Raw genomic sequence first — 57,671 nt, 5'->3', positions numbered from 1 at the left:
CATCAGCGTACCGATGATCAGAATCACCAGCACCAGCCCCGCCAGGTAATCCTTCACAACGGTATAGATGCCATGCAGCACCGCATCGATCTTGGACCGGCGGGTGTCGTGGAACGCTTTGTAGAAAAAAGACCGGAAAAAGTCGCGGTAAAGCAGAAAGAAAAAGACGAACAGCAAGACCAGAAACACATCGGTGAGGGTGCTGGTCGTGGCCAGCAGGGTCGACGTCAGGATCGTACCGCCCTCCGACAGGAGCTGGTTGAGGTATTTTCGGACTTCGGAAATCTGTCGCTTACGGTCAATGTTGAATTGTTCGTCGGCATAGGTCTGAATCTGATTCAGGTATTCGTTGCCCCGTTTGATCAGCTGCGGAATCACCTCGGCAAAACTGCTGATCTGCATCGAAACGGCGTACAGAATCCCGACGATAACGGCCAGTGTCAGCAACAAACACAGCAACACGGCCACGATGCGCGGTATTCGCCAGTTTTCGAGCCGTTGCGCCAGCGGAAACAGCAACACCGAGAATAATATGGCGAACACCAATGGAATCAGCAGCCCCTGTAAGGTGTGAAGCCCATAGATCAGGATGACAATTGATAGAAGTATGCAGGTAATTTTAGCGTAAAGAGGCAGTTGAACCTCCGGTGAGCGAGTATCCATGATGAGGGGTAAACATCGGGAAGCGGCTAATCGTTATTTTCTTTATTATACAACCAAACAATTGCTGGCGAGCCTGAGCGGAACTACCTGAGTAAGCCAGACGGATCGGGTTGGTAACCAGTTCGTATTGAGATAGAAATCGATTAACTTCAGGTACCGTAAGCTGTTAAATTATTGTTAAGGATGGACTCGGTAGTCGTAACGTTGTGGATAAGCCGCGTAACTTCGGGCCACCTGCTATACCAAACAGGTCGTTCTCACCAACTCTGCTTCGTATGAGTGCTGCTAAAGCTGCTCAACCCCTGCACCGCATCTTAGTCGTTGATGACGACGCCGACATTGTCGAGATGCTCGAATACAACCTCTCCAAAGAAGGCTATGACGTACGCACTGCCACCGATGGCCGCAAGGCCATTGAAGTAGCCCGTACCTACCTGCCCGAACTCGTTGTACTCGACATCATGATGCCCCATCTGGACGGTATAGAAGCCGGTCGGCAACTGCGCGACATTCCGGAACTGCGCCAGACCTACATTCTGTACCTGACCGCCCGCTCGGAAGAGTACTCTGAAGTGGCAGCCTTCGATGTCGGGGCCGACGATTACATTACCAAGCCCATTAAGCCGCGGGCGCTCATGAGCCGGATCAACGCCCTGTTCCGGCGCGAAGCCCAGAAGGCCGATCCCGGTGAGCAGATAACCATTGCCAACCTGCTCATCAACCGCAAGAATTATTCCGTTAGTCAGGACGATAAGTCGGTTATTCTGCCCAAGAAAGAATTTGAACTCCTCTTCTTCCTGGCGCAGCACCCCAACAAGGTGTTCAGCCGCGAAGAACTGCTCCAGAAAATATGGGGCGCCGACATCTACGTGCTCGAACGCACCGTCGACGTTCACATCCGCAAACTCCGCGAGAAAATCGGCGACACCCACATCCGAACCCTGAAAGGCGTCGGGTACATGTTCACCGATCAGAATGAATGAGCGAATTAGTGCGGGCCGCGTTCGGTAATGCGTGAATTAGCGAATAATTTTACCAGGTAGATCTGAGTCGGGTAGCTGAACAGGGCGGGCAGGCCCAACGCGCTCATTCACTCATTCACGCATTCGCTACATGTCTCTCAGTCCCCGATTTATTGCGCTTCTGCTGGCTTGTCTGATTTCGGCGCTGACGCTGGCGTTTCTGACGTTTGTGGAAGGGGTCACGTACAACATGCTCTTCGTGGTGGGCATATCGTCGTTTGTCATTTCGTTCTTTCTGGTTCTGTACGCTATTGAGCTATTGGTATTCAGGGAGGTGAACAAGATGTACAAAACCATTCACAAGCTGAAGATTCGGGACTTTACTATCTCGCGCAAGTCGATCATCAAGAACACGAACCCGTTCAAGAAGCTGAACGACGAAATCTTCGTTTACGTCGCCAAAAAACAAAAAGAGATCGATGAACTGAAGCGGCTTGAGCTGTTTCGGCGCGAGTTTCTGGCCGACGTATCACACGAGTTGAAGACGCCGATCTTCGCAGCCCAGGGGTTCATTCATACCCTCATCGACGGCGCCGTTGACGACGAAAACGTACGCGATAAATTTCTGTCGAAGGCGGCCAAAAGCCTCGATGGGCTCGATGCCCTGGTGAAAGACCTCGTGGCTCTGTCGCAGCTGGAAACGGGCGAGGTGAAAATGAATTTTGATCGGGTCGATCTGGCGCTGGTGACCAAAGAGATTTTTGACCAGCTGGAAGACATCGCCAGCAAGAAAAACACGACCCTGCGGCTCAAAACCACCGAACCGGGTCCCGTCTGGGTCAAGGCCGATCCGCAGCGTATTCTGCAGGTGATGACCAACCTGATCGAGAACGGCGTAAAATACGGTAACGAGAACGGCCGGGTGGTGGTCAGTCTGGAGGGCGACAAAAAGCACGTGCTGGTATCGGTGCGCGACGATGGTCCCGGCATTCCGCCCGAGCACCTGAGCCGTATTTTCGAGCGCTTTTATCGGGTAGAGAAAAGCCGCTCCAAAGACCGGGGCGGCACCGGCCTGGGGCTGGCTATCGTGAAACACATCCTGAATGCACACAAGGCCAAAATTACCGTTATGAGCAAGCTGGAAAAAGGAACCACCTTCCGGTTCAAGCTGGATCGGCTCGAATAAGGCTCAGATCAGCCGTTTCAGCGCAAAGCTGGTGATGATAACCTGCCCGTTTCGCCGGACCAGCATCGATACTTCCCGGCCTTCGCCCTTCTGCAGGATCTTGTAAATGTCGCTGATCGTGAGGTCTTTGGTGGAGTTGTTGTTGACAAACAGCACCTCGTCGCCTTCCTGAAGGCCGGCCAGGTCGGCGGGCGATCCTTCGATGACTTTATCGACATAGTAATTGCGGAAGCGATCGCCTTTGGCCCGCAGCTCCATGCCGCTCATATCGTGTTCAAAGCCCTCGCGCATAGCGCGTTTGATGGGTTTCAGCACCACGTACCGATCGGGGTAGTTGAACGTTACGTTGAACCGGCGCAGCAGCTCGCAGCCCACGTTGCCCTGCCGCTCGGGCATGTCGATCAGTTTCATGCCAAAAGCGGTGCTGTCGGGAAACGAGGCCAGAATATTATCCAGCTCATAGCGGCCGAATTTTACCTTCTGAATGCGGCCCATGCTGCCGTTGATAACCCCGTTGAGGCCCCGGCCCAGCTGAGCCCGGATGCTTTTTTCGGGAAGCGGCATCATGGCCGTACTCCGCGACCGATCGAGCAGGAGCGCATGACCGGCGCCCGTATCGAGCACCACCCGCAGCGGCATCGATTTCTGCCCGTCATAGACCGACAACGCGTCGGTATAGGCTTTGGTATCCTGGATGATGATGGGGTAGCGGTCGCCTTTGCGTTTCTTGTACCGGTACTTTTTGGGACTCATTAGCATGATTTCCCGGCGCTGAAAATCGATGTTCACCACAAAATTGGCGAAGATCTCGTAGCCAAAAATGCCATGAACGGGCGTACCCACGTATTCCGATAACTTCAGAATGTCTTCATCCAGCATGACGATATTATGGTGAGCCGCCCGCAGACCACCCAGCACCAGCGAATTATCGATCGCTACCGAGGCCGTCAGGTTGCCGCCCTCGCCGGCGCCCGAGAGTTTAATTTTTCGGGCCAGCCGCAGCGGCTGCCGTTTAAAGGCGCTGGGGTCGGTAACGATGGTATTGCTGACGCCGGTATCGAGAATGAACTGGAGCGTATCTGACTCGTTGATACGAACCGGTACGATAATCAGGTTGGAGTGGAGCTGAAACGGGATGCGGGTCCAGGTACGGTTGCCGGCGATGAAGAAACCATATCGGTCCCGATCGGGCGTGCGCGTATGGTCATCTGCCTGTGCGGTCAGATAAGCACTAAACAGTCCGATAACCAGGAAAAGCGGTTTCATGTAAATGGTCTAAAGCATTGAAATCTACGTATTTTTTATCCGAATAACACAAAAAACAGGTATTCGGTTTCATTACTTTATTAACGGGAGAGAGAATAGCGTATTCGGCTACGAAATTTAGCCGGCAGTGGGGGAGTGGGTTCGGTCAGAAAGCCCTAATTTCGCCCCCGATTGACAAACAAGTTGTTTGCCTTGTTGATTCAGCCTGACTGTTTATTGTCACATTATTAATCTGTTATGCGTAAAAAGATCGTTGCCGGTAACTGGAAAATGAACAAGACCCTCGAAGAGGCCAAAGCGCTCTTGTCGGAGGTCGTTAACATGGTAAAAGATGAGGTCACCGGCGACGTTACGGTGGTGTTGTGCCCACCTGCTCTGTATCTGACCACATCGCGGCAGTATATCACGGCCGGCGGTCGGGTAGCACTCGGGGCTCAGAACTGCCACGAGAAAGCGTCGGGCGCCTATACCGGCGAGATCTCGGCCCCCATGCTCCAGTCGATCGGGGTTGAATACGTCATTCTGGGCCATAGCGAACGGCGCCAGTACTTCGGCGAAACCAACGCTCAACTGGCCGATAAAGTAAACAGTGCGCTGGAAAACGGCCTGACGCCGATCTTTTGCTGCGGTGAGTCGCGCGATCTGCGCGAAAATGGCGACTATATCGGCTTCGTAAAAGATCAGCTTACCGACAGCCTGTTTCACCTCTCGGCCGAAACGTTTGCCAAAGTCGTAATCGCCTACGAACCGATCTGGGCTATCGGCACCGGACTGACGGCCTCATCGGCCCAGGCGCAGGATATGCACTTCGAGATTCGCCGGCATATTGCGGGTCAGTACGGCGACGCCATCGCGCAGGATATCACGATCCTGTACGGCGGTAGTGCCAACGAAAAAAACGCGGCCGAGCTCTTCGCGCAACCCGACGTCGACGGTGGCCTCATCGGAGGTGCCTCGCTCAAATCCCGCGAATTCACCAATGTTGTTAAAGCCGTAAATTAATGAGTGGTTGAGTGACTGGTGAATGAGTGTTTAGCCTATCACCCAATCACTCATTCACCAGTCACTCAATCAATAATGGTTACGTCTGCGTCGTATTATGTTCAGTCGCTGAAGCTTCAGCCGCATCCGGAGGGGGGCTATTTTGCCGAAACCTATCGGGCGGAGGAGTGCATTCCGGCCGGAGCGCTGCCCGCGCGGTTTGGTGGCGAGCGGGCGTTCGGAACGGCTATTTACTTTCTGCTCGAGAATCACCACGTTTCGGCACTGCACCGGATTCAGGCCGACGAAATCTGGCACTTCTACGCGGGCGGCCCGCTGGAGGTATTCGTGATCAATCCGGACGCGTCACTGCGCATCATTCGGCTGGGAAACAGACCTGATCGGGGGGAGGTATTTCAGGCGGTTGTACCGGCGGGTTGCTGGTTCGGCGCGAAGCCGGCCGGCGCTACAGACAGCGCGGGTTTTTCGCTAGTCGGCTGTACCGTGGCGCCGGGCTTCGACTTCGCTGATTTCGAGATGGGTAGCCGGGCTGCTTTGCTGACCGAGTTTCCGCAGCACCGGGCCGTTATCGAGATGCTGACTACCTGAAGTTCACATTCCCGAACTTCGACACCACTTTTACTTTCGTGCCCGAGCCGCTGCCAACCTTACCGATGTATTGCTTGGTCAGACGCGCCCCCCGGCTGTTATTGTCGCTGGGCTGGGTGGTAAAATGCATGGTCGAACCAGTACCGTAGTTGAAATTACCGTAGCTGACCGTTACGTCGAAGTCGCAGTCGTTTCCGTTCTCGATGGGCAGGGCCACGGATGAATAGCTCGCCTGAATAGCCACGTTATCGACTGTTTTGGGAAGCTGCTCGATCCGGAATCCGCCCGAAAAGCTCAGATTGATCCGGCCCGACTCGCGCAGGGTGCCGATGGTAGCGCCGGAGTAGTCGATGTTGGCATCGAGTTTACCAACGTTGCCGATGTGCATCTTCCCAAACTTGTTGACCAGCGTAAGCGCGTTAGCCCGGTTCAGGTCCAGATTTCCGTAAGCTACGTCTACTTTCGCCGTTTCGAGCGCCCGGATCATGGCTTTACCGTAGGCCACATCGATGTCGGTCTGGCGATTGGTCAGTTCGTCGGCGCTGAAATTCCCGTATCGGCTGTAGACGGTCAGGGGCGCATGGAACGACGGGATGCTGGTATTGCCAAACTTATTCCGAACGGTCAGGGCGTTCTGTTTGGGCATCATCACCTCGTAGTTGATCCGGACAAAGTTGCGATCGCCATCGTTTTTCCAGCTAGTTAGGCTCCAGTTCGTGAGGCTGCTCTGGCTGAAGTTGGTGCGTACTACAATCTGATTGCCCGCCCGTTTTTCGTCAATCGTTACGGCATCCAGGAATCGCTGTACACGCTCGTCGGAGTCGGAATTGGCCGAAACCGTAATCTGAACCCGGATCTCACTCTTGTCCCACAGCCCGACCGTTACCTGCCCGTACTGGTTGTCAATCGTCAGCACATCATTGGCATCTACGTCGAACAGTTTGATAATCGTTTTCTTTTTCTCCACCGCGCCGAGATCAGTCGGCTCCCCGGCCCACGATAGCATGGGCAAAAGGCAAAGTACCAGACTACACAGGATTTTCATTGGTTTGTTGTTTAATGCGCTGTATGACGCGCAACTGTTCATTGAGCAGGTTGATCTGAATCTGCAGATTCTGAATCATGGCCTGAATCAGGACTTCCTGATTAGGATTTTTGGGCAAATCGGCCTTCAGCGACTGATACGACTTTTCGAGTCGGTTGAGGTCGGTGGCAAACTCCGCATACAGTTCCGGATTGTCCTGAGTCATTTGCATCAGTTCGGCCCGTTTATCGTCGATCAGTCGGGTATACTGAACAACTTCTCTGGCGTACATGGGGCTGGCAGCAACGACCTCGGGCTGGTGGGTTACGCCGTACTGGTAGTTCATGTACCAGAAGCCGCCGGCCAGCAGCAGTATCGCCACCGAAGCCGCCACCCGCCAGTCGAGGCTGGGCCAGCCGATCTGTAGACCCCCCGGTTTGCCGGTATTTTTATGCACGTGCCGGAAGGGCGAGGGGGCGCTGGTCGGTTGCTGACCGGGTTGCTGGTTCAGCCCCTCTTCTATCTTCTTCCACAAGTCGCCCATGGGCGGCTCCCGGTCGTCGAAGGCTTCGCGGTTGTCGCGGACGAAGCGTTCCAGATTATCTTTCTTCATCGTTTTGTTGTTAGGTTAATAAGTCAAGCAACCGTTTTTTGCCCCGCAGGTACTGCGTCCGGGAGGTGGTTTCGCTGATGTTCAGCACGTTTCCGATCTCCTCGTGGTCATAGCCCTCGAACAGATACAGCGATAACACCACCCGGTAGCCTTCGGGCAACTGAGCCATAGCCCGTCGGACCCGATCGACCTCCAGCTGTACGCCTTCTTCGTCGTATGGCTCGGGATCGGCCAGGTCGGGACCATCATCTTCGCCCAGCCGGTGCGACTCGATATCGACCAGCGTCATTCGGCGGCTGCGCAGGTGATTGATGGCCCGGTTTACGACAATCTGTTTCAGCCAGGCGCCAAACGTACTTTGTCCGCGAAACGAGCCGATGTGGCTAAAGGCATCAATAAAGGCTTCCTGTAGTACGTCTTCGGCTTCGGCTTCGTTGTTTACGATTCGAAGACAGACGTTGTACATGGCTTTCACGTACTGTTGGTACAGGTCATACTGAGCCCGTCGCTCGCCCTGCTGGCAGCGTTTAACCAGATCAGCATGGCGGTCTGGGTACGGTTTGGACTCTAACAGATTCAGCGGAACAGGTAATTTAAGTTGCAATCAGGAGAAAGACAGCGCAACGGTGTCGGGCGTTGCATTATTGCATAAAGTTTTTTCGATATCTTGACGTAAAAAAAGCTGGTCATGTACGAACCATCATTTCCCTCGCCCTTTGTTGTCCATGACGATGGTACCAACTCGCCACTGGCCCATCAGATCGTTATCAGCAAACTGACGATCGAACTAGGGGTCTTGTATTACCATCGACGGGCCATTTCGCTGATGCCGTTGCCAGAGACACCGCTCGGCGAGGGGCCGGGCCATCAGGTTCCTGATGTGCTGCTGTTCGATAACGAAGCGCAGTTGACCCGTATCGTTATCGAAGTAGCCCAGCCCCGGTCGGCCAATCGGGATCTCCACAAAATTATCAATCTTATCGAAGACGACGACTACGGGATTCTGGAGGGTTTCGTGTATAACTACTATTCCGGCGAATGGCTGCGGTACTGCAAAGGCGACGGTGGTGTTGCTACCGGCTCATCGTTTTCGCCCCTGATGAACGTCGACCTGGGCCCGATGATCTAGCGCCCACATCCTGTAAAACTCAGCCGCACTGGCCTGGTAAGTCTGCATCAGGCATAGGGGTTGTCTCGACCCAGGCCTGTTGCTGTCGTATAGTCAGGCTTTTGTTGCCAATGAGCAGCCATCAACGCGGTAACGGCGCCAGTTTTGGTTCGGCTCCTTCCGGCCCTGACTCCCGGCCGAAGATGCCTTTTTTGGGGAAGCCTGACCAAATTTTTTCCTACTTTTACTTGTTATAGATGGATAGAAGCGACGTTGATGGTTGATTATATTTCTGGATTGAATGAACCCCAGCGGGAGGCCGTCATGCACGGCGATGGCCCGCTGATGATTATAGCCGGCGCCGGTTCGGGCAAGACCCGCGTACTGACGTACCGCATTGCCTACCTGATCGAAAACGGGGTCGATCCGTTTCGGATTCTGTCACTGACGTTTACCAACAAAGCGGCTGGTGAGATGCGCCAGCGTATCGAAAAAGTGGTCGGTACCGAAGCCCGCAATATCTGGATGGGTACGTTCCACTCGGTCTTCGCCAAGATCCTGCGCATCGAAGCCAAAGCCATTGGCTATACCAGCAACTTTTCGATCTACGATACCGACGACTCGAAGTCGCTGCTCCGGAGCATCATCAAGGAGATGGGCCTCGACGATAAGGTCTACCGCGCCAATAACGTGTTCGGGCGTATTTCGGGCGCTAAAAACCGGCTCATCGGCCCCGACGATTACCTGAACAATGCCGTCATTCAGGCCGACGATGAATCGGCGCGGATGCCGCATATTGGCCGGATCTATAAGCAGTACGCCATGCGGTGCTTTGCGGCCAATGCTATGGATTTCGACGATCTGCTGTTCAACACGAACGTACTCTTCCGCGATCACCTCGACATCCTGAACAAGTACCAGCACAAGTTTCAGCATGTGATGGTCGATGAGTTTCAGGATACGAACGTGTCGCAGTACCTCATTACCCGCAAACTGGCCGCCGTTCATCAGAATATCTGCGTCGTGGGCGACGATGCGCAGAGTATCTACGCGTTCCGGGGCGCCGATATCACCAACATTCTTAACTTTCAGCGCGACTACGGCAAGGAGAATGTCAAGATCGTGAAGCTGGAGCAGAACTACCGCTCGACCGATACGATCGTGCAGGCAGCCAACTCCATTATTGCCCGGAACAAGAACCAGCTCGAAAAACACGTCTTCACGGCCAACGAAGCCGGTCCGCTGATCGACGTCATCAAGGCCTCGTCCGATAACGAAGAAGGGCGGCTGGTGGCATCGGCCATTTTCGAAGCCAAGATGAACGAGTCGCTGACCAACAACGACTTCGCCATCCTGTACCGGACCAACGCCCAGTCGCGGGCGTTTGAAGAAGCCCTGCGCAAGATGAGCATCAAGTACCGCATCATTGGCGGGCTGTCGTTCTACCAGCGCAAAGAGATTAAAGACCTGATTGCCTACCTGCGCTTTACGGTCAACCAGCAGGACGAAGAAGCGTTCAAACGGATCATCAACCTGCCCAAGCGCGGAATAGGCGATACGACCGTGGCCAAGATCAGCGTGATCGCAGCCGAGAAAGAAGATTCGGTCTGGGAGATCGTAGCCGATATCAATAAACACGTAACCGGCCGGGCCTCTATAGCTATCGAGGCCTTTGCCGATCTGATCAAAAGCTTCAAACTCCTTCTCGATCAGAAAGATGCCTATGAGGTAGCCTCCCATATTGCCAAGGCATCGGGGCTGCTCAAGGAACTGTATGAAGACAAAACGGTAGAAGGCTTGGCCCGTTACGAAAACGTACAGGAATTGCTGAACGCCATCAAGGAGTTCGTCGACAACCCTGATAACGATGACAAAAGCCTGAGCGCCTTCCTGCAATCAGTATCGCTGCTCACCACCGCCGATGAAAAAGAAGACGACGGCGACAACGACAAGGTGACGCTGATGACCATTCACGCGGCCAAGGGGCTGGAGTTCAAGAACGTACACATCGTCGGGCTGGAAGAAGACCTCTTCCCGAGTCAGATGATGCTCGAAAGCCGCAACGACCTGGAAGAAGAACGGCGGCTGTTCTACGTTGCCATTACCCGGGCCGAACGGCGGCTGTCGGTGTCGTATGCCGAAACGCGTTACCACTACGGTCGGCTGAAGATGTGCGAACCCAGCCGGTTCCTGATGGAGATCGATCAGAAATACCTGAAGATGTCGAAACTCCGTTCGGCACCGAGTCGGATGGATTTCGATCGGCCCGAGCGCGACCGGAGCGAAACTACGTCTACGGGGTCAATGGCGTTTGTGCGTAGTCTGGCCCAGAAAACGGCCCAGCGGCAGGCGCCTAAGCCAACTGTTACCCATACGCCCTCGGCCGATTTTGCGCCCACCAGTACGGCTGAGCTGGCGGCTGGTCAGCGGGTCGAGCACGCTAAATTCGGGTTTGGCACGGTTAAAGCGGTAGATGTCAACGGAACCGAGCGCAAAGCCACGATCCTGTTCGAGACAGCGGGTGAGAAAGTGCTGCTGTTAAGCTTCGCCAAGCTGCGGGTGGTGTAATTATTTGCTGTAGAGATAACCGAAATTTCAGAAACCTATGAAAACCCTCCAGTATCGTTTGATTTTGACTCCCGAGCCAGAGGGAGGCTACACGGTAAAAGTGCCTGCCATCCGAGGCTGTGTCACATACGGTGAAACAATCGAAGAAGCGATTGCTATGGCAAAGGACGCTATTGAGGGGTGTCTGGAGGTGCTCAAGGAAGAAGGTCAGCCTATGCCACCCGACGACAGCCAAACGCTGGAATACTCTTTGAATCTGACGACTGAATTGGTATGAATTTATCGCCGAGACGGTTGATCAAAATTTTGGAGGAAAACGGATTTCATCTGAAGCGAATGGGTAAAGGCAGTCATCATATTTATTACAACCCAGACACAAGGATAACCATTCCGGTACCTGTTCACGGAAAAGACATGAAGAAAGGTACCTTTCTGGCTATCCTGAAAGAGGCTGGCCTTAATCCCTCTGAGTTGGATTGATAGTTGACAGGTGAATTGTTTCAGGCGCCAATAAATATAAATTCGGCGCTAACCTTCGTTTTCTGAACGTACATTAGATTCTTGTAGTAATTTTCATGAATGCCTCCGGCGCTATTGCCACCAGCCTGTTGTTCATGGCTACTCTCCGGGTAGCCGCACAGCCCAAAGTCGACTCCAGCCGAGTCGAGAATCTGGGCAACCAGGTGAACTCGGAATACAACGAAATCAACCCGATGATCTCGCCCGATGGCCGGACGCTTTATTTTGCCCGGATCAGCCACCCCAACAACACCCACGGCGACAAAGGGAGCCAGGACATCTGGTTTTCCGACTTCGACGAAGCCAGCAAAAAGTGGGGGCCTGCGCGCCGGATGGGGTTTCCGCTCAATAAAGATGAGTACAACTGCGCCTACAGTATTACCCCCGACGGGCAGACGATGCTCATCAAAGGCCAGTACAACAACGGAACCTACGAAACCCGCGGATTCTCGCTGAGCAAGAAAACCGCAAACGGCTGGTCGCCCCCGCAGAAGATCGACATACCCGGCTACGTGAATATGAGCAAAGGCCAGTTCGACTGCGGATTTCTGTCGGCCGACGGCAAGGTGCTGCTGATGGCGTTCAGCGAAAAGAAGAACAGCAAAGAAGACGACCTGTACGTCAGCTTCCGGCAGAAAGACGGCTCCTGGACCAAACCCATGGAGCTGGGCGTCGAGGTAAACACCAAATTCACGGAAACAACCCCTTTTCTGGCACCCGACGGCGCCACGCTTTACTTTTCGAGCAATCGCGAGGGGGGGCTGGGCAGCAACGATATCTACGTCTGCAAACGCGTCGACAAAACCTGGAAACACTGGTCGAAGCCGGTTAACCTGGGCCCATCGGTCAACACCGATGGCTATGACGCTTATTATACGCTATCGGCCTCGGGCGATTATGCCTACCTGACTACGTTCAAGAATACCCTCGGGAAAGGCGATATCGTACGCATCAAACTGACCGACGTGCGCCCGACCGACCAGCCGGCTAAAGTGGGCGGGGGCGATCTGGCCCAAAGTCCGTCTACACGCCCCGACCCGGTAGCACTCATCAGCGGTAAGGTGATTGACCAGACCACCGGAAAGCCCGTAGAAGCCAAAATCATTTACCAGACCTTACCCGATGGGGCCGAAGCCGGTGAGGCTACGTCAGACCCAATTACGGGCGAATACAAGATCGTGCTGCCGTATGGACAGAAGTACTCGATGCGGGCGGTGGCTAAAAACTTCATCGCCGAGGGCGATAATGTAGATCTGACCCAGACCAAAGGCTATCAGGAAATCAAGGGTAAAGAGCTGAAACTCGTTCCTATCGAAGTAGGGCGATCGGTTCGGCTCAACAATATTTTCTTCGACACGGGTAAGTCTGAGTTACGGCCGGAGTCGGGCCCCGAGCTGGATCGGCTGGTGGTTACGTTCAACGAATCACCCAAGATGGTGATCGAGGTACGCGGGCATACGGACAACACAGGCTCGAACGAAATCAACGCCAAACTTTCTCAGGACCGGGCCGACGCTGTGCGTGAATATTTTATCAGCAAAGGCATCGAACCCGACCGCATCGCCAGCAAAGGCTTCGGCGAAACCAAACCCGTTGCTACCAACGATACCGACGAAGGCCGTCAGCAAAACCGGCGCGTAGAGTTCGTCATCGTTAAAAAATAACTACCCGCTGGGCGTGGTTTGTTTGTTACTGACGCAGAGAGACGCAAAGGCCGGGCCGCCGGGCGGTTGCGTCGCTACAACGCGGTTCGGTCGTCGGCGATTCACCGTGGTTCATGCGGCCTTCAATAAGACAACGTATACTGCAAGCATCAGTCCAGGCCGGGGCGTTGGAAGGCTCGGGCGGTTGGGAAGAGGGTTTCCAGCTCCCGGCGCAGGCGGCTCAGCTGGGCCAGGATGTCGAGGAGGTTATCGATCTTGTCGGGGTACTGAGCCAGTATGGTTTGCCAGGCCGCCAGCGACCGATCGATGCTGACCAGCACCAGCTTGGCTTTTCCCAGGTGATAGACCTTCATCGTGGCGTCCGACTCGCTCAGCGCTCGTAATGCCGACTGGGTTTTGACCGGTATGAGCGTGCGGTACCAGTTGATGATTTCCCAGGCATCGCGGAGCGCGTGCAGGATCGGCATCGACTCCTCCTGGGTACGAAACCCCAGCGATACCTCCCGAAGCTGTTGTTCACCAGCCTGTTCGAGTAGGTGCTTCTCCTGACGGAGCCAGTCTCCCGTATGTTTCAGGTACGAATTGGCCAGCTGGGCAACCGGATGCTGGCGTACCTGAACTGGTTTGGGGAGCGCGTTTTCTTCCAGCGCCTGAACCGTTGTGTCGGCAGGGGCGTCAGGGCCAGTGAGTGCGCCCGACCGGCTCAGATTCTCGATATACTGTTTGGTCAGGTTCAGCGCATCGGTCAACTGATTGATCAGGTCCGGTCCGGCTTCCATGGATTTGGTCAGGCCTGTTTCTGTTTGAATCTGAAAACTTCGACAGCGGCTGGTGAACAGGCAGCGCTCGCACCAGGTGTCGCAATAATTATAAATACCCGGGATCAATTCAGTTTGTACGTTCATGTTGTAGTTACGGTAAGAATAGTACTTTTATTCTGTAAATATAATAGATGACCAAATGAAATTTGTGTAATATAGGTGCCAAAACTTTATGTCAGACAAACAGATGTAAAACCGTTCATCCAACGCTCAGGCCGCTTACAACCAGCTTCCGGTGCCCTTCCTTTTTTAGGGCAGCGCGCTGACTGGTTCGGTTATCTTTACCAAAAAAACACACGTATGAAACGCTTCCTCTTTCTACTAGTCATGCTGTCACTAGCTGTCGCGGCTCAGGCGCAGACGCCGTCGGCCCCGACGGTTGACCCGAAACTCGATTCGCTGGCGAAGCTGGCCCAGCGCTTTATTAACAACAACCAGCCAGACTCGCTCTACGCCATCATGGGCGATGCGTTCAAGCAACAGATTTCGGCCGATAAGATGAAAGAGGTCGTGGGGCAGGTGTCGGGGCAGCTCGGCAAATGGACAGCTATGGAGTCGCGGGGTGTACAGAACGGCATTGCCCGTTACAAAGCCACGTTCGCGCTGGCCCCGCTCGATTTTTACATCAGCCAGGACAAGCAGGGCAAAGTAGAAACGTTTCTGTTCAAGCCGCTTGAGTAAATCCCGCCTATTTTTCGCGATCCGTTCAGAACATTTAAACCGGTTAACGGATTAGTTGAGTATCCCCATTCTCAACACGGACAATCATGCAACTCAACGCCGGCTGCGACCTTCAGTTTCAGGCTGAGGGACCAACCCCTTTAGTGCTTATGCTACGCCCCCGGTCTGGCGCCGGGCAGTGGATCATTCGCGAAGAGTACCAGATCACGCCAACCGTCAACGTAACGGAGTTTACCGACATGTACGGCAACCTCTGTCAGCGACTGGTGGCACCCGAAGGGCCGTTTTCGATTCATTTTACGGCTACCGTCCAGACGGCCGATGCCATCGATGTGGCGCCGGGCGCGCCCTATACGCCGGTTGAGGATCTGCCCGATGATGTGTTGCATTACACCCTGCCGAGCCGGTATTGCCAGTCGGACCAGCTAAGCGAGCTGGCTACGCAGATTACCGACGGGGTTGAGCCCGGCTACGACCAGCCCGAAGCCATCCGGCGCTGGATCAACGAGAATATCCGCTACGAATACGGTACCAGCGACGCCAGCACCTCGGCTGTTGATACGGCCCAGCACCGGGTTGGCGTTTGCCGCGATTTTACCCACCTCGGTATTTCACTCTGCCGCGCCCTTAATATTCCGGCCCGAATGGTCGTTGGTTATTTGTACCAGCTCGACCCGATGGACCTCCATGCCTGGTTCGAAGCCTACGTAGATGGTCGTTGGTTTACCTTCGACGCTACCCAGCGCGAACCCCGCGGCAACCGGATTACAGTGGCTTATGGTCGCGATGCGGCCGACGTGGCCTTCACTACCCAGTTTGGCCCCATGACGCTGGAGTCGATGCGGGTCTGGGTCGATGCGCTGGAGCCTGAACCCGAAGAGACCGAGCCGGCGCAACCGACAGGGGCTTAGGCAATTCTGTTAAAAAAATGGCGGGTGTACCAACGCTTTTCCTACCGGCGGGGTCTATCCGGAAAACCGATACCAGACTATGACTAAACAACTGCTTTTCTGCGCTTTACTGGGATCGCTGACGGCCTGCCAGCCCGATACGGACATCCAGCCCGGAACGGCCTCGCTCGCGGGCGAAATTGGCGGTCGGTACCGTACCAACGTCTTCCTTGACCCATCGTGCGTGGCGTTGTCCAGCAGTCAGCTGCCAACGGTCACCCTGCTGGCCGAGTCAGACAGTGCGGTATCGGTACTGTATGCCTATCAGTATCCACAAAAAGGTACCCGCCGGGTAGAGGGCGTTGCCCTAAGCCGCCAGGCCGACAGCTCGGTGCAGCTGCGGGTTGGCAATACGACCCTCGGCAGCGTGCAGACCGAACGCGTCTTTACCGACAACGGCATGGAGAAAGAAGGGAAACTGCTGCGGATTACGTACCAGAACGGCGCTACCGAGATTCCGTACTTTGCGGGCGTGAAGGAATAAAAAAAGCGCGATATCGTTGGATACCGCGCTTTGTAGGGAGTGGTGTAGGCTTAGCGAACCGCAAACTCACCGGCACCGATCCGGAAGCCTTCCGAATACAGCTCTACCGTGTACTTGCCGGGCTTGTAGGGAATGCCACGGGTATACAGCAGCTCAACGTTCTGACCATTGCTGGTGTAGTTGACTGTCTGCTTGGTGGTGTAGATCGTCTCGTTACCATCAACCGTGAACGTACCCGAACCGTTGGCCATATCCGATACAACGGCACCGCTTGGGTCAAGCACCCGAACAAACACTTCTTTCGGCTCTTCGCGGGTCAGCGGGTTGTCGAGCAGCGTATAAACCAGTTTGATTTTGTCTAACCGCTTGGCTTTGTAGGCGTCGTCTTCTTTGACTTTGCCTTTCGAGCTAACCGCAAACACTTTCACGTTCTGGGCTTTCAGGGCGGCAGCGCGGGTTACTTTGGTGCTCAGCTCCTGGTTCTGGGTGGCGATGGTGGCAACCGAGTCGCTCAGGCGCTGACGCTCGGTCTTAAGGCCGGTATTCTCTTCGTCCAGCACTTTTACGTTCGTGGCCAGCGTCACGTTTTCACGCTGTAGGTTGGCGATGAGCGTATCTTTCTCGATCAGGAACGCTTCATACTGCTTGATTTTGGTTTCGTACTTGGCGATCGAAACCCGGTTGCCCCGGCGCAGCGATGCTCTGTCTTCTTCCAGCTGGGCTTTTACTTTCTGCAGCTCCGTAACGTCGCCCCCTAATTTTTGTACTTCGGCAATTTTGGCGTCTAAGGCCGTCGAGATCGAATCCAGTTTAACGCGGGTGGTTGAGAGTTCTTCTACGCGCTCGGATATAGTAACTTCTTGGTTCTCAGAAACTTTTTTCTGATCGAAATACAAATAACTCGATACCCCGGCTAAACCAGTCATAATGATAAGGGCGGCCAGTAGGGCACCATTGGTGCGGGGCTTTTGCGGACTATTCTCCATAGTAATGGTCAGTTTAACGATTGAACTTGCACTTTGTACTCGTGTAGAGGTTGTTACATCTGAACGGGTTTATTACAGGAGATCACTTAACAAGAATTACTTACCGATTAGTTGCAAAACGTACGAAAGCAACGCCTTTACGGTTTTCAATATTGTAATCTAAGTCAATAGATTTTGTGCAAAAAAGAAGATAATTCATTGTAAAACAAAGCTTTTTACCGAATAATCAATAATTGATTTAGCGAACGGGACAAACACGCGCCGGAAACAACGATACCCCGGCCCTCGTTACCTAATGTGGGTCAGCCAGGTAAGTAATAGATGACCTGAAATTACCCGGCCGGGACCGGATACCGGTCCCGACACCCGCTGACCCTGCCATACAGTCATGCCCGAACTGCCCGAAGTAGAAATTAGACGCCAATATCTCGAAACGTCATCGCTTTACCAGCCGATACGCCATATTGAGGTGGAAGACAAAAAGCTGCTGACCACCGACTACACTACCCTTAGCGAACGGCTGACCGGACGGCAGTTTACGGGTACGCAGCGCGTTGGCAAGAACCTGTTCGTATTTACCGACCACCCCGACGTCATTGTTCATATGCATTTCGGCATGACCGGCGATCTGGAATACTACCATGCCTCGCTCGACCGGCCCCGCTTTGCCCGCATCGTTTTTGAGTTCGAGGGGGATTTCAACCTTGGCTTTTTGTGTCCGCGCAAGTTTGAGCGGGTTGGCCTTATCGATAATGTCGATGCGTTTTTACGGCGGAAGAAAATTGGTAAAGACGGACTCGACATAGCCCCGGCTGAGCTTGCCGAGCGGGTTCGGGCCAAAAAAGCGGTTATCAAACCGGTTCTTCTCGATCAGAGTGTGGTGGCGGGCCTGGGTAACTGGATTGTCGACGAGGTCTTGTTCCAGGCCCGCGTCCATCCGGAACACCGCGCCAACACCCTGACCGACGAAGAGATGACCCGGCTGCATGAAGCTATCCGGCTGGTGCTGGAGACCGCCATCCGCTACGAAGCCACCTACCGCGACTTTCCCAGCAGTTTCCTGATCCACGTTCGGGAGTGGGACGACTCGCCCTATGACGATGTGGAAGCGCATAAGTTCTGCCCCCGTTGCGGTACCCGCATCGAACGCTCAACGGTGGGTGGCCGAACCACATTCTTCTGTCCCCAGGACCAGCCGTTGCCGGTATAACCGACGTCTGCATGACGATGAGCCGTAGTCAGTTTGGCTGACGAACTTGTACCGGGCCGCTTTCGTTTTCACAATGCGTGTAGATACATTTAATTATACATATGAATCGATCCATTGTTGCCATACAGACCGCTACGCCCAACAGCGTTGGCGATGGTTTTGTCGGGTTGAATGCTTTCCACCCACAGGGCTCACGGCCGTTTAACCCGTTTTTGCTGCTCGACCACCACGGGCCCATGCAGGTTCAGCCCTCGGGTCGGCCGAAAGGGGTTGACAAACATCCACACCGGGGCTTCGAGACGGTCACGATCGTTTACGAAGGAGCGCTCGAACACCGTGATTCGGCCGGTAATCACGGCAAGCTGTTTGCCGGCGATGTACAGTGGATGACGGCTGCGTCGGGTATCATCCACGAGGAAAAACACGAACTCGAATTCTCCCGTCGGGGTGGTCGGCTGGATTTTGTGCAGTTATGGGTCAACCTGCCGGCCAAAGATAAGATGAGTCCACCCCGCTACCAGGATATTGCAGCCACGCGGATTCCGAAGACAACCCTTTTCGGGGGCGGTACACTGCGGGTCATTGCGGGCGAACTGGGCGGGCTGCGCGGTCCTGCGCATACCTTTAGTCCCATTACGGTAGCGGATCTGACCCTGGCTGCCAGCCAGACTGAAACGATTACCGTACCGGCCAATCATACGCTGATTGTCTATGCACTGGCCGGTTCTGCTACGATCAACGGGCAATCGATGACCCGCGGGCAGGTGGCGTTGACGGGCATTGACGGCGATACCATTACGCTAACGGCTACCGCTGATGCCAAACTGCTGATTTTGTCGGGAGAGCCGATTAACGAGCCCCTGGCCGTATATGGTCCGTTTGTGATGAATACCCGCGAGGAAATTATGGAAGCCTTCGACGATTTTCAGAACGGTCGGATGGGGGTGTTGAACTAACCAGCGACGCGTTTTTCGTCGTGCGTATGTTGAGGCCCTGGTTAGTAAAGAACAGCGAGTAATAATCAGGCGCCGTGGGTGTGGCCCGTTAAGCGTTGCAGCCGGACGAAACGACCTACGACTCTGTCCAATCCGGGTAGTGGCACATCCTTTACAAATCCTTGATGTTGCCAAACCCGATGACATCCCGATAGACGGGATTGTCGCGAAGCTCGGTTGCGCGTATGAGTTTGTCGGCACCGAACCTGGTTTTCAGGTCGTAAAGCGTTTTGCGGAGGGTATTTTTACGACTGTCGTTGGTGAAGAGACTGAGCGGAACGGCATCGGCCGGTACGAACCGATGCACCACCACGCTCATGCTGCGGAGGTGTTCGTTCAGTACCGGCTCGCAGTGGTGAGATGCCTGAAACCGCGCCAGCCGCTCGCTGATGATCCGGTACATGTCGGGGCCGTCCTGCATGGGGTCGGTAAAGCTGACCTCGCAGTTGTAGGTTTTGCCGGTATGGTATCGGCACGAAAAAGACAGGTTCTGGCAAAACACGCCCTGCCTAACCATCCGCCGTTCGAGCGTCAGACAGAGCGACTGCAGCAACTCATCCAGCCGCTCCGCCGAGTTGCGCTGCTCCGGCGAGATCGTGCGCATGGCCGACATACTTTTGTACTCCTCGTGACTATCCAGATCGACTTCGCCCGCAAAGTTGAGCCGCAGGTGCCAGTGCAACCCGACAATACTTTTGCAGATGGCCTTCAGCCGCTGGGGCGACGCGTACCGTAAATCCAGCGGAGTACGGATACCACCATCTTCGAGCCGGACCGCCATCCGGTAGCCAATGCCGGGCAGGTCGGTAAGCCGAAGCGACCGAAGTACGGCGTCGATGGTGTCGGGGGTGATCACCGTCAGGCCGTCGGGCTTTTGCAGGTCAGAAGCCAGTTTGGCCAGAAACACATTCGGCGCAATACCAATCGAGCACCGCAGCCAGTCGCCCACCTCGTTCCGAATGGCGGCTTTGATGGTTCGGGCCAGCTGCTCCATATCCTTGTATACCAGCTGGTAGTTGGTCAGGTCAATCACCGCTTCGTCGATGCTTTTCGGCACCACGTCGTCGGCAAACTGTTTGAGCACGCTGATCAGCTTGACGTGGTACGAGCGGTAGCGGGTAGGGTGCGTCTCGACCGGTACCAGATCCGGACAGAGCCGCATCGCTTCATCCAGCCGCATACCGGTTTTTACCCCTTTCCTTTTGGCTTCTACCGAGGGGGCAATGATGCAGCCGTGCTGACCCGTATAGACGCAGACGCCCACCGGCCGACCCCGTAGCCAGTAATTATCCTGTTGTTCGCAGGAAGCAAAAAAGCTGTTCATGTCCACAAACAGGACCGTGGGCAGCGTATGGTTGGTGAGTCGGTTCCGGTTCATCAATTTTTGGATAGAAACGTTCCTTTTGGTGTCGTCTTTCGTCTGTATTAGTCGTATGTTTGTTGTGATACAGGCGCAATATATTTGACTTGTATTATAATGCCAATATATCCATACTATAATGGCGAAAAATTGTTTGGAAAAAGTAGACAACATGACAAGTATACAGGATCGGCTGAAGCAGGTATTTGATTCGCTGGGGATAACCATCTATCAGATTGCCAAGGAGTTGGGCGAGAACCCGTCCAAATTCTATAACATTCTGAACGGACGGGCTAAACCCTCGTACGATACCATCATGAGTTTGCTGGCCTGTTACCCGCAAATCAGCGCCGACTATCTGATTCGGGGTATTTTGCCTGTACTGAATACCCCCGAGGCTAACGCCATGGTATCCGACGCTGACGAAGACACCGCCGAAATTCCGTTCGTGCCGGTGCGGTTCTACGCTACGTTCGTAGAAAGTTACGCCGACGGGATCGGCGCCACGGATACGGAAATGTTCCGGGTCAGAAAGCCGGTACTGAAGGGCCACAAAAAGGCCGTTGTGCTGGAAATTTCGGGGAATAGCATGAGCCCGCAGCTGGCCCACGGGGCTAAAGTGCTGGCCGTACCGGTGAGTGAGAGCGACTGGGAATACCAGTCGGGGGGCGTATACGCCGTTATGTACCGCGATTATTTTGTGGTCAAGCGCATCCGCGACAACGAATTACTGACCCGCAAATACCTGACTCTTCATTCCGACAACCCGAACGGCGGCAACGTTACGGTTCCGCTGCACGACATTCGGGGCATGTGGAAAATTGTAACGATCGTAGAAGCGCCTGTCGAGTAAGGTCAGGCGCCTGCTACTTCTTCGGTATGCATGGCTTCTTTCTGGTGGGCCCACATCTCGCCGAAAATAGCGCTGTGCTGACGCAGGTGAACGAACGTGCCTTCGTCTACAACCTTACCGTCGCGGAGTATATAAATATAATCGAACATAGGGAGCAGATGCAGGCGATGCAGCGTCGATACGACCACTTTCTGCCGGAATTCGCTCAGCATACTATGATAGATCTGAAATTCAGTTTTCGGATCTACGCTGCTCGTGGGCTCGTCGAGCAGGATAATATCGCTGCTGCGGGCGGCCAGTACCCCGCGGGCCAGCGCCAGCCGTTGCCGCTGACCACCCGACAGGTTTAGTCCTTTCTCCTGAATACTCGTTTCCAACCCCTGCGGCAGATGCGCAACGATGTCGGCAAAGTGGGCGGTTTTGCAAACCTGCATCACCTCATCGTCGGCAAAAGGCAAGCCCAGCGTGATGTTATACCCGATGGTGTTCTCGAAGATTTCGGGCTCCTGCGGAAACAGCGTAACGGTATCGGCGATGGCATTGAGCCCCTGAACGTCCTGCCCGTCGGCCTGGACCAGCGCCCCCGGCTCCGGCGCATACAAGCCCCGCAGCAAGGTCAGCAGTGTACTCTTGCCCGATCCACTTTCGCCAATCAGCGCTACCCGTTTCCCCCGCTCGAGCCGGATACTGACCGAGCACAGGGCCGGACCTTTACGCTGGCTGACCGACGTTGACGGGTGCGAAAAATTCAGATTCGAGAGGGTCAGCGTTTGCCAGTGGTCGGGCAGGGCATCATGCCGAATCGTATCTTCATGCTGCCGGTAGGCGTCGCCGATGCCCCGTGCCGTCTGAACGTCGGTGTTGTACTGCACAATCTGGGTGTATTGATAGGCCACGTCGTTGAATACGCTCGTAAACTGATTCACGTAGCCCAGCAGCGTAACCAGTCCGCCAATCAGGAAGACCTCGCCCGGTACATAATGCTGGTAGACGAAACCCGCAGCCACCACCACGTAGATCAGCGCCACGAGCATACTGGCCACAAACCATTTCCATTCGTTGATTTTTACCTGCCGCATGAACGGCGGAAAAACAGCCGCCACTTTGCCCGAAAAACTCAGCTCGATCCGCTTTTCCAGCCGCAGGGTGATAACCGTCATGATATTGGACAGGTTGTCGAACAGGGTAGAGGAAGCCTCGTGTTCGCGCTCGTTGGTTTCGTCCAGCGCCCGGATGAAGGGTCGGTCGAACCGCAGGATGACGTAGACCGTCAGCGCACCCAGCGCTACGCCGATCAGCCCGAACAGGGGCGAAAAGTACAGCATGGCCCCGAACGAGAAAACGAACTTCGACAGGGCATGGAGGTAGGTGAACCCGCTCTGAAAAAACGACTTCAGCGCGTTATAGGCTTTGTTGATCCGGTTGATGGTTGCCCCGCTGTGGTGATCTTTGTGCCAGCCTACAGGCAGGTGCAGCGTCTGGTGATACAGTTCGTGCAGGAAGTTCCGGCTCAGGTTGAACGCCAGCCGCCGTTCCAGAATCCGGGCCGGGCCATGAAACGCCCATTCGAGTACTTTAAGGGCCAGAAACGCGCCGGCATACCAGCCCGCAATTTCCGGTACCAGTGCGCCTTTCTGCTGAATGGCATCAACAAACCACCCGAAGAGTAACGGGTGTAAAGCGCCGACTATGTTGGCCAGTACGAACAGGACATAGACCAGTACGTACTGCTTTTTTTCCTGTCGGGCATACTGCCAGGCCGTGCGGAGCAGTGACAGGTAGGGATTCTTCATTAGTCAGGTTACGGTAGCGATTTCGGGTCGAAATCGTATAGCAAAGTTGACGAAAAGGCCCGATAAATAGTTCAGGGGGGCAGGCGTAAGTTCAGCTAGATTTATAGATTTAATCTGGATTTAACTGACCAGCTTTTCCGGTCTGGTTGCGCCGGGTAACCCGGCCGGGGCTAAAATCGGGCTGGTTCTGGTTTGTGCGACTGACAAAAACAGAATGTACATTGGTTTTCCGGTTGACTTTCAGTAATTTTGCGACCTGATTTGAAGAGGTGCCGTTTGGTTAGAACTTACCGGTGCCCTTTGGCTGTTATTGAATTACATAACTTTCTGTATAAAACAAGCTAATGGCTCGCGATTTAACGTTCACGAGAAACATCGGTATCGCTGCCCACATTGATGCGGGTAAGACGACCACAACCGAACGGATTCTTTATTACGCCGGGGTAAGCCACAAAATTGGCGAAGTTCACGACGGGGCTGCTACCATGGACTGGATGGAGCAGGAGCAGGAGCGGGGGATTACGATCACCTCGGCCGCTACCACGGTTGACTGGACCTACCGGGATCAAAAGTACCACATCAACATCATCGATACCCCGGGTCACGTTGACTTCACGGTTGAAGTAAACCGCTCGCTGCGCGTACTCGATGGTCTGGTGTTCCTCTTCAGCGCTGTTGACGGCGTTGAACCCCAGTCAGAAACCAACTGGCGTCTGGCTAACAACTACAACGTAGCTCGTCTGGGCTTCGTCAACAAAATGGACCGGTCCGGTGCCGACTTCCTCAACGTCTGCAAGCAGGTGAAGGAAATGCTCGGTTCGTATGCCGTACCGCTTCAGCTGCCCATCGGCGAAGAAGACAACTTCAAAGGCGTTGTTGACCTGGTCAACTTCCGGGGTATCGTCTGGAACGAGTCGGACAAGGGAATGACCTTCACCGAAGTGCCCATCCCGGCCGATATGCTCGACGAAGCGACCGAATGGCGCGAGAAACTGCTCGAAGCCGTTGCCGAATTCGACGACTCGCTGATGGAGAAATACTTCGAGGATCCGGAGTCGATCTCGGAAGACGAAATCCTGGCGGCTCTGCGGAAAGCAACCATCGCCATGAAAATCGTGCCGATGCTGTGCGGATCGTCGTTCAAAAACAAAGGTGTACAAACGATGCTCGACTACGTGATGGCCCTGCTGCCGTCGCCGTTGGACAAAGAGAGCATCAAAGGAACGAACCCCGACACGGGTGAAGAGATTTCCCGCAAGCCGTCGTCGTCGGAGCCGTTCTCGGCCCTGGCGTTCAAGATTGCTACCGACCCTTACGTAGGTCGTTTGTGCTTCGTTCGTTCGTACTCGGGCGTACTGGAGTCGGGTTCGTACATTCTGAACAACCGCTCGGGTAACAAAGAGCGTATCTCGCGGATTTTCCAGATGCACGCCAACAAGCAAAACCAGATCGATCGTCTGGAAGCTGGTGACATCGGTGCCGTAGTAGGCTTTAAAGACATCAAAACCGGCGATACCCTGTCGGACGAGAAAAACCCGATCGTACTGGAGTCGATGGTATTCCCCGACCCGGTTATCGGTTACGCCATCGAGCCGAAGAAAACGGCCGACCAGGATAACTTCTCGAAAGCGATTGGTAAACTGATCGAAGAAGATCCGACCCTGAAGGTTGAATCGAACGAAGAAACCGGTCAGACCATCATTCGGGGTATGGGTGAGCTTCACCTGGAGATCATCATCGACCGGATGCGTCGTGAGTTCAAGGTAGAAGTAAACCAGGGTGCTCCGCAGGTAGCTTACAAAGAGAAGCTGACCAAAAACGTTGAACACCGCGAGGTTTATAAGAAACAGACGGGTGGTCGGGGTAAATTCGCCGATATCGTGTTTGAACTCGGACCCCGCGATGCTGACGAAAACGGTGTAACGCCGATTGGTCTTCAGTTCGACAATGCAATCGTAGGTGGTGTGATCCCCCGCGAATTCATCCCGGCTGTTCAGAAAGGCTTTGACGAGTCGCTGAAGAACGGTCCGCTGGCTGGCTTCCCGCTCGAGAGCATGAAAGTTCGTCTGTTCCACGGTTCGTACCACGACGTTGACTCCGACTCGCTGTCGTTCGAGATGGCGGCTCGTCTGGGCTTCCGCGAAGCAGCCCGTCAGGCTGGTCCGAAACTGCTCGAACCGATCATGGCCGTTGAAGTGCTGACGCCGGAAGAATATACCGGTCCGATCACGGGCGACCTCAACCGTCGCCGGGGTGTGATGAAAGGAATGGATAGCAAAGCCGGATCGCAGGTGATCAAGGCCGACGTACCGCTGTCAGAGCTGTTCGGTTACGTAACGGATCTGCGCACCATGTCGTCGGGCCGGGCTACGGCTAACCTGACGTTCTCGCACTACGAAGTGGTGCCGCAGAACATCTCAGACGCTGTTGTAGCGAAAGAGAAAGGAACGGGTAAATAATACCAGAGGTCATGTGACCTTGATTGATAGGAATACCGGAAAGGCGTCTGACTAGTCAGACGCCTTTTTTTATCGCGCCCGCACCCGGAACGGCCTAACCAACGCGCACCAACCGGAAACAGGCGGCTCGGCGGGCGGATAGATTGGCCGACAGAAAGGCAAAAATTTTGCAGGAACTCGCTGATTCTGTGAGCGGCCGTTTTTTGCCGTACAGATTTTTCGTACCTTTGCACCCGCATTTAGCCACCCGACCGGAGTAAATGGTTCTTTCGGCGGGTGTTATCATCTAACGAACCACAATAGAATGAGCCAGAAAATTCGCATTAAGCTGAAGTCGTTCGATCACATGCTGGTCGACAAGTCAGCCGAGAAGATCGTAAAAGCGGTCAAATCAACGGGTGCTATCGTGAGCGGGCCCATCCCCCTGCCTACCGATAAAGAAATTTATACCGTACTGCGGTCGCCCCACGTAAACAAGAAAGCGCGGGAGCAGTTCCAGCTTTGCACCTACAAACGCCTGGTCGATATCTACAGCAGCAGCGCTAAAACCGTTGATGCCCTGATGAAACTCGAACTGCCCAGTGGCGTCGACGTAGAAATCAAAGTCTAACGGTAGTTGCGCATGGCTTAGCAGGCCGCAAGTACGAAACCAGTTCTGGTTCGGGCTTGCGGCTTTTTGCTAATCAATTATTCTATATTTTAGTTGAATTATACGCCCGGCTAACCTGTTTCCCGTGTAGATCGTCGGTTTCCGGAACTGTATCCGGGCCGGTCTGGCCAACGTCATCTTCTTTGTCATGCATAACGTCATTCAGCTACTGCCCGACTCGATTGCCAACCAGATTGCGGCTGGTGAAGTGGTGCAGCGGCCGGCCTCGGTCGTGAAAGAACTGCTGGAGAACTCGGTCGATGCTAAGGCGAAATCTATTCAGGTCATCATTCGGGAAGCTGGTCGTAACCTGATTCAGATCGTTGACGACGGCCTGGGCATGACCGAAACCGACGCCCGCATGAGCTTCGAGCGGCACGCTACCTCCAAGATTCGCACGTCGGATGATCTGTTCCGGATTCGGACCATGGGCTTTCGGGGCGAAGCGCTGGCGTCTATCGCAGCCGTGGCGCAGGTTGAGATGCGGACGCGCCGGGCCGACGACGAACTCGGCACGCTGATTCGTATAGAAGGCTCGGATATAAAAGCGCAGGAGTCGATCTCTTGCCTGCCCGGTACGAACCTGCTCATCAAGAACCTGTTTTTCAACGTACCCGCCCGGCGTAATTTTCTGAAGTCGAACTCGGTCGAGATGCGCCACATCCTCGACGAGTTTCAGCGGGTGGCGCTGGCCAATCCGGAAGTGGCGTTCTCGCTCTTCCACAACGATCAGGAAATCTACAACCTGCCCGCGGGGAAGCTGAGTCGGCGTATTGTCGACATGTTTGGCAAGAACTACCGCGAGCAGCTTAACTTCTGCGAAGAAAAAACACCCTACGTCACCGTACACGGGTATATCGGAAAACCGGAGTCGGCCAAGAAGGCGCGTAACGAGCAGTTTTTCTTTGTCAACAACCGCTACATCAAGCACAACTACCTGCACCACGCGGTAGTGGGGGCGTATGAGGGAACCCTGCCCGAGGGAAGCCATCCGTTTTATGTCCTGTTTATCGAGATCGACCCGTCGCATATCGATATTAACATCCACCCGACTAAAACCGAAATCAAGTTCGACGACGAGCGGTCGGTTTATGCCATCATGATGGCGGCCGTTCGGAAAGCGGTCGGGTTGTATAACCTGTCGCCCTCGCTCGACTTCGATTCGGACGTTAACTTTCTGTCGGGCGCCCGTCCGGGCAGCGCCCCGGCCGGGCCAGCCAGCAAAACCCCCGACAGCGGTTCACTGCCCAAACCGATTACCCCGTCCTGGGCAACCGACAAGGCGGCTTCCCGGCCTGCTTCGTCCCCGGCTACCGAACGCCCTTCGCTCCGCAACGAATCGCTCGACCGGGCGGCTGGCAGTAGCTTCGACATGCCCCGCAGCTCGGCCAGTACCCGCTCGTCGGTCAATAACTGGCAGGCGCTGTACGAAGGCGTTGCGGGCGCCGACACGCCCGCCCGTACCGAATCGACACCCGAACCCACCGGCGACTGGCTGGGCCCTGCCCAGACGCCACCGCCACCGGCCGAGCAGCCCGTTACGCTGAGTAGCCGCGCCAACCAGCTTCAGGTGCCCGTCGAGACCAACGAATCGGCAGTGCCGGTCGGTGTGGAGGGCGATAACATCATGCAGCTGCAAAATCGGTATCTGCTGGCTCCGGTCAAGTCGGGCATGGTGCTGATTGATCAACGGCGCGCCTATGAGCGAATCCTGTACGACCAGTTCCATTCGGCGCTGACCAAACGAAGCGGGTCGTCGCAGCAGCTGCTGTTCCCGAAAACCGTTACCCTATCGCCCGTTGACTGCCAGCTGGCGCTCGACCTGCGCGACGACCTGATGAGTCTCGGCTTCGAATTTGACGAGCTGGGGCAGAACACGCTGGTGATCCGGGGCGTACCGGCCCTGACAACCGGCGAAAACGAAGAAGAATTGTTTGCCAACCTATTGGCCCAGATCCGGGTCGATACAGGGCGGCTCAAGCTGGACCGCGTCGAGTCCATGGCCCGGTCGCTGGCCCGACGGTCGTCGCAGCGGCATGTATCACGACTCAGTGTAACCGAACGCAAAGCGCTGATAGACCAACTATTTGCGTCAACGAATCCGAGCTATACACCAACCGGCGAGCCGGTTACCGTTGTGCTGACGTTGGATAAGATTGCGGGACTTTTTCGATGAGAAATGGGTTACTTTGAGTAAATTGTCCCTAGAAGATGTTTGCTTTTACGCCGGTTGTTCGTGCTTTACTGATTCTTAATGTCCTGGTTTTCATCGTCACGAACGATGCCATTATTAGTCAGTTTGGATTACACTCGTTCCTGTCGGATCGATTCAATCCCATTCAGTTGCTCACGCACATGTTCCTGCATGGCGGGTTCAACCACATTTTGAGTAACATGATTGGTCTGATCGTGTTTGGACCGATGCTGGAACGATACTGGGGGGCGCGCCGATTCACGTTTTTTTATTTTTTCTGCGGCATCGGAGCGGCTCTTTTATTTTCCGGTATAAACTACTTCGAAATTCGCGACGTATATGAGTCGGTCCGGGACTACCGGGCCAATCCGACACCCGCGGGTTTTATTGCGTTCGTTGACACCCAGGCGCAGTCGTTCTACGATCAGGCAGCCGCGTTTATCGATCGCTTCGAGCAGCAGCCGACAAACCCGCAACTGATAGACGGTAGCCTTCAGATTGTCAATCGGTTGTATCAGGAACAGGTCGACCAGCCAATGGTTGGGGCGTCGGGTGCAATATTTGGTGTAATCATGGGATTTGGGCTGTTGTTTCCGAACACTCAGCTATTTTTATTGTTTCCACCTATACCGATCAAAGCCAAATACCTCGTTATCTTTTACGGGGCTGTTGAAGTCTACTCGGGTTTGTATCGGGCACAAAGTGACAACGTAGCGCACTTCGCCCATATTGGTGGTATGCTATTTGCATTTATACTGGTGAAATACTGGGGTTCACAACGAAAAACGTTTTATTAGTGATGAGCGGGTTGTTAGATGATTTTCGGAGCGAATTCAATAAGCCCAACAATACGTTGGTGCAATTGATATTGGTCAATACTGTCGTATTTCTGGTACTGCTGTTGTCGAAAGTTGGTTTGACTATGGCAGACCGGCTGCCGTTCTATTATCTGGTTCGGGAGCAGATCATGATTCCGGGTGAGATCAATGCGTTCCTGCATAAACCCTGGACGCTGTTCACCTATTTCTTCGCTCATGACGAAATCTTTCATATCCTGTACAACATGCTCTTTTTGTACTGGTTTGGCCGGCTCATCGACGAATACCTGGGTAACCGCCGGCTGATCGGGCTGTACTTCATGGGTGGTATTGCCGGTGGTCTGCTCTACCTGCTGATGTACAACACGGTGCCTTACTTCCAGAACCAGTCCGATACGGCCCGTATGCTGGGTGCGTCGGCCGCTGCGTTCTCGGTGGCGGTAGGGGCTGCCACACTGCTGCCGAATTACACATTTCACCTGCTTTTCTTCGGTCCTGTCCGGATCAAATACATCGTCTTTTTCTTCATCATTTTGTCAGTAGCCCAGTCGGCGGGGTCCAACGCCGGTGGCAACCTGGCTCACCTGGGCGGGGCGCTGATGGGCTTCATGTACGTGAAGATGCTGCAGAACGGAACCGACCTCGGGCGACCGATTTACTGGATTGCCGATGGCTGGAGCAACCTGCTGAAGCCGAAACCAGCCGTGAAAGTGTCGTACCGCCAGCGGAGCAACGCCAATACCCAGGCTAGCACCTACGCGGCTGCCGGCACCTCGTCGTCGACCCTGTCTACTCCCGATCAGGATGAAGTTGATACCATTCTGGACAAGATATCGCGCTCGGGTTACGAAAGCCTGACCCGGGAAGAAAAACAAAAGCTCTTCCGGGCCAGCCAGCGAAATTAAACGACCGCTTTGTATCGGTGTTTCTCCTACCCGGGTTCTATTGCCCTTACGAATCGAAGCCTCCGTTCACTACGTATGTATGCAGACGGCCGGGCTTCGATTTTTCATAATTGGCAAATTTAGTCGTACTTTCGCACCCCCAGTGGATGAGCAAACAGCCGAAGGAAACATTGTACTTTGTACGTTTGTTGTTGTGAGACAGACGTTTTTCTGCTACCTACCATGCTGATTACCCCCGGCCCCCTGTTAGCCACCGTTAACACGCCTGATGATCTTCGAAAGCTCAGCAAGACCCAGCTCCCGCAACTTGCCGATGAACTCCGCCAATTCATTATCGACGACGTGTCGGTCTATGGTGGCCATTTCGGGGCCAGCCTGGGCGTGGTTGAGCTGACTGTTGCCCTGCATTACGTCTTCAATACACCCGACGACCAGCTGATCTGGGACGTAGGTCACCAGGCCTACGGACATAAGATTCTGACCGGTCGGCGGGATCGCTTCCATACCCAGCGGTTCTACAAAGGCCTGTCGGGCTTTCCCAAGCGAAAAGAGAGTGCGTACGACGCGTTTGGTGTCGGACACTCCTCAACCTCCATCTCGGCAGCGCTGGGCATGGCGGTGGCTTCGCAGCTTCAGGGAAATACCGAGCGGAGCCACATTGCGGTTATCGGCGATGGCGCCCTGACCGCGGGTGAGGCTTTCGAGGGCATGAACCATGCCGGCGCTACCGACAGCAATCTGCTCATTGTCCTCAACGACAACTGCATGAGCATAGACCCCAACGTGGGCGCGCTTCGGGAGTACCTGACCGACATTACGACATCGCAGACGTATAACAAGGTCAAAGACGAGATCTGGAATCTGCTGGGCAAAATGGACAAGCTCGGCAAAACGGCCCAGGAACTGGTATCGCAGGTGCAGTCGGGCATCAAGAGTTCGCTGCTGGAACAGAGCAACCTGTTCGAGTCGCTCCACCTCCGCTATTTTGGCCCGATCGACGGACACGATATCGATCATCTGGTCAGTGTGCTCGATGATCTGAAACATATCCCCGGCCCCAAGCTGCTGCACGTGCTGACGGTGAAGGGAAAAGGATACGCGCCTGCCGAGAAAGACCAGACCAAGTGGCACGCGCCCGGTCTGTTCGACAAGGTGACGGGGGTGATCCAGAAAAAAGTATACGATACGCCCCAGCCGCCCAAGTATCAGGACGTGTTTGGCAATACGCTGGTCGAGCTGGCTCAACAAAATCCGCGCGTCGTGGGGGTTACGCCAGCTATGCCCTCGGGTTCATCCATGAATATCATGATGAAGGCCATGCCCGACCGCGCCTTCGACGTCGGTATTGCCGAGCAGCATGCTGTTACGTTCTCGGCTGGTATGGCAACGCAGGGCGAAGTAGTGTTCTGTAACATCTACTCGACTTTCATGCAGCGGGCCTATGATCAGGTCATCCACGACGTTTGTATTCAGGAGCTGCCGGTTGTCTTTTGCCTCGACCGCGCCGGTTTTGCCGGAGCCGACGGGCCAACGCACCACGGTGCCTACGACCTGGCCTACATGCGCTGTATTCCCAATATGATCGTGGCCGCGCCCATGAACGAACAGGAGCTGCGGAACATGATGTTCACGGCGGCATCGGACGAGGTTCAGCAGGGGAAACAGGCGTTTACGATCCGGTACCCACGGGGCGAAGGCGTTATGCCCGACTGGCGCACACCGTTCGAGAAACAGGTGGTGGGCAAAGGCCAGATGATCCAGGACGGAGAGGATGTAGCTATTCTGACCATCGGTCACATCGGAAACTACGCCATTCAGGCCACGCAGATGCTGGCTAAAGAAGGTGTCAAACCGGCGCATTTCGACATGCGTTATGTGAAGCCTCTCGATGAGGAGCTGCTCCACCAGATCTTCAACCGCTTCGATCGGATCGTTACCGTCGAGGATGGCTGCGTTATGGGTGGGTTTGGCAGCGCCGTGCTGGAGTTTATGGCCGAGCATGGCTACATGGCCCGCGTGAAGCGGCTGGGTATCCCCGACGCGGTTATCGAACACGGCGAACAGATTGAACTACACCGCGAGTGCGGCTTCGACCCGGCCGGTATTGCCGAAGCCGTTCGTGAACTGCTGTTTACAGGTCGGCCGGTCGTCGTATAAGAGTTATTATCAGCAACACGGGTTGAACCGGTCAGACCGATTGGTACGGAAACCATAGCCGTTCTAATCCGTCTGATGGGTTCGGCCCGTGTTTGTGTCGTTTATAGACCTATGAAAGTTTTCAAGTTTGGGGGTGCGTCGGTAAAAGACGCGGCCGGCGTGCGTAATCTGGCCGATATTGTTCAGACCCAGGGTCAGGGTGCCGTTGTGGTTATTTCGGCCATGGGCAAAACAACCAACGCGCTCGAAGCGGTGGTGCGGACCTATATGAACCGGCAGGCCGACGAGTTGCAGCACAACCTGCAAACCCTGCAAACCTACCACGAGTCGATCATGGGCGAACTGGCAGGGGGCGATTTCTCGGCTGTTCACCAGACCCTCCGTACGCTGTCCGACTACCTCCGCCGGCCGCCATCGGCCCGGTATGACGAGACCTACGACCAGATCGTATCGATAGGGGAGTTACTCTCGACGCAGATTGTAGCTGCTTACCTGAGCCATATCGAATTGCCGGTCCGGTGGGTCGATGCACGTGAAGTGGTTCGTACTGACGCCACCTTCCGCGAGGGGCGGGTAGACTGGGACGCCACCCAACAACGTATAGTGAAAACCGTAACGGGTCCGGTGACAACCATTACCCAGGGATTCATTGGGCAGACGGGTTCGCCCGACGGGACCGGCTACCGTACAACGACACTCGGCCGCGAAGGATCCGACTATACAGCCGCTATTTTTGCCTACTGCCTCGATGCCGAAAGCGTAACGATCTGGAAAGACGTACCGGGCGTACTCAACGCTGACCCCAAATATTTCGACGAGACAGTGCTGCTTGAGAAGCTGACTTACCAGGATGCTATCGAACTGGCGTATTACGGCGCGACGGTTATTCACCCCAAAACGATGAAGCCGCTGCAGAACAAAGGGATTCCGTTGTACGTACGATCGTTCGTACAGCCCGGCGCGCCAGGTACGATGATCGGCCATGTAGAGCAGCGACTCACCACCCCGTCGTTTATCTTCAAAGTAAATCAGGTTTTGATTTCGCTGCACCCGAACGATTTCTCGTTCATAGCCGAAGATAACCTGAGCCGGATATTCGGACGGTTTGCGCAGGTAGGGGTAAAAATAAACCTGATGCAGAACACGGCCATCAGCTTCTCGGTGGTGGTCGACAACAACCCCGACCGGTTGCCAGCCTTACTGACGGTGCTGCGGCAGGATTTCCGGGTAACCTACAACGACGGGCTGGAGCTGATCACGATCCGGCACTACGACCAGCCGACCATCGACCGTGTACTGGTCGATAAGAAACTGCTGCTGGAGCAGAAAAGCCGCTATACGGCGCAACTGGTTGTCAAGAACCTGTAAGAGAGAGAATCAACACACCCCGTCAGAATTTGGGGCAGGGCAGTTTCTTGCTGCGTTTCCGTACGCCAGCGCGACGACCTTCGGGTTTCTCGAAAATGTACGACAGCGACAGTTCGTGCGAGCCTCCGCTGTTGCCGAGCGTCGATACGGTCACGTCATAGCTGTAGCCAATGGAGAACTGGTCCATGCGGTAGCCAGCCAGCAGCGCCAGCGCATCGTGGTTGTTGATGGTCTGATTGTACTTCTTGAACGGGATGCCGCGGTAGTAGGCACCGACTGTCAGCGGAGCGTAGGTCAGGTAAGCGCCCAGATCCAGCTGATCATATTTGCCCTGAAACTTGTAAAGAATCACCGGCGAGAAGCTGATTTCGCGGTCCTGCTCGTCGGCTAGTCCCGTGAAGCCCATCAGCGGAATACGCAGCCCGGCGTGAATACTGCCCTTCATGGGTAACCGATCCTGACCGCCAACAAAAAATCCCTGGTCGGGGCGGTTGATGTGGTGAGCCGCAGCGCCAATCCAGAACCAGTCGGAATAGAAGAGCCCGCCCGTTGAAAAGTCGACGTATTTGTTGCGGGGCATGCCACCCTGTAAGGTCGGATCGCCTGATACGCTGCCGGTAATGAAGCCCCGGTCGGTGAACTGATCGCCGGTTGTCAAACCAAAGTAGTTGATATTCCGGTTAACATAGGAGCCTTGCAACCCTAACCGCATAAAAGAGGTCTCACTAACCTGGAACTGGTAAGCATATTGCAGGCCAATTTCTGTCGACTGGATGCGGCCCTGGCCCTGATTATCGTTCATGATCAGCAAACCGACGCCACTGTTGAAGCGGTCGATGTAATGATCCACACCAACCATGCTGGTTACGTAGTTCGTGATGGCAGGCCACTGGTTCCGGTAGTTGGCGGTGATGCGCGGAGCCAGCGCCGACCCGGCAAACGCTGGATTCAGATACTGCGGGGCCGCATAGAACTGCGTAAACTGCGGGTCCTGCGCAACGGCCAGCCGGGCGAGGGCCAGCGCCCACAACATCAGTACGTATTTCTTACTCATATGGATTAACTCGGGCAAAGAATGGGCCAATTTTTAGACTTGCAACGCTGGCAGCGAAAAACCAGTATTAGGGGCGGAAACAGCCTATAAAATTAGTCGGTTTCATTGCCCTTTAACGGCCAACAGGCGATAAAATTTTAGAGCAACTGCTTCGTTTATACTAACGTAATGCCCCCGTTGTCTGTTATGTGGAGGGTTGAATTTGAGTAGAGCGGGCTTTTCAGTGATCATACATGTATACGTCTAATGGGTTTACTCGGTTTGCCGGCCTTTGGCTGGTGCTGTTTCTGCTGGCAGGACTGACAACAGCCCTGGCGCAGCGGGGATTCAGCGTGAGTGGCAAAGCCTGTGTTCCCGATCAGGAGTGTAAGGCCGATTCGCTGCTGTTTACCGATAGTGTCAGTACCGGCGTAACGACCCGGGTCTGGAATTTTGGCGATGGCGGAACTAGCGGAACTGGTGGAACGTCGCTTACCACACAGAATAATACCTTTGCCCGTCATGTCTACCAGACCGCTGGTACTTATACGGTTACTCTGACCCGAACGCTTAGCGGCACAGTTACCCAAACCGTAGAGCGGCTGATCACCATCAATAACCGGCCCCAGCCTTTTGCCAGCTGGCGGACCGATACCACCATCTGTATCGGCGAGCGAATTACCCTCGATCCCTACGCGAGCGGCCCCCCGCCTTCAGGCTACAAATTTCTCTGGTACCCCAAAGGCGATACGACCCAGACTATACAGGTCGATAGCTCGGGTTGTTATTCTGTCGAAGCCATCGACCCCAATACGGGCTGCTCGTACCAGGACCGAATCAACGTGTCGGTCTGTGGTGAACGGCCGCAGTCGCAGGGGGTGAAATGGTACTTTGGCCAGAACGCCGGACTCGACTTTGCCGGGGGCGGTAATCCGGAACCAATCGAAGACGGTACCCTCAACACCATCGAAGGCTCGTCGTCCATTGCCAATACCAAAGGCATACTGCTGTTCTACACCGACGGAATAACCGTATACGGCAAAGACGGCAAACCACTCAAGTCGCTGGACCCGCGCGACTCGTCGGCTACGGCTACGCCCATTCCGCTGGGAGGTAATAAAAACTCTACCCAATCGGCGCTCATCGTTCCCAAACCCACCTGCCGGGGCTGCGAGTACCTGTATTACATCTATACCACCTCGGAGGTGCGCGGCCAGAAACAGCTGACCTACAGCATTGTCGATATGCGACAGAATGGCGGTAAAGGAGCCGTTGTCCAGAAAAACATTCCGGTTACCGAGCCGGGCAAAGGAACCGAGCAATCGGCCTCGGTCCGCAACGACCGCGACTCTACCTACTGGGTCATCACCCGCGTTTTCGGTACCAATCAGTTTGAAGTCCGACACCTGACCCGCGAAGAAAATCCGTCTGTAAAGACCTTCACTGGCGGACAAACGCTCGACTCACTGGCCAACGCCGAAGGCTACATCAAGATCGGCCCGGCCGATACGACCGGTGGGAACGCAGGCAACCGGCCCATGGCGGTCGTGGTACCCGGCCCACCCAAAAACTCCGTCGATCTGTTCACCTTCAACGATTCGACGGGTAACCTGACCTTCGATCGAACGATCGATCTTGGGCCAGCCCCGCCCAAAGCCTACGGGGTCGAGTTCTCGCCCGACGGCAAAAGCCTGTACGTAACCATGCTGGCCGATACCAACGCCGATGGAAGCCAGAAGGGCTCGTCGTACATTTTTAAATACGACCTTAACCTGCGCGACTCGCTGCTGACCCGATCCCGAACGGTGGTAGACAGCAGCACCACCCGGCAGTATGGCTCCATCCAGATCGGTCCCGATGGTCGGATCTACGTAGCCATTCAGGGCAGCAGCTCGCTGGGCACCATCGAGAATCCGAACGGCGGTCTGCTCGACAGTTTGCGGTTCAACCCCGAGGGGCAGTCGCTGGGCGGCAAAACCAGTCAGCTGGGTCTGCCCAACCTGGTGGCCAACTTCAACGATCCGTCAAACGGGCCGGGCTTCACCTATGCCGACACCTGCGCCAACCAGCCAACCGTTTTTCAGGCCAGTCCGAACTGTCCGAAGCTGAAAGAAACGTATACCTGGAACTTCGGCGACGGCAGCGCCCCCGTTTCGACCACGGCCCTGCAGCCGCAAACCCATACGTACCGACAACCGGGCGATTATTCGGTCAGCCTCCGGATCGTTACCCAGCTCAGCAACGGCCGCGGTATCTGTAAAGACACGACCATTACCGATACCATCACGATTGTTGAAACGCCACCCGATATAAACCTGGGCGCCGATACGGCCATCTGTAACAAAAAAGGTCTGACGCTCGATCTGAAAGTGGAGGCTAAACTGTACGTCTGGCTCGTAAACGGGCGCGTGGCGGGCAGGCAAAAGACCCTGACCCTGACCCGACCGGGCTTCTACGACGTGGTAGGTATTGCAGCCAACGGAGGCTGTTTCAAGACCGATACCATCGAAGTGCAGATCCGGCCGGTTCCCTCGCTCGACCTGGGTCCCGACACCGTGTTCTGCTACCGATCGGCCGTGACGCTGACGGTGCCGCAGATGCGCTGGACCCAGTTCCAGTGGAGCAACGGCAGCACGGAACGAAATTCACAGGTGTCGCAGGCGGGTACGTACTTCGTTACGGCTAAAGACAACATCGGCTGCGAAAATTCCGATACGATTCAGGTCAACGAACTGCCAAAGATCACGCTTCGTGCCGCCCTGACCGGCCCCACCGCCTGTACTACGGCCAACGGCACCATTGAGCTGACAGCCAGCCCGGTAGGCAGCTATACCTACGTCTGGAGTGGCGGGGCGGGCGCTACCCTGCCCGCTACGATCAACCGCATAACCGGTCTGCCCGAAGGGAATTACGCCGTAACGGCCACCGACACCGTGTATGGTTGTGAAGCCGACAGCTCCTTTACGCTCCGGTCGCCGATCAATCAGCTGGCTATCTCGCCCACGGTACGCGATGCGCTCTGTAGCCAGCCTAACAGCGGTACAATCAGTCTGCGGGTTACGGGCGGTACCGCCACCGCCTACGTCTGGCTGGATCGGAGCAACAATCCGGTATCGACCAGCGCCGTATTCAACACGGCTGCGCCGGGCGTTTATCAGGTGCAGGTGACCGACCAGAACGGGTGTAAAGCCAGTCTCGACAGCATAGCCGTCGGGCTCGACAGTACGGGTTTTGCCCGCCTTGGCCCCGATACGCTCAAGTGTCTGGGCAATCCGGTTACGCTGGCTCCGCGCGAGGGCGATGTACCGGGCAACGTATACCAGTGGAGTACGGGCGCTACCTCGCCAACCATCTCGGTCACCCAGCCGGGCGCTTACAGCCTTGTGGTGCGCAACACGCAGAACGGTTGCGTCGGCCGCAGCTCGGTCCGCGTCGGCGATCGGCCACCCCCGCAGTTCTCGCTCACCCGCGAAGCCTCCTTATGTGAAGGCGACCAGGGCATTGTTCAGCTATCGGCAGGCGGAGCACCGACGCTGCGGTACCGCTGGCTCAGTCCGCGAACCGATACGACCCAGCGGATTACCGTCAGTCGCGCCGGCGACTATAGCGTGCGCGTAACCGACGTACAGGGCTGTACGGCCGTAGGCACCTCGCGGGTGCTGAATCTGTGCGAACCGCGTGTCAACGTGCCGGATGCCTTCACGCCCAACAACGACGGGGTAAACGACCAGCTTCAGGTCTTCACCGCCTACGTGATCGAGTACGAGTTCAAGGTCTATAACCGCTGGGGTGAAGTGATCTTCGTGAGCAACAGTCCGGAGCAGCGATGGGACGGAACTTACAAAGGAACGATGTACCCGGCCATGGTTTATCCGTATACGGTAACGTACAAAAGTGAGTCGTTTCCGGACCGCGGAAAGATGGTAAAACGGGGTACTGTAATGGTCATTCGCTAGCGGAAATACGGGCTTTTTTTCGTAAATTTGAAGGAAAGGCCCCGCCCGAATACCCCGACTTTTCGGGTCGAAACGGGCGGGGTCTGTACGGAAAAAAACTATGCGAAACGACTTTCTGAAAGGCTCTACCGACGGCATGACCGCCACCGATAAGGAGATCGAACGGGCGCTCCGGCCGCTCTCGTTCTCCGACTTCACGGGCCAGGCCAAAATACTCGACAACCTGGAAGTGTTTGTGCGGGCGGCTCAGCAGCGGGGCGACGCGCTCGACCACGTGCTGCTGCACGGCCCGCCGGGCCTGGGTAAAACCACCCTGTCGCACATCGTAGCCAATGAGCTGAACGCCAATATCAAGATGACCTCCGGGCCCGTGCTCGACAAGCCTTCCGACCTGGCCGGGCTGCTGACCAACCTTCAGCCCAACGACGTGCTGTTCATCGACGAGATACACCGGCTCAACCCCATCGTGGAAGAGTATCTGTACTCGGCCATGGAAGACTATAAAATCGACATCATGCTCGACTCGGGCCCGAACGCCCGTACGGTACAGATCAAGCTGAATCCGTTTACGCTGATCGGCGCTACGACCCGCGCTGGTATGCTTACGGCACCCCTGCGCGCCCGCTTCGGCATCAGCTGCCGGCTCGAATACTACGACGCCCGGCTGCTGACCAGTATCGTGCAGCGCTCGTCGGCTATTCTGGGAACACCAATCGACGAAATGGGCGCCTACGAGATTGCCCGCCGGAGTCGCGGTACACCGCGTATTGCCAACAACCTGCTCCGCCGTACCCGCGACTTTGCGCAGGTGAAAGGCAACGGCTATATCAACGTAGAGATTGCCGAGATTGCCCTGAGCGCGCTCGAAGTCGACCAGAACGGTCTCGACGATATGGACAACCGGATTCTGTCGACCATTATCGAGAAGTTCAAGGGCGGCCCCGTAGGCCTGTCTACCATCGCAACAGCCTGTGGCGAAGAGTCTGAAACCATCGAGGAGGTATATGAGCCATTCCTGATTCAGGAAGGCTTTCTGAAGCGAACGGCGCGTGGCCGGGAAGCCACCGAAAAAGCCTACATCCACCTGGGGGTTGTACCCAACTACAAGACTGGCGATCTGTTCGGGTAAGCCCGGTACTGCATAGCCAAACGGTCGCCAGGAGCGGGACAGTCCAGCACTTGTCCCGCTCCTGGCGACCGTTTGGCTTCTGCGAGGCTACGTTGTAATGGATAGCCTGCAAATGCCTAGTTCAGAATTTTACTCTTGTAAATGCAGTCAATGACGTCAGAAACTGCCGAGTCAACCAGAAAATAGTAGATGTTTTTGCCGCTGCGCCGGATGTCCAGTATGCCTTTATCGCGCATGTTGATCAGGTGGTGCGAAATAAGCGACTGTTCGGCATTCAGGTTTTTGTAAATGGTTGACACATTTAGTTCGGTACTCTCGTTCAACATCTGAATGATTTTGATACGCAGCGGATGAGCCACCGCTTTGAGTACATATGCGGCTTTGTCTATGCGCTTTTCATCGTCCATTACTTTGTCTGTAGCCATGATTTTATAGTACAACGAATGCCCTCTAATGTTGAAAAGATAGGTTAAATTCAAACGGCTCGCTCGAATAAGCCCTTGAACGTGAGTAGTATTTATTTAATGGTTGGTTCTCTAATCCTATTTTATAATGTAAGCTTGTTGATTATTATATGATTTCTTTAAAAGGTATACTACCCAACTATATACTTAGGCGAATATGATAGTTATACACAAACGTAGAGGTGAGTCAGTTAGCCGGTTTATTGCCGCGCCAGCCAATCAGAAAAACGCCGGTCAAAACCAGTAAGGTGCCCACCATCTGTTGCCAGCTTATTCTTTCCTGAAGGATAGTGGTTGACAGAACGATGGTGAAAATAGGGCCTATGCTACCGATGATGGAGGTGTTGCCGGAGCCGACCCGCCTGATGCCTTCGGCCATCATAAAGGTAGGGATTACGGTAACGAAGATGCCCATGCCCAGCCCAAGCGCGTAGACGGGCCAGGGGTAACCGCCCAGCTGCAGCCCGTTCTCCAGGGCGCAGTGCAGCACCGTCGGTACCGTAGCCGCCATCATCGCATAACAGGTAAAGCGCTGCGGACCAACGCCCGCAATGACCCGATCGCTGCCTACGAGGTAGATAGCGTAGACCAGCCCGCTCAGCACCACCCAGAACCCGCCCAGCAGCACATTGGTCTGCCGGGTCGTTTCAACGTTGCCTACAAACGCGATCAGGATACCCGCGTAGGTCAGTAACAGAGCCAGCAGCTGAAGCCGGGTTACCCGCCGGCCAAACCCCAGCGCATTCATCAGCAATACGAAGGTGGGGTAGGTGAAGAGCAGAATGCGTTCCAGGCTGGCCGTAATGTAGACCAGACCCAGAAAGTTGAAGAAACTGGCGAGGTAGTAGCCCGTAATGCCCAGGATGACCAGCAATCCCCACTGCCGCCCCGACAGCGAAGGGGCCGGTGCCGTACGCGACAGATGCACAGCAATGCCTATGTAGAAAGGCAGCGCAAACAGCATCCGGAGCGTCAGCAACGAAATGGAATCGATCGAATACTGATAGGCCAGCTTGATCAGGATACCTTTACAGGCAAAACAGAAGGCCGACAGAAAGACCAGCAAAAAGCCGATCCATGACGATCGGCTGGTACTGGTCGGCCGGACCCTTTCGTGTTGAACAGACATGCGTGAACCGGATAAACAAGTCGGCTTCGGAACAGGGTAACACAAACGAACATGGCCCGGCCGCGCCGGCGGAAGCGCACCCGGCTCCGTTACTTCTGGCGGAAAAACAGCGTCAGCGGCACCCCCTCAAAATCGAAGTGGGCACGGAGCTTGTTTTCCAGAAAGCGCTGGTACGACTCGGGCACGTACTGGGGCAGGTTGCAGAAAAACACAAACGTTGGCGAAGGTGTTGGCACCTGCAGCATGTATTTGATCTTGACGTGCTTACCCTTCAGCGCCGGGGGCGGATAGGCTTCGATCTCGGGTTGCATGGCTTCGTTCAGTTTCGACGTGGCAATCCGTTTGCTCTTGTTCTCGTACACCTCCATGGCCTTTTCCATGACCTGGAAAATGCGCTGTTTTTCGTGGACTGAAGCAAAGATGATGGGCAGGTAATCGATCGGCATCATCCGTGCAATCATCTCTTTCCGGAGAATATCGGCGGTACGGTGGTCTTTCTCGACGGCGTCCCACTTGTTAACCATGATCACTACGCCTTTTCGGGCTTTCACGGCCTGGCCAATGATGTTGAGGTCCTGCGCTTCGAGCCCCCGCGTGGCATCGAGCATGATGATACAAACGTCCGACTCTTCCATGGCCTTGAGCGACCGGAGGGTGGAGTAGAACTCTACGTTATCCTGAATGCGCGCTTTCCGGCGGATACCGGCCGTGTCGGTCAGGATAAAATCTTTTCCGTAAGCCCGGTAGCGGGTGTTGATGGCGTCGCGGGTGGTGCCGGCAATGTCGGTTACGATGCTGCGCTCCTGCCCAGTCAGCACGTTCAGGAACGACGACTTACCCACGTTGGGGCGACCCAGAATAGCGATGCGCGGAATACCGGCGTCGGGATCTTCGACACCGGGCCCCTGAAAATGCTTGACCACTTCGTCGAGCAGGTCGCCGGTCCCGCTGCCGGTCATCGACGAAACCGGGTACGGCTCGCCCAGGCCCAACGCGTAAAACTCGGCCGCTCCCTGCGAGCGGTCTGAGGTTTCGGCTTTGTTGGCTACGACATAGACCGGTTTTTTGGTCCGGCGCAGCACGTCCGCAAAATCTTCGTCGAGGCCGGTAATGCCGGTCTGGGTATCAACCATAAACAACAGCACGGTCGACTCCTGAATGGCAATCTGGACCTGCTCCCGAATCGATTCTTCAAATACGTCGTCAGACCCGACAACATAGCCGCCCGTGTCGATAACGGTAAAGTAGCTGCCGTTCCACTCGGCGGTGCCGTAATGCCGGTCGCGCGTTACGCCCGACTGGTTATCCATGATAGCCTGCCGCTCTTCGATCAGGCGATTAAAAAAGGTAGACTTCCCCACATTGGGGCGTCCTACAATAGCAACGATATTAGCCATTTTTCTGAATGATGAATGATGAGTAATCGGCAACGAGTGGGCCGCAGGAACGCGGCCGCACTGATCAGTCCTAGCTCATCCTATTCGTCGTACCCCAGCCGCTTGAGCATACGCTCTTTCTGACGCCAGTCGGGTTCTACTTTTACGAATTGTTCGAGGAATACTTTTTTGCCGAAGAACCGCTCGAGTTCTTCGCGGGCCATGATACCCGTTTTTTTGATCATCTTACCGCCTTCGCCCAGCAGAATAGCCCGCTGGGTAGCCCGTTCGACCAGAATTTCGGACTGGATAACGATAATGTCTTCTTTCTCCTTGAAACCGATAATAACCACCTCGCTGCTGTACGGAACCTCTTTCTTATAGTTGAGGAATATCTTTTCGCGAATGATCTCCGACGCAAAAAACCGCTCGGGCTTATCGGTCAGTTCGTCTTTGGGGAAGTAGGGCGGGTGCTGGGGCAGGCGGCTGATGATTCCTTCGAACACCCGGTCGATGTTGAAGCCGTTCAGCGCCGAAATCGGCATAATCTCCTGCGCATTGAAGTTCTCCTGCCAGTACGTCATCTTCTCTTCAACCTGCTGCTGGGTAGCCTGATCAATTTTGTTGATCAGTAACAGGACGGGCACGTCTGATTTCTGGAGTCGGGCAATGACGTCGTTTTCGTCATGCTGCTCAAAGATGTCGGTCACGAACAGGACTACATCAGCATCTTCGATCGAGCCGCGCACGAAGCTCATCATCGACTCATGCAGTTTGTACTGCGGCTTGATGATGCCCGGCGTGTCGGAGTAAACGAGTTGAAATTCCTGCCCGTTGTGGGTGCCGTTCAGGATGCCCATGATGCGGTGACGCGTGGTCTGGGCCTTGGCCGTAATGATGCTCAGGCGTTCGCCAACGAGCTGGTTCATCAGGGTCGATTTGCCAACATTGGGTTTGCCCACAATGCTGACGAAGCCGGCCTTATGATCGGCCGGAAAATTTTCTACAGTCTCTGTACTCATACGAGGTGATCCCGCTGGCTTGATTACCAGCAGCTTTCTCTAACCAACCTTCCCCTTTCAAGAAACGTTTCAGAAAGGCGTAAACTTTTTTTTAACAAAGGTAGTTGTATTTACAGAAAGTCGCCGTACTTTTGCAGTCCAAACATCGCGGGATGGAGCAGTTGGTAGCTCGTTGGGCTTAAGGTTGTCAGCAATGACAACAGCAGTTGCAGAGTCAGTTCAGGTTGCAAGCACATTGTTGCCTGGCGAATGGAAAGATTCAGACTTTGTCAACTCTTGGGCGGTACCGGGGGAAACGCCGGTATGTTAACCTGCCAAATTCGGGGAAGCCGTTCGTGTGGTAATCCCGAGCCAAGCCGGAGCGAAAGTTCCGGAAGGTGTAGAGACTGAATGGTAGGCACCCTAACGTAGAGTCGAGGGTGAAGAGACAGTCCAGACTACAAACTCCGATAATTCGGAGGCAACGAAAGTTGTAGTGGTATGCATAACCCAAAGGTCGCTGGTTCGAGTCCAGCTCCCGCTACTAAGAAACCCCACTGAAGTTCAGTGGGGTTTTTCTTTGTCTTTACTTTATTTGTCAACCAAATAGAGATGTAATGTTGACAAAGCAGAAGGGCGACATCGCCGAACAGGCTACTGTCTTACAGGCCTTACGGCAAGGATGGGGCGTATGCAAACCAATTGGAGACCGCTTGCCCTATGATCTGGTGTTCGATGTAGATGGACGATTGATCAAAATTCAGGTTAAAAGTGCCTGGTTTGACGATAAGCGGGGTAACTACGTAGTTGATACGCGTAGAACGAAAACTAACCGGCGAGAAATGATCCGGGATACGTACTCGCCAACGGATTTCGACTTTGCAATCGTTTATATCGACTCACTCCACGTCTTCTACGTCATTCCTATCCACTGCTTTATCGCCTACGGGTCTGAAATACATCTAGTTGAAACGGTTAAAAGACAACGAAAGCCCAAGTCAGCCATGTTTCGGGAAGCCTGGTCGCTATTAGAAGCTGCTTCGCTGAGTAGACTAGTTCAGGTAAAAACCAGTTAGGAGCGGTCTGCGCTGCTGAAACGTTACCTTTCCTGGATCAGATCGTACCAGAGCGCGCTGAATAGAGCGTGGCGCCGGTTCTGACAGACGGGCCCCACAACATATGTCCGCATCGGGCAGTTATGGTAGTCAACCTCCATTCAGCGTTTTCGATATGACTCTACACCTACGATCCGGCGGGTCGGCTCTGTTACTGGGCTGGCTGGTGTTCTGCGGCTCGGTGGCCCTGGCCCAACGGGCTGCCCGGCCGTATGAGCCACCCGCCGATTACCAGCCGGGTATCTACTTCCCGCAGGCACCCCGCCCCGGTGAGTGGCGCAAATCGATCGGGCTGATCTTTACCTCTACCCCCCCCGAAATCACCGAAGAAATCCGGCTGCTGGTACCGGCCATCGATGTCAACCTGCAACACGGGCTGTCGAAGAACTGGTACCTGAGCGCCCGGCTACAGACGCAGATTGTGCAAAGCAACCTGGCCCTGGGTGTGCGCTATGCCACGCCCGTAACCGAAAAACTCTATGCGGGACTGGGTATCGACGGTATCGGCTGGTTCGGGGCGCTGGCTATCAAAGATGTGTTCAACAGCCAGGCGGGTGGACTGGAGGCCATTCCGCATGCAACGCTAGGCTATCGGCTCACGCGTGATCTGCAGCTGACCTTTCGTACCGAAGCCATTATGGATCTCTATTACCGCTCAACGGTAGGGCCGCTGGCGGTAGAGTATGACCAGCGACGGCTCAACGGCGTGGCGTTTACGTTTGCCCTGGAGCAGCCTTTCTATAAACAGCAGCACGTAACGCTGGGGCTGCGGGCGGCCTATTCTAATTTCAACTGGCAGTTCTGGTCGCTCTACGACACGTTCGAACGCGACTTTTTTTATCCACAACTCTTCTTCGGATTTATTTTATGAAGCCGTTTTACTACCTGCTGGTCGGCGGCCTGAGCTGGCTGTTGCTACAGGCCTGCCGCGAGCAATACGAAGCGCCGATTCCCTACGAGTTTTCCGGACAGACCGGCTCGGGGCGGTTTACGGCGCCGGTGCGGCAAACGATGGAGGGGGTTTATACGGTGACAGACGGGGTGGGTGAGTTTGGGGCGCAGGTAGCGCTCAAATGGACCTACGTACTGAACGGAGCCGACACTACCCACTATTTATCCATTTTTTCGGGCAACGAAGCCGGTTTTTTCAACCTCGAGAATGATCGGAGCGTCGATAGTCTGGTCGTAAGGGGCTACTGGCGCAAGCTGGTCAACACCGATACGGGCCTGGCCCGGCTGGCCCTGCGCACGCGCCGGAACGGGCAGCTGCAGCGGTTTACGGGCACACTGGCGGTAGGCGATACGCTGGTGCTGGAGGGCTTATACGGAACGGGTACAGCCAGTCCGGACCAGCCCCTGACCCTGACCTACAACCGGCCGCTGAATCCACGTCCGTTCGCTATTCTGGCGCATCGCAGCGGTGGCCGCACATCGGATCTGCTGTCGGTATCGGAAAACTCCCTCAATATGATCCGGCTGGCGTCGAGGCTGGGGGCCACCGGCATCGAAATCGACATCAAGTTTACCAAAGATGGCGTACCGATCCTGTACCACGATAACCTGCTGAACCTGCGGCTGATCCAGAAGAACGGGCTCGAAGGGCCGGTAGAAGAATACACCTACCAGCAGCTGAACACGCTCGTGCGGCTGGTCAACGGCGAAAAAATACCGACGCTGGAAGAAGCGCTGGAGACGGTGCTGACCAGTACAACCCTGAATTTTGTCTGGCTCGACACCAAGTATGACGGGCCTATGGATAAAGTACAGGCCATTCAGCAGCGGTTTCGGCAGCGGGCCATTGCGAGTCGGCGCGACCTGCGGATCGTGATTGGTTTGCCCACGACCCAGGCGGCTGATGCGTACCGGGCGCTGACCAACAAAGAAAACACACCGGTACTGAGCGAGCTGGATACGGCCATTACCCGCAGTCTGGACGCGCGCATCTGGGCACCCCGCTGGACACTGGGGCCGCAGCTCGAACAGGTTCGGGCCATGCAGGCCGAGGGCCGAACCGTCTTTGTCTGGACGCTCGATGAGCCCAAGTTTATCGAACAGTTTATTCAGGAGAGCAACTTCGATGGTATTTTGTCCAACTATTCGCCCCTGGTAGCCTATTATCATTATGTGGACCAATAAGCAGATGCGGCTACGGCTATTCCTCCTGCTCCTGACGGCTGCAGGAGCCTCCCGGACAACGCACGCCCAAGCCACCAGTACGACGACCGATTCGGTAACGAACCGGCGCGATCCCTACGCGCTGGTGCTGACGGTGGGCGGAGGGCTATCCTACTACCCGGCGTTTATCGGAGTGCCGCCCGATGTTGACCAGGTAGCCATTAACCGGTCGGGTATACCGGCCACGGTCCGGCTCATGTGGCACCCCGATCACCGGCTTCGGATCGGGCTGGAGAGCGGCCTGGTTCCGTTGTACAATTACCGCGTTACGGCTGCGGGGGAGCAGGCGCGGGTGGCGGTATCGACCATTCCGGTGCTGGTTGTGTTTTCTATGCCGCTGGCGTGGCTGAGCGGCACCGAGCGCAGTCTGGCCCGGCGGCTGTCGGTGTCGGGCGGTACGGGTACGTATATCATCCGCTCGGATCTGTCGTATCGGGGCGATGTCAACGCGAGCCGGCTGAGTATCGGCTGGATGGCGGCCGGGGCCTATACCCAGCCCATCGGACGTCGGTTCCGGATTGCTACCGAGCTGAAATGGTACAGCATTACCGCAACCAGCGATGCCGTCTTTACGTTACAGCTACAGGCGGTCTGGCGGGCGTTTACGTGGTAGCCAGCGCGTTGTTCTAAAGGTGGGCTATGGCCCGGCGTGTACGTTATGAATGATATTCTTTTTCTGAGTGATACCCAGGCCCCCATGTGGGTCGAGCGGCTGGTGCTGCGAACGCATCAGAATACCAAAGCTACCCAAACCATTTTTACCGAGATTATTCGTCGGAAACCGCCGGTGCTGTACTGGCTGGGCGACATCGTATCCCTGGGCTACCGCAACGACAAGTGGCGCATCATTGATACCTTTCTGGCCAAATGCACCGAGGTAGGCACGGCGGTCTATGCCATCATGGGGAATCACGACGTGATGGGACGCCCCCGCAAAGGAGCCCGTAACTTCCAGCAGCGCTTTCCTGATCACAGTCCTACCGGCTATGTCCAGAAAACGGGCGATGTGGCCGTTGTGATGCTCAATTCCAACTTCAGCACCCTCTCGGTGGCCAATCTGGTAAAGCAGCAGACCTGGTACGAGCAGACGCTCGAAGACCTCGACGCCGACCCATCCGTAGCGGTTGTGATCGTAACCTGCCACCATGCGCCCTACTCCAACAGCAAACTGGTGGGGTCGTCCAAACTGGTGCAGCAGCGGTTTGTGCCGCCCTATACCCGCTCTCAGAAAGCCCGGCTGTTCATTACCGGGCATTCGCACGCGTTCGAGCGCTACGAGTTCGAGGAAAAAACCTTTCTGGTGATCGGGGGAGGGGGTGGCCTGCGCCAGCCGCTCAATATGTCGCCGAGTCGACTGCCCGATCTGGCCGGTACGTACAAGCCGCTCTTTCATTACCTGGCCGTCCGGCGCGAGGGCGATGGTCTGGTGCTCAGGTCGTACTGTCTGAAAAACGATTTTTCGGGCTTCGACGAGGGCTACCAGTTCAGCGTATAACCCCCGTCGAAACCCGCGTTTGTCTTACAGCCGAAGGCCGACCGATACATAACCTGTTCGCCCGTCGGCCGGCAGGATACCGGGGCCTGGGTAACCACCAGCCCGCCGGGTGAAGTAGCGCGCATCGGTCAGGTTATTGACGCCCGTGCGCAGGGTATACCGTTTTTTCAGGATGAGCGATGCCGACAGATCCATCACCTGGTAGGCTGGAATCACCCCTGTCTGTGCGTTGGCACTGGCCGTTTCGGTGTTGTTGGCGTCGCTGTAGGCCCTGCCCACTCGGTTGAGCAGCGCCGTTACGGTCAGGGTTCGGTAGGTATAGTTGGCCCCAAACCGGCCCGTAAAGGCAGGCGCGTTCTCGACTTTCCGATCGCTCAGGTTCGTTTCGGTTACCTGCCCGTTCGAAACCGTACTGCTGCGGAGCGAGCGGTAGCGGGCATCGGTGTAGCCAACGGACGCAAACAAACTCAGATAGCCCACTTTCGAGCGACCCGCGAAGGCGACCACCGGATCGAACTCTACATAAGCCTCAACGCCCTGGCTCACGCTGCGGCCCAGGTTGGTCCGGAACTGGTAGGGCCGGCCAGCCGCGTTCAGCAGGGTAAGCGTACCGATGCGGTCGTTGTAGTTGAGGTAGAAATAGCCAATATCGAAGTTCAGGTATTTCCGGACCGAGCCGCGTATACCGGCATCTACCGAGTAGCCACGGGCATCGCGCAGGTTTTCGTCAACTACGAAGTCGGTAACGGCGGCTGGCGTCAGGTCCGAAAACAAGACCGGCCGGTAAGCCTGGGAGGCATTGCCATAGAGGCTGAGCGAACCCGCCAGTTTATAGTCTGTACCGATACCGGCCAGCACGAACTGCCGGCTGCTCTGCTGGGCAACCTGGTTCTCGGTGCCGTTGGCGTTGAGACTGAACCGACCCGAAATGTCGTTTTGCAGCGACTCCAGGCGCAGGCCGGGGGTTACGGTCCAGCGGTCGGTAATCCGGAAAAGGTTCTCGGCAAACGCGGCTACGTTGGTTACCGACAGGCTCAGATCGCGGGGAAAGCGGTCGGTCTGGAGGTTGAGGTTGAAGTCGGTACCGGCGTCGCCCCGTCCCTGCTGCTGCCGCTGGGTATGCCCGTCGAAATACTTGACGCCGGTCGAGAGGGTGTGCTGTCGACCCAGGAGCCGGTAGCCGGTCAGGAGCCGGAGTTCGCTGCCCCAGTTTGTATAGGTGTCGCGGTCGATCTGGCGGTTGGCGTACTGGCCGGTTATACCGATCAGGTCGGGCGTTGTTATGGCGGAGGTGAAGCCAATGCTGTTCCGGCCGGCTATGAGGCCGTGTACGGTAGCCGTCAGGCGGGTCTGGTCGCTGAAGGCGTATTCGGCCTTGAGGGTCGGTACGGTCCAGGGGGTGCTGAACCAGTTGCGGCTGCGGCTGCTCTGGCGGGCGTTCTGCTGAAACTGGCTGTCGGTGAGACCCCCCGGCTGCTGGCTCTCGTTATACATCCGGGTCAGTTCGGCAGTCAGGCGCAGGCGGTTGGTAACGGCATACGACAGCGACGCATAGCCATTGAAGATGGAATAGCGGCTGTTTTCGCGCCAGCCATCGGCCTGCCGGTAGTGCACGTAGGCGTTGTACTGAAACCGCCCGGCGGTACCGCTGATGCGGTTGTAGGTCGAGAAAAGGCCGTAGCTGCCAACGGTTTGCTGCGTTTCCAGACTGAACGGTTTGTCCTGCGCGGCTGGTTTGAGTACGTAGTTCAGGAGGCCACCAAACTGCGGACCATACTGCAGCGACGCGCCACCCCGTACCAGCTCGATGCGGTCAACGGCTTCCATGGGTGGGTTATAATAGGCTTCGGGGTAGCCAAACGGGTCGGAGCTGATGTCTACACCGTTCTGCCGGACGTTGAACTCCCAGGACCGGTTCGGGCTCAGACCGCGTACGGCCACGCCGACCTGTACGCCCGACCCGTCGTTTTCCCAGACCGTTACGCCCGGTGTTTTGCTGAAAATCTGGCGGGTGTTGTTGGTAACCAGGTTCGCGTCGAGGGCGCTCAGGTTGACGACTTCGGTTTTTTTGCCGGCAAAAATGGCAGTAGCGCTTACGTCGGGCAGGGTTTCGCGTTCGCGGAGGCCGCGGGCCGCTACGATCTTTATCTCGGCCAGCTGCTGAAGGCTCTCGCTGATGGCAAACTGCGCCGTAGTGGTCTCGCGCCGACGTACATTGAGGGTCTGTTCACGGGTTTCAATACCGACTCCCGACACCAGAACGGTATAAGTACCCTCGGGCAGGTTCTGAAACGAGAAGCGGCCCTGCGCGTTTGTCAGAGCCCCCCGAACGGTACCTTTGAGCCGAACTGAGAGGCCTTCGGCGGGCAAGCCCTCGCGGTCCAGTACGGTGCCGGTCAGGGCGCCACCCGGCTGCGAGTCGGTCCGGGGCGCGGGCGGTATCGACGGGATGCTGGCAAAGGAGGACGTGCAAAAAAGGAGAACGCTAAGTATATATACGATGAAATGCATTGCTTGTTTAGATTGATTCGAAACAATGCAAAGGTAATAGTGCTCAGGTTTAAGTCTGTATTAATTAGAATAAATAAAAATAGACATTTTTGGTAAGATACTTTTAATCAGGTAATTAACAGTAAAGAATTACTTAAGCTAATTTGTTAGCTACGAAACAAACTGCCCTGTTTGTCATCCCGACGAAGGAGGAATCTCGAGTTTTCATGCTACCGTGGATATGCTGAACTTAGGATTCCTCCTTCGTCGGGATGACAAAAAATGTGGCTGCCAGTGATTGTATTTGCTTGAACAACAGTCGGTTATTGTGGCGCAAAAAAAGGTCGGAATCCGTGATCCCAACCCTTCGTACAGGTAGTAGGCGTATGCTGGTGATTAGTCTTCGGATACGTTACCGGCACCCAGTTCGGCGAAGAGCGTTTGCCAGTACTGCGTTACGGCCGGGTTGTTCTCGCGCACCGATGCGTTGGGTTCGAAAGGTAGGATCAGGGTGATGGCGGGCGAGCCGATGGTGTAACGCTTTAGCTTCTCCGCGTCGGCTTTGGCCCACTCCTCGGCCTGGGCGTTGTCGCGCGGGGGGACTTTCTGGAAGTCGCGCCGGTCGGATCCTTTTACGCTCTCGATCATATCGCTCAGGTAGTACACCTTCACCGAGAGACCGGTTTCGTTGGCTTTCTGGATAACGGGCAGGCTGGCCCAGATGTCGGTTTCCTGGTTCGACGCCCCCGAGTTCTGCGCCATCAGCTGCTGCAACACCTGTTGTTTGATCCGGGTTCGTTCACGGCCCAGCAGCAATCCGAACTCGGTTTCGGCGGCTTCGCGGTCGGTGGGGCTGGCCGAGCTGACATCTTCGCGCTCGGTCTGGGCGGTAACGTTCAGGGCGCGGGCTTTGCTGGTATTTTCGTGAATGAAATACACGTCGAGCTGATCGCCCTTTTGCTGAATATTCTGATCTACGATGTCGTTGATGGCCTGCTGGTACTTCTGGGCCACAAACGCTTTATTCACGTTTACGCTTCGGGTCTTATCGATAAAAATAAGCGTATAGGTTGGCGTTCCGGTCTGGGTGGCCGTGTCGGTAGACGACGAGCAGGCGCAGACGATCAGCAGAACAACCAGTAAGACAAGATTCGATTTCATGGCGAATGGGGTGGCTTGTGCCCGTTACTCAGCAAGTACGCGTTCGGCAGTGCCTGATGACATCAACGCGTACCGTACTGAAAAATTACTTCATCAACTCGGCCCGCAACGTACTGTCGGCGGGGGCGTTATGTTTCCAATAATCGTTTTGAATGGTTTTTGTTAGAACGGCGCGTGAGGTGAGCAGCGCATCTTTGCTCCGATACGTCTCTTCCCAGCCAACGATTTTGTGGGGAAACGTGCTCTCGAAAACGATCATCAGGGTGCGGTCGTCGGTGGGATACTGGATGGTATAGGCCCTGAGCAGTTTGCCCGGATACAGCACTCCTTCGTAGGCATCGACTTTGGTTTTGGCCAGCAGTGGTTCCAGGGTCGTATGGCGCAGCCGGGCGGTCATCGTACCCGGTACCAGGCGCACCTCACCCGTCGGCAGCTTATCCGGATTCAGCCGAATACGGTTCCAGAGTTCATCTTCGAACCACACTTTGTCGATGGTATAGGCTTCGTCGACTTCTTTCTCGAAGTACGACTTCCCGCTGATCTCGTAGCCGTTGTTGCGGTAGTTGGCCTGGAGGTAACTGTGGCCACACCATTCCTGGGCCGAGGTGCTCACCTTCAGCGTGTTGGGAAACGATGGGTTGTTGATGGGAGTAAAGACCGACGTAAACAGCGAGTAGTCATAGATGCCCGTCACGAACTTCTTGCTCATGTTTGTTTTCAGCACCGGAATGGCTTTGTCGCGGCTCTCGTCGGTTTCGGCTTTAACCTGTTTGTCGGTCCGGAAATCTTCGGTCACGAAAATCAGGACTGCTTCGCCGGGGTTCAGTACGCCGTACTGGGCCTGCTGGAGCCGGTAGTGGTTCAGCTCGGCCTTGCCGGCAAACCAGTAGCCCGCAAAAGCCGGGTTCGGCGGGGCGGCAGCGGGGGGCGCGCTGGCCGGGGTGCTCTGCTGAAATACCGTTGCTTTCATGGCAAAGGCAAATACGACCGCCAGGGCCAGGACTACGAGCAGAAAGTTTTTGGTGATCGTCTGTTTCATGGGGGGAATGGGACCGTCGGGTCCGGCAAGCGCGCAAAATTCATCTAGTTTCTCTTATCTTACAACTGTTTACCCAACCGATATTCCCTCCATGCATTCACGTTTTACGGCTCTTTCCATCCTGCTGGCGGTCTGGTGTCAGGTCGCCATGGCCCAGATTCCGAAAGCCCCGGCCCGCGCCGAGGGCGATGGTCCCTACAATCGGCTCATCATCCGGGGCGTCACGCTCATCAACAGCACCGGTGCCCCGCCCGTTGGACCCGTCGATATTGTGGTCGAAAAAAACCGGATTGCCCAAATCCGGCAGGTTGGCTACCCCGGCGTGCCGATCGATCCTAAGTCGCGCCCCCAGGCCAGCGCGGGCGATAAGGAGCTGAACTGCGACGGCATGTTTCTGATGCCGGGCTTCATCGACATGCACGGCCATATTGGCGGGCAGGCGCAGGGGGCCAGTGCCGAATATGTGTTTAAACTCTGGCTCGGCCACGGCATCACCACCATCCGCGACCCGAGTTGCGGAAACGGCCTCGACTGGGTACTTGACCAGCGTGCCAAAAGCAGCCGCAACGAGATCACGGCCCCCCGTATTCTGGCCTATACCGTATTTGGACAGGGCAGCAAAGACCCCATCAGTACGCCCGAGCAGGCCCGCGCCTGGGTGCGGCAGAACGCCCAGCGCGGAGCCGACGGTATCAAGTTTTTCGGGGCCGAACCGGCCGTTTTCAAAGCCGCCCTCGACGAGAACAAAAAGCTGGGGCTACGGTCGGCCTGTCACCACGCCCAGCTCGAAGTGGCGCGGATGAACGTGCTGGCTACCGCCAAAGCCGGGCTGACGAGCATGGAGCATTGGTACGGACTGCCCGAAGCCCTCTTTGCCGACCGCACCGTTCAGAACTACCCGGCCACCTATAACTACAACAACGAGCAGAACCGGTTCGAGGAAGCGGGTAACCTCTGGCAGCAGGCCGCCAAACCCGGCACCGAGCGCTGGAACAAGGTCATGGACGAGCTGATTGCGCTCGATTTTACCCTCGATCCTACCTTCAATATCTACGAAGCCAATCGGGAGCTGATGCTGGCCCGGCGCGCCGAGTGGCACGAAGAATACACCCTGCCCAGCCTGTGGCGATTTTACGGCCCCAGCCGCATCTCGCACGGGTCGTACTGGCACAACTGGGGTACCGAGCAGGAAGTGGCCTGGAAAAAGAATTACCAGCTCTGGATGGAGTTCATCAACGAGTACAAGAACCGGGGCGGGCGCGTGACGACGGGGTCTGACTCGGGCTTTATTTACCAGCTCTACGGTTTCGCCTACATCCGGGAACTGGAGCTGCTGCGCGAGGCTGGTTTCCACCCGCTCGAAGTGGTTCGGGCCGCTACGATCAAAGGGGCCGAAGCCCTGGGTATGGCCGATCAGATCGGTTCCGTCGAGGTGGGCAAACTGGCCGATTTCGTCATCGTAAAAGAAAACCCGCTGGCTAACCTGAAAACGCTCTACGGCACCGGCGCCATTCACCTCAACGACAAAAACGAAGTCGAGCGGGTCGGGGGCGTAACCTATACCGTAAAAGACGGGGTGGTCTACGACGCCAAAAAACTCCTGGCCGACGTGCGCAAACTCGTCGCCGACGCCAAGGAGAAAGAAGGCTTCGAAATCACCCAGCCCGGCCAGCCCGCCAAAGCCAGTAAAGTAGGCGGGGGCAAAAACTAGTTTGTGCTTACATTCAGCCACATGAGCAGGGCCAGCCGGACAATCCGGCTGGCCCTGCTCATTGTTATCGTGCTCTGTAAATGAGCAATCCAGCGTTAGTTATTGATGGTAAAAATAAGTGGCTGACAGCTAGTTGTTTAGTTGGGAATCTACTCACAATTCGCGTTAGCCCGTTAAAGGCTAAACGCGATCAGGCTGCCCGGGTTTGAGCTAACTACCTGAAGCTCGTTGGAAACCAGCCGGCTCGGGTAGACAGCGTCACTCCCTCGGTCAAGGCGGATCTGAAATATATAGCCATCCTTCACCGCCACGGCGTTTGTAATCCGGAAGCTGCCGGCTCGGCGACCCAAGTCCTGATCTACGGAATACAGATTTAGCCAGGGAGCTGACAGGACTGAGGCTTTGGCTACAAAATAAAAAACATAAATATCCGGGATACTGGTACCTCGACCAGACGGGATTGGGATAAAAGCCTGAGCTATTCCTTTGCGGGTATAGTGCTGCTCCATCAGAACCGTTGCTTTGCTGCCTTTTATAAAATCGCGCAAAACGGTCTGGCAACTCCGCAGCGTCTCGGTCGTGTCGACACGGGCGAAATCAATGGCTGACTGGGCAAATGCCCCCGGGGTGAGTAGGTTGACGGACAGAAAAAGGCAGGCCCAAATCGACCGGTTCAGTAGTTGTTTCATGTTGTGAATAGAATAAATGGTATAAGCCTGTACCGAGCCGATATACCCGTTCGTCAGTATAGCCAGTAACTCACCTGAACGAAGAATGTTTCTGATAAAGATACGTGTTCACGGCTGATAAACAACGGGTTCGGTCAATTGGGTCTGCACCAGCTATGGATACCCGATGCCCTTTAATAGACTCGCTTTTGTCGTTCCTGGGAATGACAAAAGCGAGGATTTATAACCAGATCAACTACCTGAAACTTACTGTTTGTTGCTGTCGACGGCCAGGCGCTGGTCGCGGTTGGCGATGTCCCAGGCGGTATAGAAAACGAGCCGGGCCGACTTTTCGGCGAGTTTGAAGTCGATCTTCTCAACGTCGTCCGTGGGGCGGTGGTAGTCGGCGTGGAGGCCGTTGAAATAGAAGATGATGGGTATTTTGTGCTTGGCGAAGTTGTAGTGGTCCGAGCGGTAGTAGATGCGCTGCGAGTCTTTCGGATCGTTGTATTTATAATCCAGCTCCATACCGATGTACTTCTTGTTCGTCTCCTCGCTGATTTTATGCAGGTCTGAGGAGAGCTTGTCGGAACCGATTACGTAGATATAGTTGTCCGACTTGCCCTGGTGCAGATCATCGACGCGGCCTACCATGTCGATGTTCAGATCAGTGACCGTTTTTTCCAGCGGGATAACGGGGCTCATGTCGGCATAGTATTCGGAGCCGAGCAGCCCTTTTTCCTCACCCGATACGGTCAGGAACAGGATCGACCGGCGGGGGCCTTTACCGGCGGCTTTGGCTTTGGCAAACGCCTGCGCAATCTCCAGCACCGATACCGTTCCTGAGCCGTCGTCGTTGGCGCCGTTGTTGATCTGCCCGTCGGCGCTGATCCCGATGTGGTCGTAGTGCGACGAGATGATCAGCACTTCGTCTTTTTTGTCGGTGCCTTCAATAAAGCCCAGTACGTTCGAGGCCTGGGTTTTTTCATCGACCCGGTCGGCCTTGACGGCTACCGTACCCGCCAGCGACGAGGCTACGGGCTTCTGGGCCTGGGCGAGCTGGGTGGCGGTCTGGGTCAGGGTAGCCGCCGAGGTATTGAGCAGCGCAGCCCCCATGTCGGATGAGATCAGGAATACGCCGACCGAGCCTACGTTTTCGGCGCCGGGTTTGAGGCTGAGCCGGTTGAAGCGGTTCTGCATGACGCTGCGCTGGGCCAGCAGCTGTTTGAACGCGTCGGCCGATTCAGCCGCGATGATGAACAGCTGAGCCGCTCCTTTTTCTTTGGCCAGCAGACTCTTGGCCCGCCAGCCGTTGGGGCCACCCCATTTGGAGGCATCGGTGGTGCCGCTGATCAGGCGTTTGCCGTCGCTGGCTTTAGGTTCGTCGTCAAAAATGACCACGGCTTTGCCTTTTACATCCTTCCCCGCGTAATCGTCATAATTGGTGTCGCTGATGCCGTAGCCGGCCAGCACGGTTTCGTAGCTGGTTTCGGTCGGGAGGTACAGCAGGCCGTTGGGCATGAAGTCTTTCAGGTGCTCGAACCGTTTGCCACCGGCGCTGACGTACAGGTCGCCCCATGATTTTTTGTAGAGCGTATAGGGCTGCTGGTAGTCGAGTTTACCGCTTTCGGTTTTGACGAGGGGTTTCAGCCCCAGGGAGGCAAACTGACCGGCAATGTACTCAGCGGCTTTACGCTGGCCGCGGGTACCGGTTTCGCGGCCTTCCATGTCGTCGGCCGCCAGGATGCGGAGGTGTTTTTCGAGGTCAGCAGCCGTAATGGTGTTGGCAAACTTCTCCTGCGCCATACTCGCCAGCGGCAGGCTAATCAGGCCTGCTGCCAGCGTTAGTTGTTGAATGGTCATTGAACGGATTTGTTGAAAAA

The 57,671-nt window shown here is 55.5% G+C and carries 49 protein-coding genes (1 of these 49 only partly in view); 30 read left to right on the top strand and 19 right to left on the bottom strand.

Annotation, left to right across the window (positions count from 1 at the left end):
- A protein-coding gene (locus B1C80_RS16275) for an AI-2E family transporter (RefSeq protein ID WP_077922244.1) crosses the window boundary here: on the bottom strand, positions 1 to 663 show its 5' portion. Its footprint begins 489 nt before the window's first position; 663 of the gene's 1,152 nt are visible here — the first part of the coding sequence; the start codon lies at positions 661 to 663; its stop codon lies off the left edge, out of view.
- A gap of 275 nt (positions 664 to 938) precedes the next feature.
- Here B1C80_RS16275 and B1C80_RS16270 point away from each other — a divergent pair, with 275 nt between their 5' ends.
- Positions 939 to 1,646, top strand: a complete 708-nt coding sequence (locus B1C80_RS16270) for a response regulator (protein ID WP_077922243.1) — start codon at positions 939 to 941, stop codon at positions 1,644 to 1,646.
- Positions 1,647 to 1,776: 130 nt separating this feature from the next.
- The gene (locus B1C80_RS16265) at positions 1,777 to 2,811 is read left to right on the top strand and encodes a cell wall metabolism sensor histidine kinase WalK (RefSeq protein ID WP_077922242.1); all 1,035 of its coding nucleotides are present in this window, start codon (positions 1,777 to 1,779) and stop codon (positions 2,809 to 2,811) included.
- A 3-nt stretch (positions 2,812 to 2,814) separates the two neighbouring features.
- Here B1C80_RS16265 and B1C80_RS16260 read toward each other — a convergent pair whose 3' ends face one another.
- Entirely contained in the window at positions 2,815 to 4,077 is a 1,263-nt protein-coding gene (locus tag B1C80_RS16260) for an aspartyl protease family protein (protein ID WP_077922241.1), read from the bottom strand.
- Between the two features lie 237 nt (positions 4,078 to 4,314).
- On the opposite strand from B1C80_RS16260, the gene tpiA reads away from it, so the two are divergent.
- Together tpiA and B1C80_RS16250 are read left to right on the top strand one after the other, a co-directional pair.
- Complete coding sequence (tpiA, locus tag B1C80_RS16255; protein WP_077922240.1) at positions 4,315 to 5,079, top strand: triose-phosphate isomerase; 765 nt, start codon at positions 4,315 to 4,317, stop codon at positions 5,077 to 5,079.
- 75 nt (positions 5,080 to 5,154) lie between these two features.
- A complete protein-coding gene (locus tag B1C80_RS16250) occupies positions 5,155 to 5,667 on the top strand; it encodes a cupin domain-containing protein (RefSeq protein ID WP_077922239.1) in 513 nt (170 codons plus the stop codon).
- Here the strand turns inward: B1C80_RS16250 and B1C80_RS16245 are convergent.
- From B1C80_RS16245 to B1C80_RS16235, 3 genes are read right to left on the bottom strand one after another with little or no spacing between them, the layout of a single operon-like run.
- Positions 5,660 to 6,712 carry a hypothetical protein gene (locus B1C80_RS16245; RefSeq protein ID WP_077922238.1) on the bottom strand — a complete coding sequence of 351 codons (1,053 nt, stop codon included), beginning with the start codon at positions 6,710 to 6,712 and terminating at the stop codon, positions 5,660 to 5,662. The two genes, B1C80_RS16250 and B1C80_RS16245, sit on opposite strands and share 8 nt — an antisense overlap.
- Complete coding sequence (locus tag B1C80_RS16240) at positions 6,696 to 7,304, bottom strand: hypothetical protein (RefSeq protein WP_077922237.1); 609 nt, start codon at positions 7,302 to 7,304, stop codon at positions 6,696 to 6,698. The genes B1C80_RS16245 and B1C80_RS16240 overlap by 17 nt, the downstream gene beginning before the upstream one ends.
- 10 nt (positions 7,305 to 7,314) lie before the next feature.
- Positions 7,315 to 7,908, bottom strand: coding sequence for an RNA polymerase sigma factor (locus B1C80_RS16235; RefSeq protein ID WP_236648809.1), 594 nt, complete (start codon positions 7,906 to 7,908; stop codon positions 7,315 to 7,317).
- A gap of 84 nt (positions 7,909 to 7,992) precedes the next feature.
- Between B1C80_RS16235 and B1C80_RS16230 the strand changes: the two genes are divergently transcribed.
- The 5 genes from B1C80_RS16230 to B1C80_RS16210 all read left to right on the top strand — a co-directional run bounded on the left by B1C80_RS16230 (position 7,993) and on the right by B1C80_RS16210 (position 13,163).
- Positions 7,993 to 8,433, top strand: coding sequence for a hypothetical protein (locus B1C80_RS16230; protein WP_077922236.1), 441 nt, complete (start codon positions 7,993 to 7,995; stop codon positions 8,431 to 8,433).
- A gap of 255 nt (positions 8,434 to 8,688) precedes the next feature.
- Complete coding sequence (locus B1C80_RS16225; protein ID WP_077922235.1) at positions 8,689 to 10,980, top strand: ATP-dependent helicase; 2,292 nt, start codon at positions 8,689 to 8,691, stop codon at positions 10,978 to 10,980.
- A 37-nt stretch (positions 10,981 to 11,017) separates the two neighbouring features.
- Positions 11,018 to 11,257, top strand: a complete 240-nt coding sequence (locus B1C80_RS16220) for a type II toxin-antitoxin system HicB family antitoxin (protein ID WP_077922234.1) — start codon at positions 11,018 to 11,020, stop codon at positions 11,255 to 11,257.
- On the top strand, positions 11,254 to 11,460 hold the full coding sequence (locus B1C80_RS16215) for a type II toxin-antitoxin system HicA family toxin (protein WP_077922233.1): 207 nt from the start codon (positions 11,254 to 11,256) through the stop codon (positions 11,458 to 11,460). Before B1C80_RS16220 ends, B1C80_RS16215 begins: the two co-directional genes overlap by 4 nt.
- 95 nt (positions 11,461 to 11,555) lie before the next feature.
- Positions 11,556 to 13,163 carry an OmpA family protein gene (locus B1C80_RS16210; RefSeq protein ID WP_077922232.1) on the top strand — a complete coding sequence of 536 codons (1,608 nt, stop codon included), beginning with the start codon at positions 11,556 to 11,558 and terminating at the stop codon, positions 13,161 to 13,163.
- A 149-nt stretch (positions 13,164 to 13,312) separates the two neighbouring features.
- Here B1C80_RS16210 and B1C80_RS16205 read toward each other — a convergent pair whose 3' ends face one another.
- The gene (locus tag B1C80_RS16205) at positions 13,313 to 14,068 is read right to left on the bottom strand and encodes a hypothetical protein (RefSeq protein ID WP_077922231.1); all 756 of its coding nucleotides are present in this window, start codon (positions 14,066 to 14,068) and stop codon (positions 13,313 to 13,315) included.
- A 216-nt stretch (positions 14,069 to 14,284) separates the two neighbouring features.
- Between B1C80_RS16205 and B1C80_RS16200 the strand changes: the two genes are divergently transcribed.
- The 3 genes from B1C80_RS16200 (at position 14,285) to B1C80_RS16190 (ending at position 16,099) form a co-directional block, all read left to right on the top strand.
- Positions 14,285 to 14,665, top strand: coding sequence for a hypothetical protein (locus B1C80_RS16200; RefSeq protein WP_129604649.1), 381 nt, complete (start codon positions 14,285 to 14,287; stop codon positions 14,663 to 14,665).
- Positions 14,666 to 14,751: 86 nt separating this feature from the next.
- Positions 14,752 to 15,576: a transglutaminase family protein gene (locus tag B1C80_RS16195; protein ID WP_077922229.1), complete on the top strand. Its 825-nt coding sequence runs from the start codon at positions 14,752 to 14,754 to the stop codon at positions 15,574 to 15,576.
- Between the two features lie 79 nt (positions 15,577 to 15,655).
- A complete protein-coding gene (locus B1C80_RS16190) occupies positions 15,656 to 16,099 on the top strand; it encodes a hypothetical protein (RefSeq protein WP_077922228.1) in 444 nt (147 codons plus the stop codon).
- 50 nt (positions 16,100 to 16,149) lie between these two features.
- Here the strand turns inward: B1C80_RS16190 and B1C80_RS16185 are convergent, their stop codons facing one another.
- Complete coding sequence (locus B1C80_RS16185) at positions 16,150 to 17,085, bottom strand: hypothetical protein (protein WP_077922227.1); 936 nt, start codon at positions 17,083 to 17,085, stop codon at positions 16,150 to 16,152.
- Between the two features lie 388 nt (positions 17,086 to 17,473).
- Between B1C80_RS16185 and B1C80_RS16180 the strand changes: the two genes are divergently transcribed.
- Positions 17,474 to 18,295 carry an Fpg/Nei family DNA glycosylase gene (locus B1C80_RS16180; protein WP_077922226.1) on the top strand — a complete coding sequence of 274 codons (822 nt, stop codon included), beginning with the start codon at positions 17,474 to 17,476 and terminating at the stop codon, positions 18,293 to 18,295.
- 101 nt (positions 18,296 to 18,396) lie between these two features.
- The gene (locus B1C80_RS16175; RefSeq protein ID WP_077922225.1) at positions 18,397 to 19,251 is read left to right on the top strand and encodes a pirin family protein; all 855 of its coding nucleotides are present in this window, start codon (positions 18,397 to 18,399) and stop codon (positions 19,249 to 19,251) included.
- Between the two features lie 151 nt (positions 19,252 to 19,402).
- Here the strand turns inward: B1C80_RS16175 and B1C80_RS16170 are convergent, their stop codons facing one another.
- Positions 19,403 to 20,668, bottom strand: a complete 1,266-nt coding sequence (locus tag B1C80_RS16170; RefSeq protein WP_077922224.1) for a DNA polymerase IV — start codon at positions 20,666 to 20,668, stop codon at positions 19,403 to 19,405.
- A gap of 154 nt (positions 20,669 to 20,822) precedes the next feature.
- Between B1C80_RS16170 and B1C80_RS16165 the strand changes: the two genes are divergently transcribed.
- Entirely contained in the window at positions 20,823 to 21,503 is a 681-nt protein-coding gene (locus B1C80_RS16165; protein WP_369822706.1) for a helix-turn-helix transcriptional regulator, read from the top strand.
- 2 nt (positions 21,504 to 21,505) lie between these two features.
- On the opposite strand, the gene B1C80_RS16160 is transcribed toward B1C80_RS16165, so the two are convergent.
- Entirely contained in the window at positions 21,506 to 23,296 is a 1,791-nt protein-coding gene (locus B1C80_RS16160; RefSeq protein ID WP_077922222.1) for an ABC transporter ATP-binding protein, read from the bottom strand.
- Positions 23,297 to 23,640: 344 nt separating this feature from the next.
- On the opposite strand from B1C80_RS16160, the gene fusA reads away from it, so the two are divergent.
- From fusA to B1C80_RS16125, 7 genes are all read left to right on the top strand, one after another.
- The gene (gene fusA, locus B1C80_RS16155) at positions 23,641 to 25,755 is read left to right on the top strand and encodes an elongation factor G (protein ID WP_077922221.1); all 2,115 of its coding nucleotides are present in this window, start codon (positions 23,641 to 23,643) and stop codon (positions 25,753 to 25,755) included.
- A 304-nt stretch (positions 25,756 to 26,059) separates the two neighbouring features.
- Positions 26,060 to 26,365, top strand: coding sequence for a 30S ribosomal protein S10 (gene rpsJ, locus B1C80_RS16150; RefSeq protein ID WP_077922220.1), 306 nt, complete (start codon positions 26,060 to 26,062; stop codon positions 26,363 to 26,365).
- Positions 26,366 to 26,552: 187 nt separating this feature from the next.
- Positions 26,553 to 28,580, top strand: coding sequence for a DNA mismatch repair endonuclease MutL (mutL, locus tag B1C80_RS16145; protein WP_077922219.1), 2,028 nt, complete (start codon positions 26,553 to 26,555; stop codon positions 28,578 to 28,580).
- Positions 28,581 to 28,615: 35 nt separating this feature from the next.
- Positions 28,616 to 29,395, top strand: coding sequence for a rhomboid family intramembrane serine protease (locus tag B1C80_RS16140; protein WP_077922218.1), 780 nt, complete (start codon positions 28,616 to 28,618; stop codon positions 29,393 to 29,395).
- Positions 29,396 to 29,397: 2 nt separating this feature from the next.
- The gene (locus B1C80_RS16135) at positions 29,398 to 30,321 is read left to right on the top strand and encodes a rhomboid family intramembrane serine protease (protein WP_077922217.1); all 924 of its coding nucleotides are present in this window, start codon (positions 29,398 to 29,400) and stop codon (positions 30,319 to 30,321) included.
- 222 nt (positions 30,322 to 30,543) lie between these two features.
- Positions 30,544 to 32,478 carry a 1-deoxy-D-xylulose-5-phosphate synthase gene (gene dxs, locus B1C80_RS16130; RefSeq protein ID WP_077922216.1) on the top strand — a complete coding sequence of 645 codons (1,935 nt, stop codon included), beginning with the start codon at positions 30,544 to 30,546 and terminating at the stop codon, positions 32,476 to 32,478.
- A gap of 111 nt (positions 32,479 to 32,589) precedes the next feature.
- Positions 32,590 to 33,846: an aspartate kinase gene (locus tag B1C80_RS16125; RefSeq protein WP_077922215.1), complete on the top strand. Its 1,257-nt coding sequence runs from the start codon at positions 32,590 to 32,592 to the stop codon at positions 33,844 to 33,846.
- A 22-nt stretch (positions 33,847 to 33,868) separates the two neighbouring features.
- Here the strand turns inward: B1C80_RS16125 and B1C80_RS16120 are convergent, their stop codons facing one another.
- The gene (locus tag B1C80_RS16120) at positions 33,869 to 34,900 is read right to left on the bottom strand and encodes a type IX secretion system membrane protein PorP/SprF (RefSeq protein ID WP_077922214.1); all 1,032 of its coding nucleotides are present in this window, start codon (positions 34,898 to 34,900) and stop codon (positions 33,869 to 33,871) included.
- A gap of 233 nt (positions 34,901 to 35,133) precedes the next feature.
- Between B1C80_RS16120 and B1C80_RS16115 the strand changes: the two genes are divergently transcribed.
- Positions 35,134 to 38,835 (top strand): PKD domain-containing protein, encoded by a 3,702-nt coding sequence (locus tag B1C80_RS16115; RefSeq protein ID WP_236648808.1) that lies wholly within the window; start codon positions 35,134 to 35,136, stop codon positions 38,833 to 38,835.
- Between the two features lie 100 nt (positions 38,836 to 38,935).
- A complete protein-coding gene (gene ruvB, locus B1C80_RS16110; RefSeq protein ID WP_077922213.1) occupies positions 38,936 to 39,964 on the top strand; it encodes a Holliday junction branch migration DNA helicase RuvB in 1,029 nt (342 codons plus the stop codon).
- 116 nt (positions 39,965 to 40,080) lie between these two features.
- Here ruvB and B1C80_RS16105 read toward each other — a convergent pair whose 3' ends face one another.
- The 4 genes from B1C80_RS16105 to era form a co-directional block, all read right to left on the bottom strand.
- Positions 40,081 to 40,389, bottom strand: a complete 309-nt coding sequence (locus B1C80_RS16105) for a helix-turn-helix transcriptional regulator (RefSeq protein WP_077922479.1) — start codon at positions 40,387 to 40,389, stop codon at positions 40,081 to 40,083.
- Between the two features lie 226 nt (positions 40,390 to 40,615).
- Positions 40,616 to 41,557, bottom strand: a complete 942-nt coding sequence (locus B1C80_RS16100) for a DMT family transporter (protein WP_077922212.1) — start codon at positions 41,555 to 41,557, stop codon at positions 40,616 to 40,618.
- Positions 41,558 to 41,646: 89 nt separating this feature from the next.
- Positions 41,647 to 42,954, bottom strand: coding sequence for a ribosome biogenesis GTPase Der (der, locus tag B1C80_RS16095; protein ID WP_077922211.1), 1,308 nt, complete (start codon positions 42,952 to 42,954; stop codon positions 41,647 to 41,649).
- Between the two features lie 80 nt (positions 42,955 to 43,034).
- Positions 43,035 to 43,955 (bottom strand): GTPase Era, encoded by a 921-nt coding sequence (era, locus tag B1C80_RS16090; protein ID WP_077922210.1) that lies wholly within the window; start codon positions 43,953 to 43,955, stop codon positions 43,035 to 43,037.
- Between the two features lie 596 nt (positions 43,956 to 44,551).
- Between era and B1C80_RS16085 the strand changes: the two genes are divergently transcribed.
- From B1C80_RS16085 to B1C80_RS16065, 5 genes are all read left to right on the top strand, one after another.
- Positions 44,552 to 45,010 (top strand): group I intron-associated PD-(D/E)XK endonuclease, encoded by a 459-nt coding sequence (locus B1C80_RS16085; protein WP_077922209.1) that lies wholly within the window; start codon positions 44,552 to 44,554, stop codon positions 45,008 to 45,010.
- A 154-nt stretch (positions 45,011 to 45,164) separates the two neighbouring features.
- Positions 45,165 to 45,920: a hypothetical protein gene (locus B1C80_RS16080; RefSeq protein ID WP_236648807.1), complete on the top strand. Its 756-nt coding sequence runs from the start codon at positions 45,165 to 45,167 to the stop codon at positions 45,918 to 45,920.
- On the top strand, positions 45,917 to 47,185 hold the full coding sequence (locus B1C80_RS16075) for a glycerophosphodiester phosphodiesterase (RefSeq protein ID WP_077922208.1): 1,269 nt from the start codon (positions 45,917 to 45,919) through the stop codon (positions 47,183 to 47,185). Before B1C80_RS16080 ends, B1C80_RS16075 begins: the two co-directional genes overlap by 4 nt.
- A complete protein-coding gene (locus B1C80_RS16070; RefSeq protein ID WP_077922207.1) occupies positions 47,172 to 47,837 on the top strand; it encodes a hypothetical protein in 666 nt (221 codons plus the stop codon). The genes B1C80_RS16075 and B1C80_RS16070 overlap by 14 nt, the downstream gene beginning before the upstream one ends.
- A 45-nt stretch (positions 47,838 to 47,882) precedes the next feature.
- Positions 47,883 to 48,719 carry a metallophosphoesterase gene (locus B1C80_RS16065; protein WP_077922206.1) on the top strand — a complete coding sequence of 279 codons (837 nt, stop codon included), beginning with the start codon at positions 47,883 to 47,885 and terminating at the stop codon, positions 48,717 to 48,719.
- Positions 48,720 to 48,743: 24 nt separating this feature from the next.
- On the opposite strand, the gene B1C80_RS16060 is transcribed toward B1C80_RS16065, so the two are convergent.
- The 3 genes from B1C80_RS16060 to B1C80_RS16050 form a co-directional block, all read right to left on the bottom strand.
- Positions 48,744 to 51,230 (bottom strand): TonB-dependent receptor, encoded by a 2,487-nt coding sequence (locus B1C80_RS16060; protein ID WP_077922205.1) that lies wholly within the window; start codon positions 51,228 to 51,230, stop codon positions 48,744 to 48,746.
- A gap of 375 nt (positions 51,231 to 51,605) precedes the next feature.
- A complete protein-coding gene (locus B1C80_RS16055; RefSeq protein ID WP_077922204.1) occupies positions 51,606 to 52,370 on the bottom strand; it encodes a hypothetical protein in 765 nt (254 codons plus the stop codon).
- Between the two features lie 85 nt (positions 52,371 to 52,455).
- On the bottom strand, positions 52,456 to 53,409 hold the full coding sequence (locus B1C80_RS16050) for a hypothetical protein (protein ID WP_077922203.1): 954 nt from the start codon (positions 53,407 to 53,409) through the stop codon (positions 52,456 to 52,458).
- Positions 53,410 to 53,500: 91 nt separating this feature from the next.
- Here B1C80_RS16050 and B1C80_RS16045 point away from each other — a divergent pair, with 91 nt between their 5' ends.
- Complete coding sequence (locus tag B1C80_RS16045; RefSeq protein WP_077922202.1) at positions 53,501 to 55,120, top strand: amidohydrolase family protein; 1,620 nt, start codon at positions 53,501 to 53,503, stop codon at positions 55,118 to 55,120.
- A gap of 173 nt (positions 55,121 to 55,293) precedes the next feature.
- On the opposite strand, the gene B1C80_RS16040 is transcribed toward B1C80_RS16045, so the two are convergent.
- Together B1C80_RS16040 and B1C80_RS16035 are read right to left on the bottom strand one after the other, a co-directional pair.
- A complete protein-coding gene (locus B1C80_RS16040; protein ID WP_077922201.1) occupies positions 55,294 to 55,809 on the bottom strand; it encodes a hypothetical protein in 516 nt (171 codons plus the stop codon).
- A gap of 246 nt (positions 55,810 to 56,055) precedes the next feature.
- Positions 56,056 to 57,651, bottom strand: a complete 1,596-nt coding sequence (locus tag B1C80_RS16035) for a M28 family peptidase (protein WP_077922200.1) — start codon at positions 57,649 to 57,651, stop codon at positions 56,056 to 56,058.
- Positions 57,652 to 57,671: the final 20 nt, after the last annotated feature.

The organism is Spirosoma sp. 209, from assembly GCF_002006735.1.
Taxonomy (GTDB): domain Bacteria; phylum Bacteroidota; class Bacteroidia; order Cytophagales; family Spirosomataceae; genus Spirosoma; species Spirosoma sordidisoli.
This window is presented reverse-complemented; position numbering and strand designations above follow the sequence as displayed.

Coding starts and splice junctions, on each gene's coding strand:
- B1C80_RS16270 (WP_077922243.1), top strand. CDS start 939: ATGAGTGCTGCTAAAGCTGCTCAACCCCTGCACCGCATCTTAGTCGTT.
- B1C80_RS16265 (WP_077922242.1), top strand. CDS start 1,777: ATGTCTCTCAGTCCCCGATTTATTGCGCTTCTGCTGGCTTGTCTGATT.
- B1C80_RS16260 (WP_077922241.1), bottom strand. CDS start 4,077: ATGAAACCGCTTTTCCTGGTTATCGGACTGTTTAGTGCTTATCTGACC.
- tpiA (WP_077922240.1), top strand. CDS start 4,315: ATGCGTAAAAAGATCGTTGCCGGTAACTGGAAAATGAACAAGACCCTC.
- B1C80_RS16250 (WP_077922239.1), top strand. CDS start 5,155: ATGGTTACGTCTGCGTCGTATTATGTTCAGTCGCTGAAGCTTCAGCCG.
- B1C80_RS16245 (WP_077922238.1), bottom strand. CDS start 6,712: ATGAAAATCCTGTGTAGTCTGGTACTTTGCCTTTTGCCCATGCTATCG.
- B1C80_RS16240 (WP_077922237.1), bottom strand. CDS start 7,304: ATGAAGAAAGATAATCTGGAACGCTTCGTCCGCGACAACCGCGAAGCC.
- B1C80_RS16230 (WP_077922236.1), top strand. CDS start 7,993: ATGTACGAACCATCATTTCCCTCGCCCTTTGTTGTCCATGACGATGGT.
- B1C80_RS16225 (WP_077922235.1), top strand. CDS start 8,689: ATGGTTGATTATATTTCTGGATTGAATGAACCCCAGCGGGAGGCCGTC.
- B1C80_RS16220 (WP_077922234.1), top strand. CDS start 11,018: ATGAAAACCCTCCAGTATCGTTTGATTTTGACTCCCGAGCCAGAGGGA.
- B1C80_RS16215 (WP_077922233.1), top strand. CDS start 11,254: ATGAATTTATCGCCGAGACGGTTGATCAAAATTTTGGAGGAAAACGGA.
- B1C80_RS16210 (WP_077922232.1), top strand. CDS start 11,556: ATGAATGCCTCCGGCGCTATTGCCACCAGCCTGTTGTTCATGGCTACT.
- B1C80_RS16205 (WP_077922231.1), bottom strand. CDS start 14,068: ATGAACGTACAAACTGAATTGATCCCGGGTATTTATAATTATTGCGAC.
- B1C80_RS16200 (WP_129604649.1), top strand. CDS start 14,285: ATGAAACGCTTCCTCTTTCTACTAGTCATGCTGTCACTAGCTGTCGCG.
- B1C80_RS16195 (WP_077922229.1), top strand. CDS start 14,752: ATGCAACTCAACGCCGGCTGCGACCTTCAGTTTCAGGCTGAGGGACCA.
- B1C80_RS16190 (WP_077922228.1), top strand. CDS start 15,656: ATGACTAAACAACTGCTTTTCTGCGCTTTACTGGGATCGCTGACGGCC.
- B1C80_RS16185 (WP_077922227.1), bottom strand. CDS start 17,085: ATGGAGAATAGTCCGCAAAAGCCCCGCACCAATGGTGCCCTACTGGCC.
- B1C80_RS16180 (WP_077922226.1), top strand. CDS start 17,474: ATGCCCGAACTGCCCGAAGTAGAAATTAGACGCCAATATCTCGAAACG.
- B1C80_RS16175 (WP_077922225.1), top strand. CDS start 18,397: ATGAATCGATCCATTGTTGCCATACAGACCGCTACGCCCAACAGCGTT.
- B1C80_RS16170 (WP_077922224.1), bottom strand. CDS start 20,668: ATGAACCGGAACCGACTCACCAACCATACGCTGCCCACGGTCCTGTTT.
- B1C80_RS16165 (WP_369822706.1), top strand. CDS start 20,823: ATGACAAGTATACAGGATCGGCTGAAGCAGGTATTTGATTCGCTGGGG.
- B1C80_RS16160 (WP_077922222.1), bottom strand. CDS start 23,296: ATGAAGAATCCCTACCTGTCACTGCTCCGCACGGCCTGGCAGTATGCC.
- fusA (WP_077922221.1), top strand. CDS start 23,641: ATGGCTCGCGATTTAACGTTCACGAGAAACATCGGTATCGCTGCCCAC.
- rpsJ (WP_077922220.1), top strand. CDS start 26,060: ATGAGCCAGAAAATTCGCATTAAGCTGAAGTCGTTCGATCACATGCTG.
- mutL (WP_077922219.1), top strand. CDS start 26,553: ATGCATAACGTCATTCAGCTACTGCCCGACTCGATTGCCAACCAGATT.
- B1C80_RS16140 (WP_077922218.1), top strand. CDS start 28,616: ATGTTTGCTTTTACGCCGGTTGTTCGTGCTTTACTGATTCTTAATGTC.
- B1C80_RS16135 (WP_077922217.1), top strand. CDS start 29,398: ATGAGCGGGTTGTTAGATGATTTTCGGAGCGAATTCAATAAGCCCAAC.
- dxs (WP_077922216.1), top strand. CDS start 30,544: ATGCTGATTACCCCCGGCCCCCTGTTAGCCACCGTTAACACGCCTGAT.
- B1C80_RS16125 (WP_077922215.1), top strand. CDS start 32,590: ATGAAAGTTTTCAAGTTTGGGGGTGCGTCGGTAAAAGACGCGGCCGGC.
- B1C80_RS16120 (WP_077922214.1), bottom strand. CDS start 34,900: ATGAGTAAGAAATACGTACTGATGTTGTGGGCGCTGGCCCTCGCCCGG.
- B1C80_RS16115 (WP_236648808.1), top strand. CDS start 35,134: ATGTATACGTCTAATGGGTTTACTCGGTTTGCCGGCCTTTGGCTGGTG.
- ruvB (WP_077922213.1), top strand. CDS start 38,936: ATGCGAAACGACTTTCTGAAAGGCTCTACCGACGGCATGACCGCCACC.
- B1C80_RS16105 (WP_077922479.1), bottom strand. CDS start 40,389: ATGGCTACAGACAAAGTAATGGACGATGAAAAGCGCATAGACAAAGCC.
- B1C80_RS16100 (WP_077922212.1), bottom strand. CDS start 41,557: ATGTCTGTTCAACACGAAAGGGTCCGGCCGACCAGTACCAGCCGATCG.
- der (WP_077922211.1), bottom strand. CDS start 42,954: ATGGCTAATATCGTTGCTATTGTAGGACGCCCCAATGTGGGGAAGTCT.
- era (WP_077922210.1), bottom strand. CDS start 43,955: ATGAGTACAGAGACTGTAGAAAATTTTCCGGCCGATCATAAGGCCGGC.
- B1C80_RS16085 (WP_077922209.1), top strand. CDS start 44,552: ATGTTGACAAAGCAGAAGGGCGACATCGCCGAACAGGCTACTGTCTTA.
- B1C80_RS16080 (WP_236648807.1), top strand. CDS start 45,165: ATGACTCTACACCTACGATCCGGCGGGTCGGCTCTGTTACTGGGCTGG.
- B1C80_RS16075 (WP_077922208.1), top strand. CDS start 45,917: ATGAAGCCGTTTTACTACCTGCTGGTCGGCGGCCTGAGCTGGCTGTTG.
- B1C80_RS16070 (WP_077922207.1), top strand. CDS start 47,172: ATGTGGACCAATAAGCAGATGCGGCTACGGCTATTCCTCCTGCTCCTG.
- B1C80_RS16065 (WP_077922206.1), top strand. CDS start 47,883: ATGAATGATATTCTTTTTCTGAGTGATACCCAGGCCCCCATGTGGGTC.
- B1C80_RS16060 (WP_077922205.1), bottom strand. CDS start 51,230: ATGCATTTCATCGTATATATACTTAGCGTTCTCCTTTTTTGCACGTCC.
- B1C80_RS16055 (WP_077922204.1), bottom strand. CDS start 52,370: ATGAAATCGAATCTTGTCTTACTGGTTGTTCTGCTGATCGTCTGCGCC.
- B1C80_RS16050 (WP_077922203.1), bottom strand. CDS start 53,409: ATGAAACAGACGATCACCAAAAACTTTCTGCTCGTAGTCCTGGCCCTG.
- B1C80_RS16045 (WP_077922202.1), top strand. CDS start 53,501: ATGCATTCACGTTTTACGGCTCTTTCCATCCTGCTGGCGGTCTGGTGT.
- B1C80_RS16040 (WP_077922201.1), bottom strand. CDS start 55,809: ATGAAACAACTACTGAACCGGTCGATTTGGGCCTGCCTTTTTCTGTCC.
- B1C80_RS16035 (WP_077922200.1), bottom strand. CDS start 57,651: ATGACCATTCAACAACTAACGCTGGCAGCAGGCCTGATTAGCCTGCCG.